The sequence below is a fragment of the Billgrantia aerodenitrificans genome (genome assembly GCF_021404405.1).
In the GTDB taxonomy this organism is placed as follows: domain Bacteria; phylum Pseudomonadota; class Gammaproteobacteria; order Pseudomonadales; family Halomonadaceae; genus Halomonas; species Halomonas aerodenitrificans.
Genome location: NZ_JABFTV010000012.1, coordinates 1 through 57,671 on the forward strand (window position 1 = coordinate 1; position 57,671 = coordinate 57,671).

Annotated in this window: 49 protein-coding genes and 1 pseudogene; 23 read left to right on the plus strand and 27 right to left on the minus strand. The window is 65.1% G+C overall.

The window, feature by feature from the left end; genetic code table 11:
• Positions 1-242 precede the first annotated feature (242 nt).
• The gene (locus tag HOP59_RS19615; protein ID WP_234255219.1) at positions 243-665 is read right to left on the minus strand and encodes a CBS domain-containing protein; all 423 of its coding nucleotides are present in this window, start codon (positions 663-665) and stop codon (positions 243-245) included.
• 389 nt (positions 666-1,054) lie between these two features.
• On the opposite strand from HOP59_RS19615, the gene HOP59_RS19620 reads away from it, so the two are divergent.
• Positions 1,055-1,936 carry an alpha/beta fold hydrolase gene (locus HOP59_RS19620; RefSeq protein WP_234255220.1) on the plus strand — a complete coding sequence of 294 codons (882 nt, stop codon included), beginning with the start codon at positions 1,055-1,057 and terminating at the stop codon, positions 1,934-1,936.
• On the opposite strand, the gene HOP59_RS19625 is transcribed toward HOP59_RS19620, so the two are convergent.
• Positions 1,823-3,106 carry an acyltransferase family protein gene (locus tag HOP59_RS19625; RefSeq protein WP_010626705.1) on the minus strand — a complete coding sequence of 428 codons (1,284 nt, stop codon included), beginning with the start codon at positions 3,104-3,106 and terminating at the stop codon, positions 1,823-1,825. The genes HOP59_RS19620 and HOP59_RS19625 overlap by 114 nt on opposite strands.
• Positions 3,107-3,268: 162 nt before the next feature.
• On the opposite strand from HOP59_RS19625, the gene HOP59_RS19630 reads away from it, so the two are divergent.
• Positions 3,269-6,901, plus strand: coding sequence for a S41 family peptidase (locus HOP59_RS19630; protein ID WP_234255222.1), 3,633 nt, complete (start codon positions 3,269-3,271; stop codon positions 6,899-6,901).
• Positions 6,902-6,937: 36 nt separating this feature from the next.
• On the opposite strand, the gene HOP59_RS19635 is transcribed toward HOP59_RS19630, so the two are convergent.
• On the minus strand, positions 6,938-7,267 hold the full coding sequence (locus HOP59_RS19635; RefSeq protein ID WP_010626703.1) for an antibiotic biosynthesis monooxygenase family protein: 330 nt from the start codon (positions 7,265-7,267) through the stop codon (positions 6,938-6,940).
• Positions 7,268-7,374: 107 nt separating this feature from the next.
• Between HOP59_RS19635 and HOP59_RS19640 the strand changes: the two genes are divergently transcribed.
• The gene (locus tag HOP59_RS19640) at positions 7,375-8,535 is read left to right on the plus strand and encodes an MFS transporter (protein ID WP_234255224.1); all 1,161 of its coding nucleotides are present in this window, start codon (positions 7,375-7,377) and stop codon (positions 8,533-8,535) included.
• 7 nt (positions 8,536-8,542) lie between these two features.
• Here HOP59_RS19640 and HOP59_RS19645 read toward each other — a convergent pair whose 3' ends face one another.
• Both HOP59_RS19645 and HOP59_RS19650 read right to left on the minus strand, forming a co-directional pair.
• On the minus strand, positions 8,543-9,775 hold the full coding sequence (locus tag HOP59_RS19645; RefSeq protein ID WP_234255226.1) for a DUF3422 domain-containing protein: 1,233 nt from the start codon (positions 9,773-9,775) through the stop codon (positions 8,543-8,545).
• Between the two features lie 99 nt (positions 9,776-9,874).
• Positions 9,875-10,792: an alpha/beta hydrolase gene (locus HOP59_RS19650; protein ID WP_234255228.1), complete on the minus strand. Its 918-nt coding sequence runs from the start codon at positions 10,790-10,792 to the stop codon at positions 9,875-9,877.
• 142 nt (positions 10,793-10,934) lie between these two features.
• On the opposite strand from HOP59_RS19650, the gene HOP59_RS19655 reads away from it, so the two are divergent.
• Positions 10,935-11,996, plus strand: coding sequence for an acyltransferase family protein (locus HOP59_RS19655; RefSeq protein WP_234255230.1), 1,062 nt, complete (start codon positions 10,935-10,937; stop codon positions 11,994-11,996).
• Positions 11,997-12,102: 106 nt separating this feature from the next.
• Entirely contained in the window at positions 12,103-12,990 is an 888-nt protein-coding gene (locus HOP59_RS19660) for a universal stress protein (RefSeq protein WP_234255231.1), read from the plus strand.
• Positions 12,991-13,030: 40 nt separating this feature from the next.
• Here the strand turns inward: HOP59_RS19660 and HOP59_RS19665 are convergent, their stop codons facing one another.
• Positions 13,031-13,750, minus strand: coding sequence for a DUF3581 domain-containing protein (locus HOP59_RS19665; RefSeq protein WP_010626697.1), 720 nt, complete (start codon positions 13,748-13,750; stop codon positions 13,031-13,033).
• Positions 13,751-14,262: 512 nt separating this feature from the next.
• On the opposite strand from HOP59_RS19665, the gene HOP59_RS19670 reads away from it, so the two are divergent.
• From HOP59_RS19670 to HOP59_RS19685, 4 genes are all read left to right on the plus strand, one after another.
• Positions 14,263-14,676, plus strand: coding sequence for a hypothetical protein (locus tag HOP59_RS19670; protein ID WP_035590123.1), 414 nt, complete (start codon positions 14,263-14,265; stop codon positions 14,674-14,676).
• A complete protein-coding gene (locus HOP59_RS19675) occupies positions 14,645-15,856 on the plus strand; it encodes a hypothetical protein (RefSeq protein ID WP_234255233.1) in 1,212 nt (403 codons plus the stop codon). The genes HOP59_RS19670 and HOP59_RS19675 overlap by 32 nt, the downstream gene beginning before the upstream one ends.
• Before the next feature lie 39 nt (positions 15,857-15,895).
• Complete coding sequence (locus tag HOP59_RS19680; protein ID WP_234255235.1) at positions 15,896-18,721, plus strand: bifunctional diguanylate cyclase/phosphodiesterase; 2,826 nt, start codon at positions 15,896-15,898, stop codon at positions 18,719-18,721.
• A 68-nt stretch (positions 18,722-18,789) separates the two neighbouring features.
• A complete protein-coding gene (locus HOP59_RS19685) occupies positions 18,790-19,611 on the plus strand; it encodes a PEP-CTERM/exosortase system-associated acyltransferase (protein WP_234255237.1) in 822 nt (273 codons plus the stop codon).
• A 21-nt stretch (positions 19,612-19,632) separates the two neighbouring features.
• Here the strand turns inward: HOP59_RS19685 and HOP59_RS19690 are convergent, their stop codons facing one another.
• From HOP59_RS19690 to HOP59_RS19700, 3 genes are read right to left on the minus strand one after another with little or no spacing between them, the layout of a single operon-like run.
• A complete protein-coding gene (locus HOP59_RS19690) occupies positions 19,633-20,676 on the minus strand; it encodes a DUF3541 domain-containing protein (protein WP_234255239.1) in 1,044 nt (347 codons plus the stop codon).
• Positions 20,677-20,704: 28 nt separating this feature from the next.
• A complete protein-coding gene (locus HOP59_RS19695) occupies positions 20,705-21,469 on the minus strand; it encodes a trimeric intracellular cation channel family protein (RefSeq protein WP_234255241.1) in 765 nt (254 codons plus the stop codon).
• 50 nt (positions 21,470-21,519) lie between these two features.
• The gene (locus HOP59_RS19700) at positions 21,520-22,104 is read right to left on the minus strand and encodes a helix-turn-helix domain-containing protein (RefSeq protein WP_234255243.1); all 585 of its coding nucleotides are present in this window, start codon (positions 22,102-22,104) and stop codon (positions 21,520-21,522) included.
• A gap of 193 nt (positions 22,105-22,297) precedes the next feature.
• Here HOP59_RS19700 and tdh point away from each other — a divergent pair, with 193 nt between their 5' ends.
• The 8 genes and pseudogenes from tdh (at position 22,298) to HOP59_RS19735 (ending at position 34,445) form a co-directional block, all read left to right on the plus strand.
• Positions 22,298-23,326 carry an L-threonine 3-dehydrogenase gene (gene tdh, locus HOP59_RS19705; RefSeq protein WP_010626688.1) on the plus strand — a complete coding sequence of 343 codons (1,029 nt, stop codon included), beginning with the start codon at positions 22,298-22,300 and terminating at the stop codon, positions 23,324-23,326.
• A 1-nt stretch (position 23,327) separates the two neighbouring features.
• A complete protein-coding gene (gene kbl / locus HOP59_RS19710; RefSeq protein WP_234255246.1) occupies positions 23,328-24,518 on the plus strand; it encodes a glycine C-acetyltransferase in 1,191 nt (396 codons plus the stop codon).
• Positions 24,519-24,650: 132 nt separating this feature from the next.
• A complete protein-coding gene (gene malT, locus HOP59_RS19715; protein WP_234255249.1) occupies positions 24,651-27,356 on the plus strand; it encodes an HTH-type transcriptional regulator MalT in 2,706 nt (901 codons plus the stop codon).
• Between the two features lie 129 nt (positions 27,357-27,485).
• Positions 27,486-29,162, plus strand: a complete 1,677-nt coding sequence (locus tag HOP59_RS19720) for an alpha-amylase family glycosyl hydrolase (protein ID WP_234255251.1) — start codon at positions 27,486-27,488, stop codon at positions 29,160-29,162.
• Positions 29,150-30,265, plus strand: a complete 1,116-nt coding sequence (gene ugpC / locus HOP59_RS19725; protein WP_234255253.1) for a sn-glycerol-3-phosphate ABC transporter ATP-binding protein UgpC — start codon at positions 29,150-29,152, stop codon at positions 30,263-30,265. The genes HOP59_RS19720 and ugpC overlap by 13 nt, the downstream gene beginning before the upstream one ends.
• A 175-nt stretch (positions 30,266-30,440) precedes the next feature.
• Positions 30,441-32,510: pseudogene (locus tag HOP59_RS19730) on the plus strand (type VI secretion system Vgr family protein); the annotation flags it as partial.
• A 216-nt stretch (positions 32,511-32,726) separates the two neighbouring features.
• The gene (locus tag HOP59_RS23730) at positions 32,727-33,593 is read left to right on the plus strand and encodes a Tle-like phospholipase domain-containing protein (RefSeq protein WP_479688663.1); all 867 of its coding nucleotides are present in this window, start codon (positions 32,727-32,729) and stop codon (positions 33,591-33,593) included.
• A 9-nt stretch (positions 33,594-33,602) separates the two neighbouring features.
• Entirely contained in the window at positions 33,603-34,445 is an 843-nt protein-coding gene (locus tag HOP59_RS19735) for an ankyrin repeat domain-containing protein (protein ID WP_234255255.1), read from the plus strand.
• Positions 34,446-34,532: 87 nt separating this feature from the next.
• On the opposite strand, the gene malG is transcribed toward HOP59_RS19735, so the two are convergent.
• From malG to copM, 4 genes are all read right to left on the minus strand, one after another.
• Positions 34,533-35,423, minus strand: a complete 891-nt coding sequence (gene malG, locus HOP59_RS19740) for a maltose ABC transporter permease MalG (RefSeq protein WP_234255257.1) — start codon at positions 35,421-35,423, stop codon at positions 34,533-34,535.
• Positions 35,424-35,448: 25 nt separating this feature from the next.
• A complete protein-coding gene (malF, locus tag HOP59_RS19745; protein ID WP_234255259.1) occupies positions 35,449-37,062 on the minus strand; it encodes a maltose ABC transporter permease MalF in 1,614 nt (537 codons plus the stop codon).
• 61 nt (positions 37,063-37,123) lie between these two features.
• Entirely contained in the window at positions 37,124-38,311 is a 1,188-nt protein-coding gene (malE, locus tag HOP59_RS19750) for a maltose/maltodextrin ABC transporter substrate-binding protein MalE (protein ID WP_234255261.1), read from the minus strand.
• A 245-nt stretch (positions 38,312-38,556) separates the two neighbouring features.
• A complete protein-coding gene (gene copM / locus HOP59_RS19755) occupies positions 38,557-39,120 on the minus strand; it encodes a CopM family metallochaperone (protein WP_234255263.1) in 564 nt (187 codons plus the stop codon).
• Positions 39,121-39,223: 103 nt separating this feature from the next.
• Here copM and HOP59_RS19760 point away from each other — a divergent pair, with 103 nt between their 5' ends.
• The 4 genes from HOP59_RS19760 (at position 39,224) to HOP59_RS19775 (ending at position 41,720) form a co-directional block, all read left to right on the plus strand.
• Entirely contained in the window at positions 39,224-39,673 is a 450-nt protein-coding gene (locus HOP59_RS19760; protein ID WP_234255264.1) for a nodulation efficiency, NfeD-like protein, read from the plus strand.
• A 72-nt stretch (positions 39,674-39,745) separates the two neighbouring features.
• Entirely contained in the window at positions 39,746-40,792 is a 1,047-nt protein-coding gene (locus HOP59_RS19765; protein ID WP_234255265.1) for an SPFH domain-containing protein, read from the plus strand.
• 151 nt (positions 40,793-40,943) lie between these two features.
• Positions 40,944-41,102 (plus strand): YhfG family protein, encoded by a 159-nt coding sequence (locus HOP59_RS19770; protein ID WP_234255267.1) that lies wholly within the window; start codon positions 40,944-40,946, stop codon positions 41,100-41,102.
• Positions 41,103-41,123: 21 nt separating this feature from the next.
• Complete coding sequence (locus HOP59_RS19775) at positions 41,124-41,720, plus strand: putative adenosine monophosphate-protein transferase Fic (RefSeq protein WP_234255269.1); 597 nt, start codon at positions 41,124-41,126, stop codon at positions 41,718-41,720.
• A 10-nt stretch (positions 41,721-41,730) separates the two neighbouring features.
• Here the strand turns inward: HOP59_RS19775 and zapE are convergent, their stop codons facing one another.
• From zapE to fabV, 10 genes are all read right to left on the minus strand, one after another.
• The gene (gene zapE / locus HOP59_RS19780) at positions 41,731-42,876 is read right to left on the minus strand and encodes a cell division protein ZapE (RefSeq protein ID WP_234255271.1); all 1,146 of its coding nucleotides are present in this window, start codon (positions 42,874-42,876) and stop codon (positions 41,731-41,733) included.
• Complete coding sequence (locus tag HOP59_RS19785; protein WP_010626671.1) at positions 42,873-43,346, minus strand: GNAT family N-acetyltransferase; 474 nt, start codon at positions 43,344-43,346, stop codon at positions 42,873-42,875. Before HOP59_RS19785 ends, zapE begins: the two co-directional genes overlap by 4 nt.
• A gap of 37 nt (positions 43,347-43,383) precedes the next feature.
• The gene (gene astB, locus HOP59_RS19790; RefSeq protein WP_234255273.1) at positions 43,384-44,751 is read right to left on the minus strand and encodes an N-succinylarginine dihydrolase; all 1,368 of its coding nucleotides are present in this window, start codon (positions 44,749-44,751) and stop codon (positions 43,384-43,386) included.
• Positions 44,748-46,217: a succinylglutamate-semialdehyde dehydrogenase gene (gene astD / locus HOP59_RS19795; RefSeq protein WP_234255274.1), complete on the minus strand. Its 1,470-nt coding sequence runs from the start codon at positions 46,215-46,217 to the stop codon at positions 44,748-44,750. The genes astB and astD overlap by 4 nt, the downstream gene beginning before the upstream one ends.
• Positions 46,214-47,260: an arginine N-succinyltransferase gene (gene astA, locus HOP59_RS19800; protein ID WP_010626668.1), complete on the minus strand. Its 1,047-nt coding sequence runs from the start codon at positions 47,258-47,260 to the stop codon at positions 46,214-46,216. The genes astD and astA overlap by 4 nt, the downstream gene beginning before the upstream one ends.
• Entirely contained in the window at positions 47,260-48,333 is a 1,074-nt protein-coding gene (locus HOP59_RS19805) for an arginine N-succinyltransferase (RefSeq protein WP_234255276.1), read from the minus strand. Before HOP59_RS19805 ends, astA begins: the two co-directional genes overlap by 1 nt.
• A gap of 50 nt (positions 48,334-48,383) precedes the next feature.
• Positions 48,384-49,598 carry an aspartate aminotransferase family protein gene (locus tag HOP59_RS19810; RefSeq protein ID WP_234255278.1) on the minus strand — a complete coding sequence of 405 codons (1,215 nt, stop codon included), beginning with the start codon at positions 49,596-49,598 and terminating at the stop codon, positions 48,384-48,386.
• Positions 49,599-49,712: 114 nt separating this feature from the next.
• Positions 49,713-50,687, minus strand: a complete 975-nt coding sequence (locus tag HOP59_RS19815; protein WP_010626665.1) for a GlxA family transcriptional regulator — start codon at positions 50,685-50,687, stop codon at positions 49,713-49,715.
• Between the two features lie 139 nt (positions 50,688-50,826).
• On the minus strand, positions 50,827-51,036 hold the full coding sequence (locus HOP59_RS19820) for a hypothetical protein (RefSeq protein ID WP_234255279.1): 210 nt from the start codon (positions 51,034-51,036) through the stop codon (positions 50,827-50,829).
• 57 nt (positions 51,037-51,093) lie between these two features.
• Positions 51,094-52,305: an enoyl-ACP reductase FabV gene (fabV, locus tag HOP59_RS19825; RefSeq protein WP_234255281.1), complete on the minus strand. Its 1,212-nt coding sequence runs from the start codon at positions 52,303-52,305 to the stop codon at positions 51,094-51,096.
• A gap of 164 nt (positions 52,306-52,469) precedes the next feature.
• On the opposite strand from fabV, the gene HOP59_RS19830 reads away from it, so the two are divergent.
• On the plus strand, positions 52,470-52,862 hold the full coding sequence (locus HOP59_RS19830; RefSeq protein WP_010626662.1) for a DUF7079 family protein: 393 nt from the start codon (positions 52,470-52,472) through the stop codon (positions 52,860-52,862).
• On the opposite strand, the gene HOP59_RS19835 is transcribed toward HOP59_RS19830, so the two are convergent.
• Entirely contained in the window at positions 52,848-53,357 is a 510-nt protein-coding gene (locus HOP59_RS19835) for a glutathione peroxidase (protein ID WP_010626661.1), read from the minus strand. The two genes, HOP59_RS19830 and HOP59_RS19835, sit on opposite strands and share 15 nt — an antisense overlap.
• A 228-nt stretch (positions 53,358-53,585) precedes the next feature.
• Here HOP59_RS19835 and HOP59_RS19840 point away from each other — a divergent pair, with 228 nt between their 5' ends.
• Positions 53,586-55,238 (plus strand): acyl-CoA dehydrogenase family protein, encoded by a 1,653-nt coding sequence (locus HOP59_RS19840; RefSeq protein ID WP_234255283.1) that lies wholly within the window; start codon positions 53,586-53,588, stop codon positions 55,236-55,238.
• Here HOP59_RS19840 and HOP59_RS19845 read toward each other — a convergent pair.
• The 3 genes from HOP59_RS19845 to rnk form a co-directional block, all read right to left on the minus strand.
• Positions 55,178-56,413 carry an EAL domain-containing response regulator gene (locus HOP59_RS19845; protein ID WP_234255285.1) on the minus strand — a complete coding sequence of 412 codons (1,236 nt, stop codon included), beginning with the start codon at positions 56,411-56,413 and terminating at the stop codon, positions 55,178-55,180. The two genes, HOP59_RS19840 and HOP59_RS19845, sit on opposite strands and share 61 nt — an antisense overlap.
• Positions 56,414-56,541: 128 nt before the next feature.
• Entirely contained in the window at positions 56,542-57,159 is a 618-nt protein-coding gene (locus HOP59_RS19850; RefSeq protein ID WP_234255287.1) for a LysE family translocator, read from the minus strand.
• Positions 57,160-57,204: 45 nt separating this feature from the next.
• Complete coding sequence (gene rnk / locus HOP59_RS19855; protein ID WP_010626657.1) at positions 57,205-57,618, minus strand: nucleoside diphosphate kinase regulator; 414 nt, start codon at positions 57,616-57,618, stop codon at positions 57,205-57,207.
• Between the last annotated feature and the right edge of the window lie 53 nt (positions 57,619-57,671).

A 57,671-nucleotide genomic window follows, 5' to 3' on the forward strand; every position in this document is an offset into this window, starting at 1 on the left:
TGGGGGCGGCAATGCGTAAGCTGATCCATATCGCTTACGGGGTCCTCAAGACGCAAACCGAATATCGGCCACAAACCGCCTGATGGGGCATTTGTGGCCGGTTAGGAGAGATGGTATCTAGGCCTCATCAATGAAATGCCTCATCAATGAACCTGGGGCGCCGGCCCGATCTCGGCGCAGCGCCCCAATGACATTGAGCATAGCTTTCCGCTATCGAGAGCCGTCTCAGTGCTGGCGTAGTTTCAGTGATAGTGCTTGCTGCAGTTGGCGATCTCACGAGCCATGTCGTCGTCATCGCAGCGGTTGGCGATGTCGCCGAGCGTGACCACACCAACGAGACTCTTGTCGTTCTGGTTGTTGAGCACCACCAGACGCTGTACCTGCTGCTCGCGCATGTTGCGCAGCACTTCCTTCACATCCTGCTCTTCGAAGGCGTACAGCACGCTGGTGGTGGCGACACTGCTTGCCTTCTCGTCCGGGCTCTTGCCTTCGGCCAAGGCGCGAATCGTGAGATCGCGATCGGTCACGGTCCCTACGATTCGGTCGTTCTCTACCAGCGGCTCGAAACCGGAGTTGTCCTTGCGCATGCGCTCGGCAACTTCACGAATGGATGCATCGGCACTGCAATAATCGGGACGCTTGGTCATGACTTCACGTACTTGCATGTTCCACCTCCTTCTAGCAAACGGCGTACGGCCGAGGACGTACAGCTTCCTGCATAATCCCTTTAGGAAACACTGCACAAATGCCTGTGCGAGCGAATCGCTGCGTTGCGCGGTGCTCGGAATCCTCACATATACCCCATATGCTCCGGTTCCTGTGCTCCGTGCGCCTTGCGCTTCATCTCGCTCGCCGACTTGTTCAGCGCTTCCTTTACTCAGAAAAGGTAGTAATGCGCTACGCGCCCATCAAAACGATTTATGTCTTCGTTTATTGCCCAGGGTTACCCCAAGTTATTCGTATTGACGGCCACGAATGACAAGGGGAAGCTCAGAAAAGGAAAGGAATTTTCGCCTGGCATTGCCGGGCATCATGACGAGAGGAGCGACCTGGAGTGGAAGGCCATTCAGATACGGCGACTCCCGGCTGGATCCTGCTGCGCGGACTGGTGCGCGAGGCACGCCATTGGGAAGGCTTTCCCGAGCGGCTGGCCCAGGCGCTGCAACAGCCGGCCCGGGCAGTGGATCTTCCCGGCAACGGGGCGCACTGGCGCAAAGCCAGCCCGACTCGCATCGACGGCATGGTCGACGCGCTGCGCCGCGAGTTGAACGCGGCGGGCAGCCGTGGCCCGCACCGGGTACTGGCGATCTCGCTGGGCGGCATGGTGGCGCTGCGCTGGGCGCAGCGTTTTCCCGATGAGGTGGCGTGTCTGGTGCTGATCAACTCGAGCCTGCGCGGCACTGCCCCTTTCTACCAGCGCTTGCGCCCACGGCAATACCCACGCCTGCTGATGGCCTTGCTGCTGCCTCTCAGTCATGAGCAGCGCGAGCTCGCGATTTTGCGCATGACCACCCGTCAGCAGAGCGACCTGCACGGCGTGGCGCAGCGATATGCCCGCTGGCAACGCGAAGCGCCGGTGAGCAAGGCCAACCTGATGCGCCAGTTGCTGGCCGCCGCGCGAGGGTTTCCGCTCCCCCGGGCTCTGCCCGGCTTGCCGGCGCTGGTGTTGACCTCGAAAGCCGACCAGATGGTGTCATGGCAGTGCTCGCGGCGCATCGCCGAACGCTGGGGCTGGCCACTGCAGTGCCACCTCAGCGGCGGTCATGATCTGCCGATCGACGATCCGGAGTGGGTCATCGCAGCCATACGCCAATGGCTTGAGTCAGGCCTGGCGGGGCGAGCGCAGCAGCCAGGCGGCGAGCGCCACCAGGGGCAGGCCGATGAGCGCCCCGGGCAGAGCGCCCAAGCCAAGGCTGACACCCAGCCCAAGCAGTAGCACCGTGCCGCCCGAGACGATGCGATACGTCCCAGTCGCGGGTTCGACATGCTGCTTGCGATAGCGCTCGAAGAGCAACACCGCAATCATCACCGGCACCACCATCAGCGCACACAGCCCGATCCACTCCAGGCGACCGACCCAGAACCCCGGCTCGCCCGGCATGCCGGCGTCGATGGGCCAGCCCAGGCGCTGTCCCAGCCAGGCGGCCGGCAGCTCGGCTAGTTTGTGCCACAGATAGAGCTGCAGCCCGAAGGCGCCGATCATCGCCATCCAGCGCCCCAGGTGCTGACGCTGCAGAAAGCGCCGCACCGGCGTCTCGAAGAGTACCACCAGCCCTACCTGAAACCACATGACGCCTAGTAGCGCCAGGGTCGGTGGCAGCAGGTTGGTATCGCCGCCCGCGTCGCCGTTGACCATCGAAGGCGGATAGCCAAGGGCGACGGCGGCTAGCAGCCAGGCCAGCCCGAACAGCATCAGCGCGGCACCGGTACGCCGACCGCTGAAGCGGCTATTCCACCAGGCGATACCTAGCTGCTGGGGCAACAGCCAGAAGAACAGTGTGTTGATCCAGGCGAAGTAGTCGTGCTCCGCGGTCACCAGTCGCCCCAGTATCAGCCACTCCTCGAAGGCAGCGGGGCGCGAACGCAGCAGATCCACCACGGCGATGGCAGCGATCAAAGCTGCCGCCGACCACAAGCCAAAGCGGCGGTCGGCCCAGACGGAGAGCGGCAGCACCAGTTGAACGCCCAGCAGGATCAGCAGAAACCACAGGTGCACGGTCAGCGAATGATTGAGCGGCCCCAGCACGCCATCACGGGTGAAGAAGGAGATGCCAACGAATACGGATAGTACGGCCAGGTAGGTCACGGTGGGGCGGGCCAGCCCCAGCGCGCGGGCAGACCACCAATGCAGGTGAGGATCGCCAGCGCGATAGCGCTCCCACACGCCTTCCGAGCTCACCGCCGCGGAAACGAAGATGAACAGCGGTACGACCTGCACGATCCAGGTGAAATAGCCTGCGGGTGGCCAGGCATCGAGGATGTGGCCGGTCTCCACCAGCATGCCATGCTCGATTCGCGGCAGTGTGGCAACCCAGTGCCCGAGCACCACGATCAATAGCGCAACCGCACGCAATGCATCGGGATATGGATCGCGTGCGTCACTCATGCCCCCTCCTTCCCTGAACGGTTGGCGAAACGCGCGCTTTCGGGCGAAAGCCTAGCGCAAGGCCTTGCATCAGACCAAGCCGATCGATTCGTATTCGAAGTTGGCCATGATCGTTGCTACGTTGTGGAAGCATGGCATCGGCATTTAAGGACAGGTTCGACAATGCAAGGACTCCGCGCCCTCCGAACGCCCCTGTGCATCAGGGTGCGTCGCGCTTCTCTGTTGACGCTCATCGGTGGTTTGCTGGCAAGCTTACCGGTCGCCGCCCAGGCTCAGTCGGGGCAGGTCGGCCTGCCGCGCTTTCCCTCCGTCAGTCCCGACGGCTCCGAGATCCTCTTCAGCTGGCGCGGCGACCTGTGGCGCGCCTCGACGGACGGCGGCACAGCGGTACGCCTGACGCGCCACAACTACGACGACCTGCACTCCAGTTGGAGCCCTGACGGAGAGTGGGTCGTATTCGCGTCGATGCGCGACGGCTACCTCAACCTGTGGCGCATGAATCGCGACGGCAGCCAGCTCACGCAGCTCACCTACGGCGACCAGCACTTGCGCAATCCCACCGTCGGCCTCGACGAGGACGGCGAGCCGGTGATTACCTTCTCGGGTACGCTCGAGGCCGACGTGTACCGCGACCAGCGCCCCTATCGGCTCTCGCCGGAGGGGGGCGAATATACCCGGCTGCACGATGCCTTCGGCTCCGAGCCACAGCTCTCCCCGGATGGCCGTCACGTGGTGTTCACCCGGGGCGGGGCCTATCACGACTGGAACCGTCGCCATTACCGCGGCCCCGATGCCATGAACGTCTGGCTGCACGAACTCGGCAGCTATGACTTCGAACCGCTGACCGAGCGCGACGGCGACGACGGCATGGCGCGCTGGGTAGACGAGAGCACACTGCTGTTCATGTCCGACCGCGAGGATCAAACCGTCAACCTCTACCGCATGGAGCTGGATGCCGAGCGCACCATCGAAAGACTCACGCAATTCAATGAGCGCGATTTAGAGTACTTCTCCGTTTCGCGCGACGGCAGCACTGCGGTGCTGCAGGTGTGGGACACTCTGTTGAAGCTGGACCTGGAACAGCCGGACGCCGAGCCCGAACCCATCACCCTGCGCGCACCGGACGACGGGCGCGATACCCATAGCCTGCGGCGCATCGATCGTGACGTCAGCGAGGCGACCCTGAGCCCGGACGGCCAGACCATGGCCTACATCGCCTATGGCCGCGTCTACGTGCGTCATGTGGACGAGCAGAGCCCGACGCTGCTGGTCACCCCTGGCACCCACGCCCGCCATCACAGCCTCGCCTGGTCTCCCGACGGCCTGAGACTCTACTTCGTCAACGACGCCGACGGCAGCGAGTCGATCTATCAGGCGCGGGTCACACTGACCCGGGACGAGGTGCGCCGCACCCATGAGCGACAGCAAGCGCGAGGACGCCCATCGGTTCGCCACTGGGATGGCTCCCCCAACGTCTCGCTCGCTTCGGAAGGCCCCGGCGCAGACCCTGACCTGCCCGATGAACCGGAGCAGGGGAACGACTACGATCCCGACCTGGCCCTTCGCGGCGAGGAACCCGAGGATCCCTTCGCCCCGCAGGATCCCGGCTTCATTCTGGACCCGGTGCTGATTCCCCAACCGGGTGCCCCCACCGACGTGCCGCCACCGCCCCAGGAACCTGCCGTGGAAGTGGAAAGCATTCCCGAGGAAGAACTGGAGGAAGAGCTGCCCGACGACCTGCCGGCGGACCGCGACCCAACCCGCTGGCACGATGCCATTCAGTTCGAGGTGAGTCCGGTGGTGGCCGAGGAGACCAATGACCGCGAGGTTTCACCCTCGCCCGACGGACGCTCCCTGGCCTTCCGCCGTGGGCGCGGCGACCTGGTGATTCGGGACCTGGAGAGCGGCGAGGAGCGCACCCTGGTCGAGGGTTGGGACAGCTTCATGCAGTGGCGCTGGTCGCCCGACAGCCGCTATATCGCCTATTCGCAGAACGATCTCGACTTCAGCGCCAACATCTTCGTGGTGCCGGCTGATGGCTCGGCGGAGCCGGTCAACATCACCCGCCATCCGCGCAACGACCTGAATCCGCGCTGGTCGGCGGACAGCCGCAAGCTGACTTTCATTTCCAATCGCTCCGGCGAGAATTACGACCTTTACCGGGTCTACCTGGATCGCGAGGTCGAGACTTATACCCCGCGCGAGCTCACCAGCTATTACCGCAGCGCAAGGGAGGCGGCGCAGGCGCTTTCACCGCTGCCGGTGACGGACGATGGCGATAACGAGGCGGCGGACCAGGACATCGCGGAACTTGAGCTCGACGACGCCTGGCGTCGCATCGAGCGGGTGACGGCCTCACCGGCGCATCAGACCGCCAACGAGATGACCCCGGGCGGGGACCGTTATGTCTTCAACGCCGGCGGCGAAGGGCTGGTGGCCATGAACTGGGACGGCAGCCAGCGCACCCGCATCGGGCCGCAAGCCAACGTTCAGCACCTCAACATCACCGGCGAGCAAGTGGTCTACATCGTCAACGGCCGTGTTGGCGTGGCCAACCTCTCCGGCAGCGGCTCTCCCCGCTATATGGACATCTCCGACCGGCTACGCATCGACCTGCGTGAGCAGTCGCTACAGAAGTTCCACGAGGCGGCGCGGGTCATCGGCGAGAACTTCTACCGCACCGATCTGAAAGGGCTGGACTGGCCCGAGGTGGTGGAAGACTACGCCGCACTGATTCGCCGTGCGCGCACGCCCAGCGAGTTCAGCGACATCACCAACCGCCTGATGGGTGAGCTGGCAGCGTCGCACATGGGCGTATCCAACCCGGGGCCGGTGTCGGCGCTGCGCGAGCCCTCGGGTCGGCTGGGTATCGAGCACGAGAGAATCGTCTCACAGCAGGACGGCCGCATCGGCTTTCGCGTCACCGAGGTAATTCCCGAAGGGCCGGCCAGCCGTGGCCCCATGCCGCTGGCGCCGGGCGACGTCATCACCGAAATCGGCCTGCGGCCCATCGAGGAGAACGAGACGCTGCTGCAGCGCCTGCGCGGACAGGTGGATCAGGAGGTCATCATTACCTTCGACCGCCCGAATGCAGACGGCTACACCGAATATCGCACCATGCTGCAGACGGTCGGTCTGACGGAGCTGGCCCGGCTCAGGTACGACGCTTTCCGCGAGGAAAGCCGCAATCGTGTCGAGGAGCTCTCCGACGGGCGGCTCGGCTACTTGCACATTCAGGCCATGAATCAGACCTCGCTGGAAGGCTTCCAGGGCGATCTTTATGCTGCGGCAGAAGGCAAGGACGGCCTGATCATCGACGTGCGCAACAACGGTGGCGGACACACCACCGACCGCATCCTCACTTCGATCATGGCCGGCGAGCACGCCTACACCATTCCCGCCGGTGCCGACCGTGGCGCGACCGGCCACTACCCGCAGGACCGCCTGGACGCCCCGCGCTATACGCTGCCGATCAACATGCTGGCCAACGAGAAGAGCTACTCCAATGCCGAGATCCTGGCCCACGCCTTCACCACGCTGGGGCGCGGTAGGCTGGTGGGGCAGCAGACCTACGGCGGGGTGATCTCCACCAACAGCCATACGCTGATCGACGGCGCCACCGTACGGCGCCCCTTCCGCGGCTGGTACCTACCCGACGGTACCGACATGGAGCACAACGGCGCCATGCCGGACCTGCTGGTGGAGCAGACACCCCAGGACGAAGTGGCCGAACGCGACCGGCAGCTCGAACGAGCCGTGGCCGACCTGCTCGAGCGTATCGACGGAGAGGAGTAACGACCGCCCCGGCGCCCAGGGCGCCGGGGCGGTCCGCTATGAATCGCCGAAAGAATATTCCCTCTCGACCCTGGCAATTCGCACCTTGTAGGCGGCGTACCACTCGCTGCGGCCGAGCCGCTGGGCTTCGCGGTGCTCGACCTGCTGCTTCCAGCGCTGGATCGATTCCAGATCCTGCCAGTAGGAAACGGTCACCCCGAGCTCGTCCCGTGCCGACTCGACGCCCAGAAAGCCCGACTGCTGGGCGGCCAGTTCGACCATGCGTTCGGCCATGATGCCGTAACCGTTGTCTCCGGCGGTGCGGATTGAGGTGAAGATCACAGCATAGTAGGGTGGCGGTGGAGTATTGGCTGGCAAGCTGCTCATGCAATTCTTCTCCCAGGGTTTCACAACCCGACTATACTCGACCGCTCGTGAGTGAACGAGGCGGCTTGAGGTGCCTCGTCCAGGGAAGGTCATACAGCGGAGTTTTCATGCAAATCTTGCCGATCTCCCCCCAGGTTCGGGTCACGCTGTCCTATTTCGTCACCTTCATCGCCATCGGCATGTGTGCCGGCCTGCTGGGCCCGGCGCTGCCGCACCTGGCCGAGATGACGGGATCGAGCATGGGGCAGATCGGTATCCTGTTCACCGCACGCGCCCTTGGCACCATGCTGGGCTCGGTGCTCTCCGGCGCACTAATCGACCGCTTCGACGGCCACCGCGTATTGGTAGCCATGCTGCTGCTGATGGCGGCAGGTCTGTTCGCCGTTCCGTTCTCCCCGGCCCTGATGCTGCTCACGGCCGTGATGTTCCTGCTGGGCATGGCCGAGGTCTCGGTCAATGCCGGCGCCAACACCCTGCTGCTGTGGAATCACGGCCCGGCCTCGCCCCCTTGGGTCAGCGCCCTGCACTTCTGCTTCGGCCTGGGCAACATGCTCGCCCCCCTGGTCGTGGTAGCGGTGCTCTATCTGCAGCTCTCCTTTGCCTGGGCCTTCTGGTTCGTCGCGCTCTATGCGGTAGTGCTCAGCGTGCCGCTGCTGCGTCGTTCGAGCCCACGTCCACCGGACGACACGGCAAGCGACCGCCCCACCCCACCGCCCCACGACGGCGTGCGGCTGGCGATCTTTCTGGCGATGTTCGGCCTCTACGTGGGCCTGGAGATCACCTTTGCCGGCTGGATCACCGCCTACGGCATGCTCAACGGCCTGGCACCGGGCGATGCAGCGTTGATGGTGACGCTGTTCTGGCTGACCCTGTCGGCGGGTCGGCTGCTGGCGATCCCGCTGGTGCGGCGGCTGTCGCCGTGGTGGGTGTTGCGCGGCTGCCTGGCGCTGGGCCTGTTCAGTGCACTGGCGCTGCACTTCCTGTGGCTGCCGCTACCGCTGGTGGCGCTGCTGTTCGGCCTGGCCTGCTCGGCCATCTTTCCCATCCTGTTCGGGTTGAGCCATCAGCTGATGACCCTCAACGGACGCACCACCGGCTGGATCTTCCTGGCCAGCGGTACCGGTGGCATGACGCTCCCTTCGCTGACCGGCCCGCTGCTGGAGCGAGCCGGCACCGGTGCCTTCCCCTTGCTGCTGGCCGCCCTGGTCGGCCTGCTGAGCCTGGGCCTCGTCGCGCTACGTGCGCGTGTCAGGCGTAGCGGACACTGACACCGTCTCAGTGGCGCTTTACCCGCCAGATCCGCCACGCCAGCAACCCAATGATCAACCCGCCCAGCGGAGTGAGCACGGCCGCCGCCAGATACGGCTGGACCTCGACGCCGAGCCCCTTGAGGCTCTCGAGCCCCAGTTTGAACAGGCTGAAAATGTAATAGCTGATGACGATGATCGAGAGCCCCTCCACCGCCTTCTGGATCTTGAGCTGGATACTGGCCCGTTCATTCAGGCTATTGAGAATACTGGTGTTCTGCTCCTCGATCTCGACCTGGGCACGGGTGCGCAGCAGGTCGTTGAGGCGGGCGGCGCTCTCGGCCAGGCGCTGCTGACGCTGATGGATGGCCGCACAGTAATGTACCGTGGGCCGAAACCGGCGCAGGATGAAGGTGCCCAAGCGCGGACAGTCGCCGACTCTCGCCTCTCTCAACTCCTCGATGCGGGTGAAGACGATACGCGCATAGGCATCGGTGGCGCTGAAGCGCTGGCGTGAGCGGCTACCGCTGCGCTCCAGCCGGGCCGAGAGCTGCGACAGCGCCGTCAGCAGCGGGCGCGGGTTGGCCTCCGCCTGCTCGGCATTGCGGTCGGAAAGCTCGCCCAGCTCCACCTCGTAAGCCTGCAGCTCCAGCGCCAGCTCCTTGGCCAGGGGCAGCGAGAGCGAAGCCATCATGCGGTAGGTCTCGATTTCCAGCAGGCGGCGCACCATGCGCCCGAGGCGAAAGGCATTGAGGCCCGCGTTGAGCAACAGCAGGCGATTGACGCCATCGTCGCCGAGGCGAAAGTCGCTCCACACCGTGGCATCGCCACCGCCCACCTGAGAGCCAGCCGGGTCGGCGAAGCCGTAGGCCTCGGCGCTGCCCCGCCAGGTATCGCCACCTTCCGCCAACACCAGCGTGGCATTGATCAGGGTCGCGCTGCAGGCATCGACGACCTGCGCCAACCAGGCCGGTGGCGCCGGCCATGGCTCGCCTCCCGGTGCCTTCGGCACCATCAGGGTGAGGGTGGAGAACTCGGTGTGCCGCTCCCACTTCAGGACCGCGTTATCAAGGGTGACGATCTGCTGAACCCGCTCGGTCTCGAAGGCAAGGCCGGTGGTCTCACTCAGGCTCGCCAGCAGGCCGGCATGCTCCTCGGCGTCGGCGAGGAAGGCGTAATGGTGGACATGAGCCGGTTCCGCGAAGTAGATCGACGGACGGGCGTGCAGCTCATTGTGCAGATGTTGGCGCTGTGGGTGCATTGCTGGAGAGCCTGAAAGAGAGCGAGCCTTGAGACTAAAGTCTGCAAAGCACTTCGCCAACCCCGCTTTCGGCCCTAACCCCTCCTCACTTGGGAGGGCTCAAGGAGCTTCAGCGACCTTCTCTTCTGCCACGCGGCTTTGGGCCAGCGTCTCGAGCGGCACCGGCCCCTGCAGGAAGCGCCCCATCCAGGCCAGGGCATTGGGCAGGCTGGCACGCCAGACGCGCCAGGTGTGCCCGCCGTTGAGCACTTCCATGCTCACCAGCTCGGGCTGGTACGGGAGCAATGCCTGACGTACGACTCGGGCGTAATGCTCGGCGTTGTAGCGATCGCGATGCCCGGCACTCAGATAGAGCGGCACGACCTCCTCCCGCTCCAGGTAGTCGGTCAGGTAGGCGGTATAGTTGCTGCGCTGCCAGAGTGCTTCGTCGAACCGTCCCGCCGCATCGAGGAAGGCCGGGTGCCGCCACGCCGAGGAGCGCCGCGGCGGCAGCGGATGATAGCTCGCCGGGCTCAGCGCCGCGGCGGCGGCGAACAGCTCGGGGCGTTCGAGCATGAAGTTGAGGGTGCCGTAGCCACCGGCGGAGAGCCCGGCGATGGCGCGCCATTCACGCTGCGGTACGACGCGCCAGGCCTGTTCGATATAGGGCATGAGCTCTGCGAGAAAGGCCGTCCGGGCCGCCTCGTTGTGGCCGTCGATCCACCAGCTCTCGCTGCCGGGCATGACGATGACCATGGGCGGAATACGCCCCTCGCGAATCAGGCGATCTGCGGTCTGCCTGAGCCCGCCGCTCTCGACCCAGTCCCGCTCGCTGCCGAAGGAGCCATGCAGCAGATACACGACGGGGTAGGCCTGCTCGCTCTCGTGATAGCCTTCCGGCAGGTAGAGCGCGTAGGGGTAGTCGCGCCCCAGAATCTCCGAGGCGAACCGATGGTAGGTGACCTCGCCGGCCTGCAGCTTACCCATCCAGAGCAGAGCCAGGCTCAGCAGTGCGGCAAGGGTATGTTTGATGGTCATGGCACTCAATGCTCCTTGTGCCGCAGCGTGAACGTTCGCTAGCGTGATAATGGAATCTTTCCGTCTCGACATGGTCCGACATTGAGTCGACGGCGGATGTTCCTCACACCAAAGACCTGGCACCAAGGAAGGCAAGACGTTCATGAAGCGGATCGAAGAAATCTACTGGCTGCGCTTCTATGGCTGCCTGGCGGTCTTCGGCTTTCACTTTCTCGATCGGCTCAATCAGCATATCGACAACGTCTATGTCGATCTGGCCCGCATCCCGACCGTGCTCGGCACGCCCATCTTCATCTTCATCTCGATCTTTCTGTTCTCGATGCGCTACGGCAACCAGCCCCCCTCCGGCTTTCTGCTCAAGCGCCTGCAGTACGTGATGGTGCCCTACTTCGTCTACGGCCTGATTTATTCGACGACGAAGTACATCAACCTGCATCGTCAGGGTGAACCGGTCGGCCTGGTCGAAAACCTGACCGAATACCTCGTTTTCGCCGGCTGGCACGGCTATTTCCTGATCATTGCCATGCAGTTCTACGCCTTTTATTGGCTCTACTGCCGCTATGACCTCGCACGCTGGCTGCCGTCCGGTCCGTGGCTGCTGATCGGCAGCGTTATCGGCATCGCCTACTGGGGGCTGACCCGCTGGCTCGGCATCGAACCGCCCGGCTATCTGCTGTGGATCGCGCCGCTGGGTTGGATCTACCTGTTCTTCCTGGCCATGCTGGTGGTGAAGTACTACCCGCAGCTCGCTCCCGAGCGACTGAAGGAAGTGCCCTGGCTCAAGTGGCTGTCCCGGCCGGAGCTGCTGCTGGCCTACATTGCCGTCATCGTCCTGCTCACGCTGTCGGGCTGGCTGGAGTACTCCTCCAAGGAAACCTGGGTGGTGCCGCTCTTCATCCTGTTCACGCTGTTCGCCGTGACCCGCTTGCGCAGCCTGCATGCCACACCCATGGTGAAGACCGTCAACCGCTACTCTTTCGGCATCTACCTGGCACACCCCATGTTCTTCGCCATCGTCGATTTCGCTGGCGAGTTCGTGCCGCTATCCCTGCCCGTGTATGCCCTGCTGTTGATCGTGATCGGTATGGCCGGTTCGATCGTACTGAGCCGGCTTGCCAACGAGTTGCCGTGGGGCGGCATGCTGTTCGGCAAGACCCTGCACGTGCCGAGCGAGCAGCAGACGCCCGCCCCTCAAGTGCGCTAGGCTAATCCAAGGCGAGGGTCCTAAGCCAAGGCGAGGGTCCTAAGCCAGGGCGAGGGTCAATGGGCCGTTCTGCCATCCCACTCATTGGACTTCAGGGGGAATTCGCATGCGTGAGCCTCTTTCGCTCGTGATCGTACCGGTGGACGGCTCGCCCACGGCAGATGCCGCTACGCGACATGCCGCACTGCTCACCGACCTGTTGAAGGCGCGGCTGCAGCTGGTGCACGTCATGCCCCTCAATCCGGCCGAGCTCAGCGACGTGCCGGCAAACCGCCTCGCCGAAATGGACCGCGACCGCGCCCAGCGGCTGGAAGCCACACAGGCGGCCTTTGCCCATGCTAGAAAGCTCGTTCCCGAGGCCCTACAACCTTCAACGCAGGAAGTGGCTCTGGAAGAGAAGGGCTTCGTGCGCCACCCCGCCCGCACAATCATCGAACATGCTCGCAGCCAGCCTGGCTGTCTGCTGGTGATAGGAGCGCGCCACCTGAGCGATTTCGCCAAGTTCATGGAGGGCAGCGTGAGCGACGAGATTGTGCACAAGGTCGACCGCCCGATCACCATCGTTCACCCGGAAGCCACCACAAGCGGCGAAGGTATCGACAGCGTGCTGCTACCGGTCGATGGCTCCCCACACAGCCACCGCGCCGCCGCCTTGGCCGGGGAGCTGGCGCGACGTGCCGGAGCCTCGGTGGAGCTGCTGTTCTGCCGCCCGGCAGATACGCCGCAGCCCACCTCGGAGGAGCGAGGCGAGTCCGAGCGGGTCTTCGAGGAGGCGCGCCAGCACCTCGGGGATGTCCCGGCCGGCATCGCCACTCGCATGCTGGTGGGTGAGGATTATGCAGTGGCAATCACCGACTTCGCTCATGGCCTTCCCGGCAATCCCGTTATCGTCATGGGCCGCCGCGGGCTGGGTGCTCTGCACGAAAAACTGGTCGGCAGCGTGAGCCATCGCGTAATCGATCTGGCCCACTGCCCGGTAACCGTCATGGTATAGCGCTGCATGGTGCAGCGCTCAGTGCCCTCGATACTTCACTTCAGGCTTCCTGCGCGCTCTCGTAGGCCGCCTTTAGCCGGTAGAACTCGGCGACGATTGCCTCCATGGCCGCCGGGTCGTACTCGCTGAGCCCACTGACGACCAGCTTCTTCGATCCGCTGCCCACCACCTCTCCGCGGTCGACGATACGAAACTCGAGCTTCACGTCGCCGCGCTTGCCGTTGACCTCCAGGCGGGAATCGACCAGTTCCAGGGTCGGGCCGGTGAGATCGGTGCGCTCGAGCGAGAAGCCCATGCTGTCGTAGATCACCAACGGTCGCTTGGGATTGAACATCACGCCCTGCTCTTCGAGCAGTGGCTTGAGCACGTGAGGAAAGTTCTTCCCGGAAAAGGCCACGTAGCAGCGCGTGAAGGCCTCGATGACGGCGGCATCATGGTTCTCAGCGCCGGAGCGCCCAACCTCCAGGTACTGCTTGCCCTCTTCGTCCTTGACCTCCACCTGGCCCGAGTCGCTCTCCTCGAGGCTAAGCGGCGTGCCGTCTCCCACCATGCTGCGAAAATGGAAATCCATCCGCTGCGAGAGACCGAAACGGCTCAGAACAAGAGCAAAGAGTAGATCCCCAGGAACGCAGAAGCGCCGGGCATCGGCATCGTGTATCGGATTGAAGTCGCCGGCAATGCGCTTGGCGAAGTCACTTGCCTGCTGGGCCGAGATACGCACGCGTGAGCCCGTCTGGGTATGGTAAGGATCGAGAAACATGAGTGATCTGGCCTGTCCTTGGTTGGAATGCCTCAAGATAGCGATGATGATGCCACACTTTTGCCTCGACGAGGCCCCTTCAGGCCGGGTAGGGCACAGGAAGAGCGCCTGTCGGCTAGCCGGGCGCCGCTACGCCTCGCCCGGCCCCATATAACCCGTTGAATCTATGTTACTGTGCAGAGGGGGTGTTGGTGGCATCATGACTGCCATGGCCCGGGCTAGTCTCGTCACGGCGGTGAAATGCCTATATTGTGCAACGACACCCAGAGGCTAAAGTACGATACATAATCATCAGGGAGCATGACTTGCCGAAAACAGGGTGGAATTCGGCAAGGGGGATCGGGGGATATCATTATCGATACGCTCATGAAGTCCTGGCTTTTCGCCGCTGCCAATGGGCCAGGCATGAGAGTCGTCTTGTCCGACGGCATCGTGTCGCAGCCATTCGCACTCGCCACGCAGCATCGGCCCAACCTTCGAGAAGGTGGCGCGTGGCCGGGGTGATCCGTTTGATGCTTCTGCCACTGCTGGTGGCACTTCTGCCTCTGTCGGCCCATGCCGCGGAGCGGCAGGTCGTGCTCATTGCCCACCCCCAGGTAACCAACGCCGCTCTGACCCGCGACACCACTCGAGCCATCTTTGCCATGCGGCAGCGCAGCTGGCCGGATGGGCAAGCCGTTCGCGTCTTCGTACTGCCCAACAACCATCCCGTTCATGCCCGCTTCGCCAAAGAGCGGCTCACGGTATATCCACACCAGCTTCAGCTGGCCTGGGACCGCATGGTCTTCTCGGGTACAGGGCAGGCACCCAGTCAGGTCGGCAGTCAGATCGAGATGCTGGAACGCGTCGCCACCACGCCTGGCGCCCTAGGGTATCTGGAAAGGGAGTATCTGGATGATCGAGTCCAAGTCATTACCATGGAGTAGCCATCACTCGCGCTCGCTGCTGCTGATGCTTGCCTTGGGTTGGGCACCGGCCGCGATGGCAGAGGGCGTCATGGATACCTTGCAGCTGCACGGGTTCCTGAGCCAGGCGTACGTGGTCTCCGACCATAATGACTTCTTCGGGCCCAGCAGCAGTAGCGGCAGCCTCAAGTACACCGAGATCGGTGCCAATGCTTCGATACGGCCGCATAAAGACATTTTGCTCGCGGCACAGGTGCTCAGCCGCCGAGCCGGCGGCGATGGCAGCGATGCCAGGCCAGCGCTCGACTACGGCGTCATCGACTACCAGCCCTTCTCCAACCAGCAGCGAACCCTAGGCATTCAGGTCGGGCGCTTCAAGAACCCGCTCGGGTTCTACAATCAGACTCGGGATGTCGCTTTTACCCGGCCAAGCATTCTGCTGCCGCAGTCGATCTATTTCGACCGCACCCGCTCGCTCGGCCTCGCCGCGGACGGTATGACCGTCTATCACGAGGAACGACTGCCTACCGGCGTCATTCGTACCCAGGTCGGTGTGGGGGACATCCAGGCCGGGGACGACCTCAGGCGAACCATGCGTCTCGAAGATACTCCCGGCTCACTCGAGCCCCGCCGCTCGGCAATAGGCCAAGTACGCTACGAGCACGACGGCGGGCGCATCGTAGCGGCTCTCAGTGCCGCCAACGCCCGCGCACGCTTCGTCTCCGACGCCCCAGGGACGAGCGACGGCACTTTCGACTTCAAGCCCTGGATCCTCTCGTTGCAATACAACGCGGAACTGTGGAGCCTGACCGGCGAGTATGCGCTGAGACACTCGACGCTGGACGGCTTCGCCAACCCCTTCCTCAATTTCGATGTCACCGGGGAAAGCTGGTATTTGCAGTATACGCGCCGTTTTCATGAAAATTGGCAGTGGCTGGTTCGCTACGACAGCTTGGTCAGCAACACCGACGACCGCTCCGGAAGCAGGTTCGAAGCCATGGGCGGTGGGCCAGCCCACACTCAATATGCCAGGGACATTACGCTGGGGTTGCAATGGCGCGTGACACCCAGCGTTCTGCTCGCCGCTGAGTATCACCATATCGATGGTACCGCCTGGCTGCCGCTACAGGACGAGCCCGACCCCAGCGAGACGAGCCGGCGCTGGAACATGCTACTTTTCCAACTCTCGCTGCGCTTCTGAAGCCATCGCTCCCCATCGAACCGGTCAGGGATTGTCCGCATGAGCCGCTCCGACTCCCAAGCACGACGGCCCCGCCTCAGCCTGACCTGGCGGGTGCTGGCGCTGAGCAGCCTGCTGCTGCTGGTGCTGGCTGGGCTGTTCACCTGGCTCGGGCATGCCAACCTGACCCGCCAGTTCGAGGCAAGCCGCAGGGAGAGCAACGAACGGGAAGTGCGTGAAATACAGCTGGCTCTACAGCGCTCCGAGGTGAGCTTGCAGCAGATTGCCGCACTGACGGCAGCCTCTCCGGACCTGGGACCGGCCCTGGCCGGGAACGACCAGGAAGCGCTGATAAACTCCCTGACGTCCCAGTGGCCAACACTACAGCTCGAAGCCGGCATCGACGAAATCCTGGTGTTCGATGCCCAAGGACGCCAACTGGCCGACTGGGGGGAAGGTCAGGCCGACAAGGAGCGCCCCGTTCAGGACTGGGTAAGCCAGGTGATGGAAACCGAGTTCCCTCTTTCGGCCCTGCGCTGTGCCAACGACTGTCGCCAGTACGCGGCGGTGCCCATTCTGGTCGGGGGTGAAAGCGTCGGCATGGTGATACTGTCTCGCTCCCTGGCCGACGTGACCCGCCAGGCCCAGCAGGTATCCGGCAGCGATGTCGCCCTGCTGATCACCGGTGGGCGCGAGGTGGAGGTCATGCCCGAGCGCCACTTGACCAACTGGCACGGCCACCTGGTGGCCATGACGCACCCGGAGCACTACCTTCCGTTGCTTCGCCAGGCCTCGCAGAAAAGCATGCTAAGCGACATTCTCGAAAAGCCGCTGCGGCTGCAATATCGGGGCCGCGATTACGAGCTGTCCGCCGTGCGCATGGAGGCCGACGAGGCTCGTCGCAGTAGCGGCTTTTTTCTCCTGGCCGCCGATATCACCCATCAGATACGCGCCATTCAGGAGAACACGCGTAGCCTGCTGCTGGTAGGCATCGGGGGCTGGCTGGCGGCCGAGCTGCTGCTGTTGGCGATCCTGCTGCAACCCATGGCCAGACTGCGCCGATTGGCGGGGGTGCTACCCGTTCTGGCTCACGGCGGTTTTGCCGAAGCCCGCAGGGCCATTCCGCCACCGAGCCAACGCCTGGAAGATGAGATCGATGTTCTGGAGGGCACGACACTGGCTCTCTCCGACCAGTTGGAGGCGCTGGAACATGAGGTAACCGCACGCGGCCAGCAGTTGGCGGAACGGGTCGAGGAGTTGGCCCGGGAGCGCGATTTCGTCGGCAGCCTGCTGGATACGGCGCGGGTCTTCATCGTGACTCAGGACGACCATGATCGTATCACCCTCGTCAATGACTATGCGCTTTCCACGCTCTCGATGCAGGAAGAGCGACTCCTTGGCCGCCGCTTCGACGATATCTTCACCCCCCGCCCAAGCGGCGGCCCGGAAGACATGTCATCTCAGGAAGAACGCAGCCTGGTGACGGCGGATGGGCGTCAGCGCACCATTGCCTGGTATCACGCGCCGCTGGCAACCCGTGGCGACGACCGTGCGGCAAGAATCTCGGTCGGTCTCGACATCACCGAACGCAAGTTGGCCGAAGCGAGACTCACTTGGCTGGCCGAGCGCGACCCATTGACGGAACTCTACAACCGGCGCTACTTCCAGGAGGCGCTGGGCGTAGTCATGCAGCGGGGCCGCAACGGGGCGGTACTGCTGCTCGACATCGATCACTTCAAGGACGTCAACGAGCTAAGCGGTCATCACACCGGCGACCGGCTGCTGCGCATGGTGGCCGATACCCTGTTCCAGGAGTTCGGCCATTGCGGCATCATCGCCCGACTGGGTGGTGATGAGTTCGCACTGCTGCTGGAGGGCGCCGATACCCGCAAAGCCATCAGCATCGCCAAGCAGATCACCCCCCTGCTGGACGGCACCGGACTGGACGCCGGCGGTCAGCGTCATCGGGCGACGGCCAGCCTCGGTATCGCCCTGTTCCCGATCCATGGCGACAACCCCGCCGACCTGATGGCCAACGCCGACCTGGCCATGTACAAAGCCAAGGAGAGCAGCGCCCAACGTTGGCACCTGCTCTCGACGCTGGAGCGCGCCAAGGATGAGCTTCAAGAACGCGTCTACTGGGTGGAGCGCATCCGTCAGGCCATCGACGAGGAAGGCTTCGAGCTCATGGCACAGCCGATCATGCGCTTGAATGACGGCGACGTGCGGCATTACGAAGTGCTGCTGCGCATGCTGGGCCCCAAGGGCTCTCTCATCTCACCGGCCTATTTCATTCCCGTAGCCGAGCGTAGCGGCCAGGTCGTACAGATCGACCGCTGGGTACTGCGCCACAGCCTGCGCGCTCTGAGCCGTGTGCAAGCACAGGGCATCAGTCTTTCCGTCAACCTGTCGGGCCAGTCCTTGCACGACGAAGGACTCAAGCAATTTCTCGTCGAGGAGCTGGCCGCCAGCGGTGCAGACCCGCATTACTTGATTCTGGAGATCACCGAGACTGCCGCCGTTACCGATTTTTCCAGCGCAAGGGGCGTGCTTCAGGCCCTGCGCGACCTTGGCTGTCGCACGGCCCTGGACGACTTCGGCGTCGGTTTCAGCAGTTTCCACTATCTGGGCGAGCTGCCCGTCGATTTCATCAAGATCGACGGCGCCTTCATTCGCACCCTGCTGACCAACTCGGAGAGCCAAGTCATCGTCAAAGCCATTGCCGATATCGCCACTGGCTTCGGCAAGAAAGCCATTGCCGAATTCGTCGATCAGGAAGCCTTGATCCCCCTCCTCTCCTCTTATGGCATCGAGTATGGTCAAGGCTATCACTTGGGCAAACCGGCTCTGCTCGAGGACACCTTTAGAACCATTCTCGAGCGCTGAACCCCTAGGCATCATCGATTTGAACAAGAGGTATGTCACTACGTCGCAAATAGAGCAAGGAGTGCAACATGGGACGCAGCAAGCTCCAGCAACAGGGGGCGGGCAACCGCAGCGAGGCCTTCAAGCAACTGGATGAGGATTTCGCTTTCAAACTCGCCTGCAACGACAAGGATCGACATCGCGTCTATCGGCTGAGATACAAGGTCTATTGCCAGGAGATCGGCTACAGCCCCCCCAACGATGATGACAGGGCACTGGAACTGGATGCCTATGACACCAACGCCCTGCACTGCCTCTTGGAACACAGAGCATCCGGAATTGCAGCAGGCTGCTTTCGGCTGGTACTACCTGCGTCTGACGATGAACACGCGACGATCAAGCTTCCTCTTCAAGAGTACGGCGGCAGAAGCCTGACCCATTCCTCGCTGCATCCCGATCGCCTGCCCATTAGAGAGATTTGCGAGATATCACGTTTCGCCACGGCCCGAGAGTTCCGCAATCGGCCGATCAATCACGAAACGCTCAACGGGAACAATCTTGCCTACGAGTTTTCGCCTGAGGAGCGACGCATCTTTCCGCTGTTGACCATCGCACTGTTCCTCGCCACACATAGTCTGGTCGATCTGGTCGGTCGACGTCATATATTCGCCATGATGGCCTCTCGTCTGCCCCGGTTGCTGGCCATGTCGGGATTTCGCTTCACGCGAGTCGGCGATTCCATCGAGCTACATGGACGGCGCCACGCCTTCTACATCGACAACCATCTGGCCCAGAGCAACATGAACCGCGAGCTGGCGGAGCCCTATCAGAGGATACGCCGACAGCTTGCTCCTCAGTTGCCCCTCGCCTTGGCCGATCGAGGCATCATGGGGCTGGTGGAGTTGCCGTGACAGGTCGGGACCGGCATACAGTTACCCCGGCCAGCCGAGCACCATGATTGCCAGCACGTTGCGGTGCTCGCCACGTTCCAGGTCGGTATCGCCGTCCGGTGATGGAATGATGCCCGAGCGAGGATCGATGGCCTGGATCAGGTGGCGGCGTATCCGTGCCACCACCGGGTCGTCGTCCAGTCCCGCCAGCAGAAAGCTGAGCGCGACTTCGGCCATGATGTCCTCCGTGGCCTCGTCCAGAATGCGTTCGATCTCACTACGGAATGCTGCGAGGATCCAAGCATGCTGCTCGGCCGACACCCTGCGCTGATAGTAACGGCTGTCGGCGATTACGATGTGGGTCATGCCGTAGAGCCGGTTGCGGTAATCGGTCTTGTTCAGAGCCGACACGGCATCGGCGGGATAGGCGGACCGAAGCGCCGCCTCCACGTCGTCCCGCAGGTCGACGATGCCGAGCTGATAGAGAAAATGCGCCTGATTCGCTACCTGGGCGGCGTAGATCCGCATCACCTCAGGGTCGGTCAGAAAGCGCAGCCATTCCAGGCTCGCCAGGTAGCCGAGCGCGCGCTGATGCTCGGGTAGCGTTTTCAACAGGCCGTAGTAGTCCGCCTGAACCAAGCGAAAGAGCAGTTGCCGGCCGAAGGCGATCTCTCCCCACTCGTTCAGCATGGCCCCGCGGGCACGCTGCCTGGCAGTACGCTGCGGGTGGCTCGCCATGAGCTCCCGGGTGCGAGCCGCCGCGAAGCCGGGTGTCTCGAGGCCGGCAATGTCACGCTCGAGCTGCTTTGACAACAGGCGCCCATGCGCCTCGAGGGGCTCGAGATAGCGCGAATCGCCGCTGATGCGGTAGAGCCGCTGAGCATAGTGACGCTGCTTGTCGAGGGGCATGGCCGGCAGGGCGTCTTCATAGACGGCCTGGAGCGCCTGAGCGGCTGCCTGCTCATCGCGTGTCGGTCCATCGCGCGCAGGTTCATCATGCAAGGGCTCGATGGCGCAGCCGGTAAGCGCCACCAGCAAAAGCACCATGAGCCAGCCCATGGTCTTGGTGAATGCTGCCTGAGGCACTCGCCTCGATTTCGCTTCAGCCACTGTCTTATTCTCGCTGCCTACGCTGCTGGCTGGGTGAGATCATGCGCACCCTGACCTTTGGGCGGGACTTGGGCTGCGCCGGCGGCCCGCCTTGGGGGGCCCCTTGCTCGGCGCCCGGGTCAACCGATGCTTGAGTCTCTTGCGGCGGACGGATTACGACCCAGGCGAAAACCGGCAGCGTGAGCTGCCAGTGGATGGCCGCCAGCCGTAGCCCCAGGGTCACTGCCAGCGCCAGGCCGATGGCAACGCCGACCGGCACGCCCAGCGCTCCCAGCCCCACGTAGGTGATGCCGCCGGCAATGGAGGCCGTGGCATACACTTCCTGGCGCAGCACCATCGGTACGCGCCGCGCCAGCACGTCGCGCACCATACCACCGGCCACCCCCGTCAGCAGCCCCATCAATACCGCCACTACGCCGGGCGCCTCGAGCTGCAACGCCTTGTGGGCGCCGATCACCGTGAACAGCGCCAGGCCGAAGGCATCGGCGATCGGCAGGAAGCTGCGGGAGAGGCGATGGATGTAATGAAAGCCGACGATGGAAAGGCCGACGGTAGCGAGGATCACCCATAGATAGGTAGGGTCGGCGACCCAGAACACCGGCCGCACGCCCAGCACCAGGTCGCGCAACGTGCCGCCCCCGATGCCGGTGACCGCCGCCAGCACCAGCATGCCGAAGGGGTCCATGCGCGAGCGGCAGGCGAGGATGACTCCCGAAAGAGCGAAGACCACCACACCGGCCATGTCCAGCCAATACACCAGAGCCGTCAAGTCGTTCTCCTGCTAAGCAGATGGCAAATGCTGGGCAGACTACTGCGCTTTCACTGATAGGTCACGACGAGAAAACTCACCAGCTCCACTTCACCGCTGTTCTCGATGATGTGCTCGAGGTCGGCATGATAGTGCGCCGAGTCGCCAGGGCTCAGCTCACAGCGATTCTCCCCCGACACGACTCGTGCCTGACCCTGGGTGACGGTCAACAGCTCTCGCGTGCCCTCGAAGTGAGCCGCACTCTGCAGGCGTGCACCGGGGGCCAGACGCACCTCGTAGAACTCCACGTTTTTCTCCATGTGCAGCGGCGAAAGGGTGCGGATGCGGCAGTCCTGATCGTCACGGAACAGCTGGCTGGCGTCGTCGCCGCGCACCACCTCGATGCGCGACGCCGTCCAGGGCTGGTCTACCAGATCGCCGATGTTCATGCCGAAGGCCTGTGCGATACGCAGCGTCACCGCCAGCGTCGGGTTGGCCTTGCCGCGCTCGATCTGGCTGAGCATCGAACGACTGACGCCGGAGGCCGCCGCCAGTTGCTCCAGCGTGAGTCCGCGTTTCTTGCGCAGCTCGATGACCCGGCTCGGCAGGCTCCCCGCTTCCGTTTGCCCTTCGTCTGCCGTCGTGGTGTCACTCACTTCACTTTTCCCCTATACCCAAGAGACGCTCGCTAACAACTGCATTCCACTATACGATAAAAAAATCTTGCATGATGGAATTAATCTGCAATACTGGAATTCATTCCCTCATACTAAACCTCATACGGGGAATTACCAGCACCTATCGCTCCTCAACCGCCTGAACCTCCAACCACAAGTCAGGAAGGTAGACATGAAAGCACTGATCAAGAAGGAGGCATCACCCGGCCTCTGGCTGGAAGAGGTGCCGGACCCACAGGTCGGCATCAATGATGTGCTGATCAAGGTGAAGCGCACCGCCATCTGCGGCACCGACGTACATATCTACAAGTGGGACAGTTGGGCCCAGAAGACCATCCCCGTACCCATGGTGGTGGGCCATGAGTTCGTCGGCGAGATCGTCGAAGTGGGTTCCAACGTCAACGATTTCCGCCCGGGGCAGATCGTATCCGGCGAGGGTCATGTGGTGTGCGGGCGCTGCCGCAACTGTCTGGCCGGGCGCCGTCACCTGTGTGCCCATACCAGCGGCGTGGGGGTCAACCGCCCGGGTGCCTTCGCCGAGTACGTGGCCCTGCCGATGTCCAACGTGTGGGAACACAAGCCGGGTATCGATCTGGACGTGGCCGCCATCTTCGACCCGCTGGGCAACGCCGTGCACACCGCGCTGCAGTTCGACCTGCTCGGCGAGGACGTGCTGATCACCGGGGCCGGACCGATCGGCGCCATGGCCGCGGCGGTGTGTCGCCATGCCGGCGCGCGTCACGTGGTGGTCACCGATCTCAACCCGGGGCGGCTCGAGCTGGCAAAGCGCCTGGGCGCCACCCGCACCGTGGACGTGCGCCACGAGACGCTGCCCGAGGTCCAGCGCGAGCTGGGCTTGACCGAAGGCTTCGACGTGGGCCTGGAGATGTCCGGCAGCCCTGCCGCCTTCCGCGACATGCTGGCCAACATGTGCCACGGCGGCAAGATCTCCATGCTGGGCATACCCACCGAGGAGATCGCCATTGACTGGAACACGGTGATCTTCAACATGCTGACGCTCAAGGGCATCTACGGCCGCGAGATGTATGAGACCTGGTACAAGATGTCGGTGATGATCGACTCCGGCCTCGACATCTCGCCGGTGATCACCCATCGCCTGCCTTATACCGAGTTCCAGCAGGGCTTCGATGCCATGCTGAGCGGTGAAGCGAGCAAGGTCGTTCTCAACTGGGAGTCATGACATGTACGGAGCTTTCAAACAGCATCTGCTGGGCGAACTCGACACCATTCGCCAGGCCGGACTGTACAAGCACGAGCGCCAGCTGACCACGCCTCAGGGCGCCCATGTCGGCATCAGTGCCGGGCAGGAAGTGCTCAATCTGTGCGCCAACAACTACCTGGGTCTGGCCCAGCACCCTGAGGTCAACGCGGCAGCCAAGGCGGGCCTGGAAGAGTGGGGCTACGGCCTGGCTTCGGTGCGCTTCATTTGCGGCACCCAGAGCCTGCACAAGCAGTTGGAACAGCGCCTCACCGACTTCCTCGGCACCGAGGACACCATCCTCTACCCCTCCTGCTTCGACGCCAACGGCGGGCTGTTCGAGACCCTGCTCGGCGCCGAGGATGCGGTGATCTCCGACGAGCTCAACCACGCCAGCATCATCGACGGCGTGAGGCTCTGCAAGGCCCGGCGCTATCGCTACCGCAACAACGACATGGCCGACCTCGAAGCGCAGCTCAAGGCCGCCGACCGCGACGGCGCGCGCTTCAAGCTGATCACCACCGACGGTGTGTTCTCCATGGACGGCTACATTGCCCGGCTCGACGAAATCTGCGACCTGGCCGAACGCTACGATGCCCTGGTGCACTTCGACGACTGCCACGCCACCGGCTTTCTCGGCGAAGGCGGCCGCGGCACCCACGAGTATCGTGGCTGCATGGACCGCATCGACATCACCACCGGTACCCTGGGCAAGGCGCTGGGTGGCGCCAGCGGCGGCTACACCAGCGGCAAGCGTGAAGTGATCGAGCTGTTGCGCCAGCGCTCGCGGCCCTACCTGTTCTCCAACACCGTGGCGCCGCCGGTGGTCGCCGGCGCGCTGAAGGCCATCGAGCTGGCCGCCGAGTCCAGCGAACTGCGCAGCCGGCTCAGCGAGAATACCGCCTTCTTCCGTGCAGGCCTTGAGCGACTGGGCTTCGAGCTGCTGCCCGGCGAGCACCCTATCGTGCCGGTGATGCTGCACGACGCCGGGCTGGCCGCCCGCTTCGCCGAAGAGATGCTCAAGGAGGGTGTCTACGTGATCGCCTTCTCCTACCCGGTAGTGCCCCAGGGCCGCGCCCGCATCCGCACCCAGATGTCCGCCGCGCTGAGCCGCGACGACCTGGAGTTCGCCCTGGCCGCCTTCGGCCGGGTCAAGGAGCGCCTGGGGCTGTAGCGAACAGGCATTGCTATCGGCTGGCCGGGCCAGAGCCCGGCCAGCCTTGGCTACGACCTTGGTCGCAGAGAGCCCAAAGGCGACGAGCCAACCGTCATACTGAAATCTGAAACGGTTCAGCGACGGTTTTCGATGCCCATTCTTCTGGAAAAGCTCTGCCCGCCTGCACTACCTGACACCGTCGTGGCCCGGGAAAGGCTGAACGACTGCTTCGCACTCAGCGAGCGGGTCCGCCTGTTGATGGTCCAGGCACCGCCCGGCTACGGCAAGAGCACGCTGCTGGCCGAGCGTCTGACGCAACTGCAGCAACCCTCGGCCTGGCTGTGCCTGGATGCCCGCGATGACGAGCCGGAGCGCTTCGCCGTCTACTTCCGTGAAGCATTGACCCGCCTGTGCCGTGAGCTCGATCTCGCGCTCGAACTGCCCGAGGCCGACAATCTGGCCGAAGCCGTCGAAACCTGGCTGGCCCTGCTACCGGTTCAAGCCCCGCCGGGCCGGCTGGTGCTGGACGACGTTCAGCACCTGACCCACCCATCGATCCTCGAAAGCCTGCGCCACTGGTTGTGCCACCAGCCACCCTGGCTGACGCTGACCCTCGCTTCACGCACGCGCCCCGCCCTGGGCCTGCCGGAACTCCGGCTGCGCGGCGAACTGGAGGAGATCGGCCTGAGCGAGCTGGCCTTCGATGCGGAGGAGGCGCAGACCCTGTGTGCCGAACAGCTCAGCCTGCCGCCGACCCGGGTCAGCCTGGAGCGCGCTCTGCGCCGCACCGAAGGATGGCCGCTGGCGCTCGCCTGGCTGATCGAGCGCACCACGACCCTGGCCTCCTTCGATACGCTGCTGGAGCGACTCGACGGCAGCCATCCGGACTTCGTCACCTGGTTCGACGAGCTGCTGGCGCGCTGTATCGACGAACAGGACCGTCAGCTGCTGCTGCAGCTTGGCGTGCTGGAGCGCTTCTCTCCCAACCTGGTCGCCAGGCTGCTGGAGGGCGAGCGGCTCTCTCAGCGGCTGGAGGCGCTGGAGCGGGCCGGTCTGTTCCTCGAGCGGGTCGAACCTCATTCGCAATGGTTTCGCTTCCATCAACTGTTTGCCGGCTACCTGCGCCATCGCCGCCACGAGCTCAGCCTGACCACACAGCACGAGCTGCATCAGCGCGCCAGCAACGCCTGGCTGCGTCTGGGCAACCCCGCCCTGGCCCTGGCCCAGGCCATCGACGCCGAAGCCCCCGAGCCGTTGGCCGAGCTGCTCGAGCGCGAGGGTCCCGGCCTGCTGGCCAACGGCCACTTCTCGCTGTTGGCGCGAGGTCTTGCCGCCCTCGGCGATACTCGCCTGGTCGACTCCCCCCGGCTCACCCTGCTGCACGGCTGGGCCTCGCATGCCCAGTACCATTTCGATCGCACTCGCCAAGCCATTGGCTGGATCGAGGCGCAGCTCGAACTGCCCGGATGGGCCGAGCTGTCCGCGGAGTTCGCCACCCTACGGGCGCAGTTGGCGATCAACGAAGGCGACGCCGAACGGGCGGCACCGCTGGCAGAACAGGCCCTGACCCTGCCGCCCCGCTATCTGGCCACGACCCCGCTGACCGCCGCGGCGATACTGGCCGAGGCGCGCTTCGTCCAGGGCCACCTGGACGAGTCGCTGCAGCGCATCCACAGCGTGGAGCGTGAAGCCAATCGTACCGGTGACGCGCAGATGCTGCTGTGGGCGCTGTGCCATCAGTCCGAGACGCTGGTGGCTCAGGGTCGTCTGCAGGCCGCCTTCGACGTGCAGGAGCGCGCCATCGCTCACGTCGAGCACTCCGGCCTCGACCGCCTGCCGGTGTGCGAATTCCTCTACCGTATCCGCAGTCAGGTGCTGTGGGAGTGGCAGCGTCTGGAAGAAGCGGAGGAGGCAGCGCTGAAAGGCATCGAGGTACTCGACAGCCAGGGCGAGCGCTGGACGCTGCAATGCCACATCGGCCTGGCCAAGGTAGCGCTGTCGCGGGGCGATCAGGCCCAGTGCGCCGACCATATCCGCCGCCTGCGCAAGATTCTGGTGCAGGGCAACTATCACATCGACTGGCAGGCCAATGCCCATGCCACCCTGCTGGCCTGGTGGCAGGCCAACGGCGATCTCGACGCCGTGGCCCGCTGGCTGCAGGAGGCACCGCCCGGCGACCCGACGAAGGCCAGCAACCACTTCGCGCAGTGCAACCTACGCAATCACGCTCGCGCCTTGATCCTGCTCGGCCGCTTCGACGAGGCCGAGGCACTGCTGATCGAGCAGGAACGCCAGACCGCACGGCTGGGGCTTACCACCGACGCCAATCGCAACCGGATCTGCCTGGCCGGGCTGGAGTGGCAACGCGGCCGGCCCGATGCGGCCCTGGCGCATCTGGCCCAGGCGCTGACGCTCGCCACACGTACGGCGCTGGCCGGCAGCTTCCTGCGTCTGGGCCGGGCGCTGCCTGAGATGCTCAAGGGGCTGCTGGCCGAGCATGAGCTGGAGCCCCTGGCCCGGGGCCACGCCGAACGGCTGCTCGACCTTGCCCGCCGCCAGCGCGAGTTCGGCCGCGCCGTGCGCCTGATGCTCGACGACTCGGTCATCGACGACATCGTCTCGCGCCCCGACGTGCCGGAGCTGATCCGCACCTCGCCGCTGACCCGCCGCGAGTGGCAGATCCTCGGCCTGATCCATGCCGGGCTCTCCAACGAGCAGATCGCCGAACAGCTCTCGGTCGCCCCCACCACGGTCAAGACCCACATCCGCAGCCTCTATCAGAAACAGAACATCCGTCGCCGCGAAGAGGCCATCGCCCTGGCCGGCGAGCTGCTGTCGCGCATCCAGGGGGAGTAGGCCGCGCGGCCGGACTCAGCCCCCCGCCTACGCCTCCCCTGTGCCGGGGCGTAGAGGATTCACTGCACTGCCCATGGCGTCACCATCGAGCCTACGTTTCTCCGTATGGCACGACGACAAGGACAAGGCATGAACACACAGCACATCTTCGGCAGACAGGGACAGGACTGGTGGCGCGGCGCGGTGATCTACCAGATCTACCCGCGCAGCTTCATGGACAGTAACGGCGACGGCATCGGCGACCTGCAGGGCATCATCGACAAGCTCGACTACATCGCATCGCTCAACGTCGACGCGATCTGGATCTCGCCCTTCTTCACCTCGCCGATGAAGGACTTCGGCTACGACGTGGCCGACTACCGCGGCGTCGACCCCATCTTCGGCACTCTGGATGACTTCGACCGGCTGGTGGAGGCAGCGCACGCCCGCGGGCTCAAGGTCACCATCGACCAAGTGCTGTCGCACACCTCCGATCTTCACCCCTGGTTCGCCGAGAGCCGCACCAGCCGCGACAACCCCAAGGCCGACTGGTACGTATGGGCCGATGCCAAGGCCGACGGCTCGCCGCCCACCAACTGGCAGTCGGTGTTCGGCGGCAGCGCCTGGCAGTGGGACACCCGGCGCTGCCAGTACTACCTGCACAACTTCCTGGTCAGCCAACCGGACCTCAACTTCCGCAATCCGCAGGTCGTCGAGGCCATTCTCGACGAGGTGCGCTTCTGGCTCGACCGCGGCGTCGACGGCTTCCGCCTCGATGCGATCAACTTCTGCACCCATGGCGAACTCGTCGACAACCCGCCACGCAGCAGCTCGGCAGAAGGCTTTCTCGGCGTGCGCCCCGACAACCCCTACGGCTACCAACTGCATCTGCACGACAAGACCCAGCCGGAGAACCTGGCCTTCCTCGAGAAGCTGCGCGCCCTGCTCGACGAGTATCCCGGCACCACCAGCGTCGGCGAGGTGGGCGACGACGATTCGCTCAACGTGATGGCCGCCTATACCCAGGGCGGCAAGCGTCTGCACATGGCCTACTCCTTCGATCTGCTGGGCGAGCGCCACGACCCCGAGTTCCTGCACCAAACGCTGACCGCCATGGAAGCGAAGATCGGCGACGGCTGGCCGTGCTGGGCACTGGGCAACCACGACGTGCCGCGCCTGGCGACCCGCTGGAAGGCACAGGACGACCCGGCCAGGCTGCGTCTCTATCTGGCCTTCCTGCTGACCCAGCGTGGCAGCGTCTGTCTCTACCAGGGTGAGGAGCTGGGCCTGCCCGAGGCCGAGCTCACCCTGGAGCAGCTCGTCGACCCGGCCGGCATCACCTTCTGGCCGGCCTACAAGGGGCGCGACGGCTGCCGTACGCCGCATCCCTGGTGTGCCGAAACCCGCCACGGCGATTTCTCCCGGGGCGAGCCCTGGCTGCCGGTGCCCGACGAACACCTGGGACTGGCCATGCGGCACCAGGACGAAGCCCCCGATTCGCTGCTCAATGCCTACCGCACCCTCCTTGCCTTCCGCCGGGAACACGTGGCATTGAAGAAGGGCGAAGTGCGCTACCACCCGGTGCGCGACGAGGTGCTGTGCCTGGAGCGCTCCTATCCCGCGCGAGAGCCCAACGAGCGCCTGTTGGTTGCGCTCAACTTCAGCGACGCGCTGCGCACCCTGCCCGCCCCGCGGGAAGCGCAAGCGCTCGACGACGCCCCGGCGCTGGTCAATGGCGCATGGGCCAATGGCGAGGTCCAACTGCCGCCCTGCGGCATCGCCATCGCCCGCTGTCCGGCACGGGAGGAGATCGTATGGGACGTCTGACGCTTGCCGGCATCGGCAAGGATTACGCGGGGGTCGAGGTCTCCCGCGACATCGACCTGACCATCGAGGACGGCGAGTTCATCGTCTTCGTCGGCCCTTCCGGCTGCGGCAAGTCCACCCTGCTGCGCATGATCGCCGGCCTCGAGGACATCAGCCACGGCGAGATGCGCCTCGATGGCGAGCGCATCAACGAGGTGCCGCCCCAGGAGCGCGACATCGGCATGGTGTTCCAGTCCTACGCGCTCTACCCGCACATGACGGTGGCCGAGAACATGGCCTTCGGCCTCAAGCTCGCCCGCACCGACAAGGCCGAGATCCGCCGCCGGGTGGAGCATGCCGCCGAGATGCTGCACCTGGGCGAGCTGCTCGAACGCAAGCCCAAGGAGCTCTCCGGCGGCCAGCGCCAGCGTGTGGCCATCGGCCGCACCCTGGTCAAGGAGCCGGCGGTGTTCCTGTTAGACGAACCGCTCTCCAACCTCGACGCCGCCCTGCGGGTCGACATGCGGGTGCAGATCGCCGAGCTGCACCGGCGCCTGGGCGCCACCATGATCTACGTGACCCACGATCAAGTGGAAGCGATGACCCTGGCCGACCGCATCGTGCTGCTGGCCGGGGGTCGCATCGCCCAGGTCGGCGCCCCGCTGTCGCTCTATCACTACCCGGCCACGCTGGAGGTGGCGCACTTCATCGGCTCGCCGCGCATCAACGTGGTGCCGGTCGAAGTGCTCGATCCCGGCCGCCAGCGCACCTCGGTGCGCCTACCCGGGGGCGAGACGCTGGCCGTGGCGGTCGACGGCGCTCGGCTGCTTGCCGGCGACAAGGCCACCCTGGCCGTACGCGCCGAGGACTTCGTCGCCCCTGCCGACGCCGAGGCCCGCCTCGCGGCCAGGCTCATGGTGGCCGAAAGGCTCGGCTACGAGACACTGGCTCATCTGCGGGTAGAGGGCGTCAGCGAGACCCTGACCCAGCGCCTCGACGGCTTGACCCACCTGGAGGACGGCCAGCCGCTCGAACTGGGACTATCCGGCGAGCGCTGCCACCTGTTCGCCGCCGATGGCGAGGCTTGCCCGCGGCAGGTACGGATTCCCGGTGTCACTCATTGAGCACGGGCAAGAACTTGCCCAACGGGCAACTTCTTGCCCGCCTCAGGCAATGGATTGCCTGAGTTAACTTAGCCTTTTCGCTCCCTTTCTTCTTACCCCATTGTTTTTACTTTATTAGCCAAAAACTGGCACCTCGCCTGCAGAGACTTGGCCATGTACGCCTCCAGGAGGAAGCATGGCCTCTGAAAACGGACTTCACTTCACCCTTCAGCTAGCCGATGCCAGCTCGCCCGACACCGAGGGCCTGGCGGTCATCGAGTTCACCCACCGGGAACGGCTCTCCGCCCCCTTCGAGCTCACGGTGCGCTTCGCCAGCCGTAACGGCAGCCTTTTCGCCCGCGACATTCTCGACCGCGAAGCCACCCTGACGATCTGGCAGGACGACGAGATGCTGCGCCAAGTGAACGGCATCGTCAGCGAGTTCGCCCGTGGCGACCGCGGCCACCGCCACACCTTCTACCGGGTCGAGATCCGTCCCGCCCTGTGGCGCCTTGGCCTGCGCCAGAACTCGCGCATCTTCCAGGAAGTCTCGCCGCTCACGGTGCTCAATACCCTGTGCGACGAGCACGGCCTGACCGATCTCGCCTTCGCCGCCACCCGCGAGCCCGAGGCTCGGGAATACCTTACCCAGTACCGTGAAGACGATCTCGCCTTCGTCGAGCGCCTGGCCGCCGAAGAGGGGCTGTTCTACTTCCATGAATTCTTCCAGGTCGGTGGCGACGAGGACGCCCGCGCTGCCCACCGTCTGGTGTTCGCCGACGCCCCCCAGGTGCTGAGCCACCTGGGCGAGCGTACCTACCACGGTCGCGCCGGGGGCACGCCGCCGGCGCGTCACGTGCGCAAGCTGCAGCAGCATGCCCGGGTCGCCCCGGCCTCGGCCACGCTCAAGGACTACTCGTTCAAGAAGCCTGCTTACGGACAACTGCATGATCACGCCGCACGCGAGCTGGAAGCTCACGGCCAGCGAAGCGACTACGAACACTACGACTACCCCGGGCGCTACAAGGCCGACGCCTCCGGCCAGGCCTTCACTCGCATTCGTCTCGAAGCGCTACGCCGTGGCGCCAATACCGCCGATGCCGAGAGCGACCTGCCCGAGCTTGCCCCAGGCACCCGTTTCACCTTGACCGACCACGACCTCATTGAGCTCAACCGCGACTGGCAGGTACTCAGCGTCATTCACCACGGCAAGCAGCACCAGGCGCTGGAAGAGGACGGTTTCGTACAGGGCAGCGACCAGAGCGATGGGCAAGGGAATGGTGGCCTGCGGGGGCGGGCAGGCTCGGAAGCCATGACCCGCTACCACAACGAACTGGTGCTCATGCCCGCCGACCAGGCCTGGCGCCCCGAGCCCAACCCCCGGCCCCGGGTCGACGGCCCCCAGATCGCCTTCGTCGTCGGGCCCGAAGGTGAAGAGATCCATTGCGACGAGCATGGCCGGGTCAAGGTGCAGTTCCCCTGGGACCGCTATGCCGAGCCGAATACCGCCGGGGCTGAAGGCGAAGCCGCTGTAAACGGTGCCAGCGCCTGGTTGAGAGTGAGCCAGGACTGGGCCGGTGGCGGCTACGGCAGCATGGCGATTCCGCGTATCGGCCATGAAGTGATCGTCAGCTATCTGGAGGGCGATCCCGATCAACCGCTGATCACCGGGCGGATCTACAACGCCGTCAGTACACCGCCCTACGAACTGCCGGCGCACAAGACCCGTACCGTCATCCGCACCCAGAGTCACCAGGGCGAAGGATTCAACGAACTGCGCTTCGATGACGAAGCCGGCCAGGAGCAGATCTGGCTGCACGCCCAGAAAGACCTGGAACTGCTGACCCACAACGACCGCACCGAAGAGATCGGCCACGACAGCCACCTCACCGTGCACCGCAACCGCATCAGCGAGATCCACGCCGACGACCACCTCACCGTGCGCGGCCAGCGCCACCTCAAGGTCGACGGCGACGACCACCTCATCGTCGGCGCCACGCGCCACGAAAAGACCGCCCGCGCCCAGCTCGTCGAAGCTGGCCAGGAGATCCACCACCAGGCCGGCAGCAAGACCGTGATCGACGCCGGCGCCGAGATCACCCTCAAGGCCGGCGGCAGCTTCCTCAAGCTCGACCCCAGCGGCATCACCATCGTCGGCGCCCAGGTCAAGATCAACTCCGGCGGCAGCCCCGGCTCGGGGAGCGGGCAAGCCACAGCGGCGGCGCTGCTGCCGGGTGCCGCCACGCCGGAAGCCAGCGAGGACGTGACGCTCAAGTCCAGCGGTGCGCCGCTCATGGGCGGCTTCATGGCGGCGGCCATGGCCGTCGCCGCCGCCACGACACAGGACGAAGCCGAATCAGACGCGAGCGAAGACACGACCGACTCGAGCGTAGACGACCTGGTGGAAGCCAGGCGCCAGAAGGCGGCACGCTGGCAGTGTCGCCAAGGCCAGATCGCCGCTGCCAGAACCCGGCTCGACGCCATGCCGCCGGGTGGCCCCCGCGATACCCTGGCCGCCACCACCGAGCGCTTCGAGCGCAACAACGTCGCCGTGGAGCACGCCCGGCTGGCCCAGCATGTCTACGACCCCAGCCAGCCCGTGCCGGTGGGCTGGGGGGATAGCAGCCAGGATGCAGAGCTATTGGAAGAATTGGGGTTAACCCCCTCTGACCTGTATCCCGAAGAGAGCTCCTTCAGAGGCGGACTGTATCTACCTGACCCAGATGTCTTTGGAAACGCCTTGGCACCGGCAATTGGCTTCAGGGGCACGGACTTCTCGAACCGGGAAGATATCCGCAACAACATAGCTCAAGGGCTCAATCTGCCGTCCGATTATTATGAAAGGGCAGTTAAGATAGGAGAATCACTTTCGGCAGGTGGATCTCATATACATCTGGCAGGCCACTCTCTCGGGGGTGGTCTAGTCTCCGCCACTTCACGCGCAAGCGGCCTGCCCGCAACGACATTCAACTCCGCCGGTCTGCATCCCAATACTGTGGAACGCTATGGCGGCACGCTGCATCAGCCCAGGCCCGAGAATATCCAGGCCTTCCGCGTCGCGGGAGAGATACTCACACTGCTGCAGGAGCGGCGGCTGAGTTCCACGCTCGTCGCGGCCGGGGTGGGCGCGGCACTGGGCGGTGGAACCGGTGCCCTTGCCGGAGCCGCCGGCAGTACCCTGCTGGCCACGCTGATGCCGGATGCAGTGGGCACGCCCTATCGACTTCCCGGCCGGGGCATCAATCCGATCGAGCGTCACAGCATGGTGCAAGTCATCGAGGGACTGGAGGCCCAGAAGTCGATGGATCAGGGTATCCTGGCCGAAGCCACGGGACATCACTGCACGTAGGGAGACATCATGCAGACCAAGCCACAGCGCCCTTTTCGCTCACGCTATCACTCACTTCTGTTGCTGGTACTGTTCTTCCTTGCCAGCGGCTGCCAGCCAACTCAGGGATTGACCATGTCACGTACTCACACTGCCGGCGAGCTCTTCAGCGGCCCACATCTCGAGCTGGCCAGAGCCATCGAACGCAACGATATGGCGGCGCTGCGCCACGGGGCCGAAGGGGTCGATCTTACTGCCAGGGGCGAGCAGCAGATGACCCTGATGTGGTTCGCCCTGCTTCAGCAGAATCCCGATGCCGTACGCACCTTAGTCGAGCTGGGCGTCCACCCCAGTGAAAGTCAGATGGAAGGAGCCGAAGCTCGCACCCCGCTTGGGGCAGCATTGATGAGTCCTGACACTCGTTACTTGAGTGCAATGCTTGAAGGTGGCTTACCTGCCAATGACGAATCAAGTGACGGCACTCCCCTTCTTCACCGAGCTATTACAAGTGGAACATTGGAACATATTAGGTTGTTGATTGAGTACGGTGCCGATATTGATAGCCAAAACAGTATAGGCAGGTCCGCTTTTCATGATGCTTGTCTAGGAACCAAGCCAGAAATAGCCGCATATCTACTCGAAAACGGAGCGAAGTTAGATACTCGGTTAGCGACAGGAGTTACTCCTGCATGGGTGGTACATGACAGGCTCCAGCGCTTGCCTCCTGGTGACATTCGCCAAGGCCTTGAATCAGTACGCGACATGATGATCGAGCGCGGCGTCGAATTTCCCCCGCCCTCTCCCGTCGAGGTTCGCGAGCAGATGCGCGCCGAGGGGCTGACACCCCGCGTGCCTCCCGGTCACGACCGCTAGGAATCGACGGAGAAGCAACGCCCGCCGGCTTGGCCGTGCGGGCGCACTCCTCTCGCGGTGATACAAGCCACCATCCTGAGCAGGCCTCTAGCCCTTCACGCCCCCCGCCGTCAGTCCGCCGATGATCCAGCGCTGGCAGATCAGGAATGCCACGGTGATCGGCAGGCCGGAGAGCACCGCCGCCGCCGCGAAGTTGCCCCAGCGCTGGTTGTGATCGGCCAGGTACTGCTGGGCGCCGACGGCCAGGGTCAGCTTGTGTTCGTCGACCAGCAGCACCGAGGCCATGGGGTACTCCATGATGCTCATGACGAAGGCGAGGATGAACACCACCATCAGGATCGGCAGCGACAGCGGCAGCAGGATGTAGCGGAACGCCTGCCAGGTGCTGGCGCCGTCGACCATGGCGGCCTCCTCCAGCGAGCCGTCGATCGATTCGAAGTAGCCCTTGATGGTCCAGATGTGCAGCGCCACCGCGCCCAGCGAGGCGACGATCAGCGCGCCGTGGGTGTTGATGCCGAGCCAGCCGACGAACTGCCCCAGGCGGTCGAACAGGGCGTAGAGCGCCACCAGCGAGAGCACCGCCGGGAACATCTGGAAGATCAGCATGCTCTTGAGGATCGGCCCCTTGCCGGCAAAGCGCATACGAGCGAAGGCGTAGGCGCTGGTGGTGGAGAGCAGCACGATCAGCAGCGACGACACCAGCGCCACCTTGACCGAGTTCCACAGCCACAGCAGCACCGGAAACGGCGGCTGCACCACCGTGCCGTCGGCACGCTCCCAGGGGATGCCCAGCGCCAGCGACCAGTGCTCCAGGGAGAAGCGCTCCGGGATCAGGCTGCCGGTGGCGAAATTGCCCTCGCGGAACGAGATCGAGATCACCAGCAGCAGCGGGAACAGGATCAGCGTGAGAAAGCCGATCAGGGCGAGATGGGCCGCCAGCTTGCGCCAGCGCAGGGAACGCGGTTGTACCATGGCCATGAGAGTTCTCCTGTGACCTTGCGAATCAGACCCTGACCTTGGCCAGGCGCAGGTTGAGCAGCGCCAGCCCCGCCACCAGCAGGAAGATCAGCGTGGCGATGGCGGCGGCCAGGCCGAAGTTCTGTCCGGCGTCCTGGAAGGCGATGCGGTAGGTGTAGCTCACCAGCAGGTCAGTGGTGCCCGCCGGCGTGCTGGCGCCGAGAATGTCGGGGTTGCCTCCGGTGAGCAGCGCGATCAGCACGAAGTTGTTGAAGTTGAAGGCGAAGCAGGCGATCAGCAGCGGCGTGAGGGGCTTGATGATCAGCGGCAGGGTGATCTGGAACAGGTTGGTCAGCGGACCGCCGCCATCCACTGCCGAGGCCTCGTAGAGATCCCTGGGGATCGACTGGATCAGCCCCATGCACAGCAGCAGCATGTAGGGGTAGCCGAGCCAGGTGTTGACGAGCAGCAGCATGCTGCGGGCGAGCCAGGGATCGGTGAACCAGTCGGGGCGTACGCCGAACAGGGCGTCGAGAATCAGGTTTATCTCGCCGAAGTGCTGGTTGAACATGCCCTTGAAGATCAGGATCGAGATGAACGCCGGCACCGCATAGGGCAGGATCAGCAGGGTGCGGTAGAGCGCCTTGCCGCGTAGCTGGTCCCACTGCAGCAGCGAGGCGAGCACGAAGCCGACAATCAGGGTGAAGACGACGGTGAGACTGGCGAAGGCGAAGGTCCAGACGAATATCTGAATGAAGGGGCCGCGGATATCGGGGTCGAGGAAGATCCGCGCGTAGTTGTCCAGGCCCACCGCCACCGGCCAGCCCGGGGTGATGCGCTCCCCTTCTTCGGTGACGAAGAAGCCCGTCTCTCCATCGGCGCTCAACAGGAGACCGTCGCGGCGGTCGTACAGGCTGCCGTCGTCGCGGGTCTCGTAGCGGTCAAGCATGGGCGCGTAGTGGCGCAGCCCGGCCATGCGCAGCTCCAGCCCTTCAGGCGTGGTCAGCACCAGATTCTGCAGCGCAGCGCGATAGGCGATCACCTCGCGCATGGCCAGCGGCTCGCCCATCGGCTCTCCCTCGGCGGGCTGAATGGCGACATGGCGTCGTTCGCTGTCCTGCAGCGACATCGGGCCGGTGACGAAGCGCGAGACGCCCTCCAGTGCCTCCTCGAGCTCGGCCTCCGCCTCACTGGCTGCACTCGGCGCTCCCTCCCGCTCCAGATAGAGCCGCACGCCTTCGTCGCTCGAATGGAGCTGAAAGCCGAAGGTGGCACTCTCCTCCTGATAGGTACGCGCCAGCAACTGGGCACGCACCCGCTCCTCGCTGAGCAGGTTGCTGGAGCTGTAGTTACTGAAGCTGATGCCGACGGTGTAGAGCAGCGGAAAGATGACGAATAGCGCCATGCTGGCCACGGCGGGAAAGATGTAGCGGTGGCTCATCAGTGTGCGGCGGGTGAAGACTACGCCCAGCGCGGCGCCGAGCACCAGGAACAGCAGGGCAAAGATCGGCTGGCCGTTGAGGTGGAAGGCCAGCACCAGCCACAGCAGGGCCAGCACCAGCGCTGCCACCAGGCCGCGCAGTGCCCAGCGGGTGTAGCGCTCGGCGGGATAGCGGGAGCGATGACGCGGCAGCCCCCGGGAAGCATTGACGGTGTACATGGGTAGCGTCCTGGGCCGGGCCGGCGACGCCTGCCGCCGGCCGAGGCATCGAGCGGGTTCGTTACTGGCGCATGCGGCGGGCCGCGGCGTCCAGCGCTTCGCGAGGCGACTGGCGGCCGCTGCCGATGTTCTGCAGCGCCGGCTCCATGGCGGCCCAGAAGGCGCCCATCTCGGGAATGTTGGGCATCGGCATGCCAAGCTCGGCGTTCTCGAGGGTGGCGGCGATGTTGGGGTCGCGCTCCAGCTCCTGCTGGTAGGCGATATGCGCCACCGCCCCCAGGGTGCCGTCGCTGTTGAAAGTGCGCATGCCCGCTTCGTCGAGCAGGTAGTTCTCGAGGAACTCCACGGCCAGGAAATCGTTGGGCGAGGCGGTGTTGATCATCGCCGCCATCACGCCGAACATCGGCCTGGCGCGCTCCTCGCCCACCCTGGGCAGCAGCGCCACACCGTAGTCGATACCGCTCTGCTCCAGATTGCTCCAGGCCCAGGGGCCGCTGATCATGGCGGCCACCTCGCCGCGATTGAAGCGCGTATCCATGATGCTGTAGTCGGTGCCCCGCGGCAGCACGCCGCTCTCGATCAGCTCCACCAGCAGCTCGGCGCCCTGGATGGCTCCCTCGTTGTTGACGCCGATGTCGTCGACGTCGAAGCCCTCTTCGGTCTGGCGGAAGGGGTAACCGCCGTTGGCCGCCAGCAATGTCCAGCCGTAGTAGGGCTCGCCATAGTCGAACAGGATCGCCTTCCTGCCCTGCTCGGTGAGCTCGGCGTCGAGCTCGGCAAGCTCGGCGAAGCTCTGCGGCGGCGCTTCGACCAGCGCCTTGTTGTAGATCAGCCCCAGCGCCTCCACCGAGATCGGGTAACCGTAGTGCTCGCCGTTCCACAGGGTGGCGTCCCAGGTGAAGTCGAAGTAGCGCTCGCGGAAGTCGCGCGTGGGCGAAACGGGTGCCAGCAAGCCGCTCTGCGCCCATTCGCCGATGCGGTCGTGGGCCCAGATCACGATGTCCGGCCCCTGTCCGCTGCCGGCGGCCTGCTGGAAGCGGTCGGTAAGGTTGTCGGGATTGACGATCCGTACCTCGATGCCGGTGTCGTCCGCGAACTGGCGAGCTACCTCACGGATGCCGTCGTAGCCCTTGTTGTCGCCCATCCAGATCGTCAGCCGGTCGCCGTCGAAGGCATGAGAGGAGAAAGCCTGGCCGCTGCCGAGCGCGACCAGCACGGGGAAAAGCACACCGTGGCGTGTCCGATGCATGAGTTGGAACCTCCGGGTTGTTGTTATCGACGCCAGTGCCGTTGCGGCACGGCGATAGCGAGCACGTCCAGACTCGCCAATTGCGGAGTCGGCGTCCTCCTCCCCGGGGGGCGTAGCGGTGGCGTATGGGTGGGGCGTAGCGGTGGCGTATGGGTGGGGCGTAGCGAGTAGTGTGGCAGGAGTATTGCGAAGGTCAGCGCGGGCGGCATGGAGAATGCCGCCCGCTGAAAGTCACTCGATGTTGCCTATTCGGCCTCGAAGCCGTGCTGGGCCAGCCAGTCGCGCAGGAAGGCGATCTCCTCTTCCTGGGCCTCGATGATCTCGCGAGCGAGGTCGCGAATCGCCTCGTCCTCGCCGTGCATCAGCACGACATTGGCCATGTCGATGGCCCCCTGGTGATGCGGAATCATGCCGCGGGCGAAATCGGCATCGGGGTTGCCGGTGAACTCGATCGACATGTCTTCGTGCATGCGCCGATTGACCTCGCGGTAAGCTTGCACGGCCTCGTTGTCGGCGTGCTCGTCGGGCTCGTGAACGTGGTCGTGATGGTCCTCCTCGTCCTGCGCCTCGGCCTCGTCGCCATTGACCTCGTCGCCATTGACCTCGTCGCCGTTGCTCTCGTCGTCATCGGCATCGTCGCCATTGGCTGCTTCATCGATCTCAGCGTCCTGCTGCGGCTCGGCCTGACCGATCTGCTGCTGGGCCTGGGCCTCCTCTTCCGCCGCCAAGGCCGGGGCGGCCAGCAGGGCACTGCCGGCCAACACGACGGCCAGTGCCGACCAGGTACGTACTGTGAGGATGTGCGACATGCTGCTCTCCTTTACCATGTGAGTCGTACGAGTACGATAGAACCAAGCGCCGTGCAGTGCGTTGCAGCGGCGCATCAGGAAACAATTCATTACCGAGACTACCATGGACTGGAATCCCGCCTTGATCTGGCTGGCCATCGCCCTGCTGCTGGGCTTGGCCGAACTCTCCTCCGGCGGCCTGGTGCTGCTGTCGCTGGGCGTGGCTGCCGCCCTGACCTCGGCGCTGGCCGCGCTGGGCCTTACGCTGCCCTGGCAGCTGCTCGCCATGGGCGTGTTCTCGGGCATTCTCATCCCGCTCGCCGTCAAGGTGATCCGCCCGTGGTTCTCGCCCAGAGGGGTGGCCTACGGCACCACCGGCACGGGGGTGGAGAAAGGCCATACCTACACCACGCTCAAACGCGACTTCGACGGCGCCAGCGGGGTCAAGATCAACGGCGACTTCTATCGCCTGCGGGTCGCCGAGACCGGTGAGACCGAGCTGCCCGAGGGCTCGCTGGTGCTCTTCCAGCACTTCGACGGCACCACCGCCGTCGTCAGCCACGTTCAAACATAGCGCCACTCGCATGACCTTGGCGGAGCCCCTTCCGGCCCCGTCCCTACGCAACTGCAAGGAGTGAAAGTGAATATGGATCTTCCCATCAACCCGGGGTTGCTGATCGCCCTCATCGTCGTCGTCATCGGCATCCTGATCATCGCCAAGGGGCTGGTCATCGTACGCCAGTCGGAAGTGATGGTGATCGAGCGCCTGGGCTCGTTCAACCGCCTGCTGGAGAGCGGCATCAACATCATCATTCCGTTCATCGAGCAGCCCCGCGCCATCACCATGATCCGCTACCAGAAGCGCGGCGAGGAGTACTTCCCCATCACGACCAACGAGGCGAGGATCGACCGCCGGGAAACGGTGATGGATTTCCCCGGCCAGCCGGTGGTGACCACCGATAACGTCACGGTACGCATCAATGGGGCGCTCTATTATCAGATCATCGATCCGCGCCGTGCCGTCTATGAAATAGAGAACATGAGCCAGGCGGTGGAAGTGCTGGCCAAGACCACCCTGCGCTCGGTGGTGGGCAAGATGGAGCTCGATAAACTGTTCGAGTCCCGCGCCGAGGTCAACAACGAAATCCAGGCCGCCATGGAGGAGCCCGCTTCAAAGTGGGGGGTGAAGATCTCACGGGTCGAGGTGCAGGACATCGCCATGCCCGAAGAGGTCGAAACCGCCATGCGCCTGCAGATGGCCGCCGAACGCAAGCGCCGCGCCACCGTGACCGAAGCCGAGGGCGAGAAGGCCGCCGCCATCGCCAAGGCCCAGGGTCAGCGCGAATCGGCAATCCTCAATGCTCAGGGCGACAAGGAGTCGGCCATTCTGCGCGCCCAGGGCGAGCAGGAGTCGATCAAGCTGGTGCTGAGCGCCATCGGCGACAGCGACGAGCACAAGCGCACTGTGGTGGGTTATCTGCTCGGCCAGAGCTATATCAAGGCACTGCCGACCATGGCCCAGGACGGCGAGCGGGTATTCGTGCCCTACGAATCCTCCGCCCTGCTCGGCTCCATGGGAATGTTCCGCGAAATGGCAGGCTCACCGGAAGACACCGTGGCGCAGCACCTGCGCAGCGGCGAGCGCCAGAGCGGCTTTCGCAGCGGTATCGTCGGCGGAGCGGCCAGCAGCTAATGATGGAACCTGGGCATCGGCTGTCAGGCCGATGCCCCGGTACATGCCACGACAGCGACTGGCCCAACGACAGCAACTGGCGATCGGGCAGGAAGCATCGTGGACCGATATGCGTTAAAATACGGGCATCGGCAAATTCGAGGCAGTCCCCATGACCAAGGTATCCCTCAAGACCAAGCAGGACTATTTTGCCAAGGTCAAGCAGCATAACTATGCGGCCAGCCTGCGCCTGGAAGGGTTCAGCGCTCCCGATGTGCCGCATGCACTGCCCAGCAAGTCCGCCACGCTGGAAAAATATCGCCAGCGTTGAGCGTGGCCACCAGCCGCTGTCATGGACAAGTACGGCGTCGGCCAGGATCCCTACTGTTACGACGGTACCAACGTTTTCAGGAATCTCCTCGAGATTCGTGACGATGCAATCCTGCAGGAAGCCGAACGCGAGCTGACGACCATTGCTGCCGACGGGATTCCTTTCTCTCTCCCGCCCTACGATTTTGACTATCTCAAGTCGCTGCACAGGCAACTCTTCCGTGACCTTTATCCTTGGGCCGGCGAGATCCGTGCCATCGACATTTCCAAAGGCGATACGCGCTTTTGTCATTGCGACCGCATCGAGCCGGAAGCCAAAAAACTGTTCGCCCAGTTAGTACGCGCCGACTGGTACACAGGCCTTGAACGTGACGAATTGATAGTGGCCGCCGCCGAGTTCTACGGCGATCTCAATGTCCTGCACCCCTTTCGAGATGGCAACGGCAGGGCGCAGCGTATTCTCTTCGAGCACCTGATCATCAATTGCGGCTATGAGATTTCATGGGCTGGGCTGGATCGGGACGAGTGGATTCGAGCCAACATCGCGGCTTACTACTGCGATTACGACCCCATGGTCGCGGTTTTCAGGCAGTGTATCGGCGCGCCGCTTACCGAATGACGAAGCCAGCTCAGTCGCTTGCAGGTAGCCCACCAAACCTCGCCAGCTGCATTTCCTGCAGCCGGCTGAGGGTGCGCCGGAAGGCGAAGGCCAGGTAGCCATCGGTGTAGAGTTCGTCCATGGCGACTTCGGCTTCGATGTGGAGCGGCACGCGGCGGTCGTAGCACTCGTCGACCAGGGCGATGAAGCGGCGCACGCCATCGTCGCGCCGGGACAGCGGAGGCAGCTCCCGCTCTCCGGCTTCGACACGCTCGGCGCCGTCCTCGGTGCCACGGGCGATACGCCTCGCGGCGGCGACATCGCTCAGCCGCGGCACTTCGCTGAGCAGCACATGGTCGAACTCGTCGGCCAGGGCGATAAAGTCGAGCGCGGCCAGCGGCTGCTCGCACAGCTCGGCATAGCGACACCACACCACTCGCCGACTGCGCCGCTCCACTGCGATGCGGCGGTGGCCCAGCTCGATGGGCTCACGGCTCGTCGGCAGCCCTTCGCTCAGGCGCGCGAAAACGCTGGTGAGGGCGCTCGGCCGGCCGGGCTCGGCCACCCAATAGCGCTGGCATGCCCGACCGGGGCGCAGGCGATGATCGAAGCCGCCGTCCAGCTCCACCACCTCCAGGTAACGCTCGATGGCGGCAATGGCCGGCAGGAAGCGCTCGCGGTTGAAGCCGTCGGCATAGAGCTGGCTCGGCGCCTGGTTGGAGGTGCACACCAGCACCACGCCATGCTCGAAGATCGCCTGCAACAGGCGTCCGAGCAGCATGGCATCGGCGATGTCGCTGACGAATAGCTCATCGAGGCAGAGCACGCGCACCTCGGCCGCCAGCTCCCGCGCCAGCGCGGAGAGAGGATCGGCGGTACCGCTGAGCTGGAACTGGCGCTGGTGCACCCAGCGCATGAAGTGATGGAAGTGCAGGCGCCGGGAAGGCACCCGCAGGTGGCGGTGGAAACCGTCCATCAGCCAGGTCTTGCCGCGCCCCACCGGTCCCCACAGGTAGACGCCGGCCACGGCCCTGCGCTGCTCCGCGGCACCCTCATCATGCAGCGTCTGGAAACAGGCATCGAGCCGTGCCGCAGCGCTCTGCTGGGCCGCGTCCGGCGCAAAACCTTGGCGTTCTACCGCCTCGCGATAGAGCGTCAGCGGCGAGGCGGCGGTCATGCCTCCAACTGGCGCCACATGATGGTGACCGCTTCGCCCCGGTAGTTCAGCTCCTCAAGGTCCTGCCAGCCTAGGCGGCGATAGAGCCCCTGTTGATCGGGGGTATAGAGGTAGAACTGGCTGAAACCGCTGTCCACGGCTTCCTCCTCGACGCGGCGAATCAGCCGGGCGGCGATGCCCTGCCCACGCCACTCCGGCAGCACGAACACCGAGGCCAGCCAGGGGGTGAGGTCGGGCCGGCTGTCCATGTCCTCGGCCAACAGGGCCGCCGTACCTACCGGCCGATTGCCGTGCATGGCCACGAACACCGAGGGCACGCCGCCTTCCCCGCACTCGCGACGAAAGGCCTCGCGGTAGGAGTCGGCGGTGCTACCCGGATGCAAGTGGCCCCATTCGGCGAAGGTCCAGCTTGCCACCGTATCAACGTGGTCCGACTCGGGGATCAAACGGACGAGGGTGATGTCGCGCATGCCGATTTCCTTATCCATTGCAAAAGCACAGGTCTGGCTAACCCAGTTGGAAGGGATAGACCGATCCAATTTGCAGGATGCGGGTCAGCTCGTCCAGTGCAGTGAGGGTCTCGTCGGCCAGCTGCGGGTCGGCCAGGTCGTCCGGGGCCAGGCGGTCGCGGTAGTGACGCCCGACCCAGGCGGTGAGTTCGCCATAGAGATCATCGCTGAGCAGCACGCGGCCGGTCAGCGCGGCGCGCTCCTCGGCGGAGAGCACCACCCGCAAGCGCAGGCAGGCGGGACCGCCGCCGTTGCGCATGCTCTGCTTGACGTCCTTGACGATCACTTCACCGATGGGATTGTGGCCGGCCAGCAGCAGGTCCTGGATGGTGCGCCACACCGCCTCGCGCTCCTGGCACTCGCCGGGCACCACCAGGGTCATGCTGCCGTCGGGGTTGCTCAGCAGCTGCGAATTGAACAGGTAGGAGGCCACGGCGTCCTCCATGCTCACCGCCTCGCTGGGCACGCGCACCGGGATCAGGGGCGTGGTCATCTTGGCGCGTAGCTCATCGAGCGTGGCCTGCTCGTCGAGGAAGGCCATCTCGTGGTAGAGCAGCACCGGCCCGTTGCCCACCGCGATCACGTCGTTGTGGAACACGCCGGCATCGATGGCCTCGGGGTGCTGCTGGGCGAATACCGTCTGCGCCGCGGCCAGACCATGCTGACGCGCCACCGCCTGGCTCGCTTCCAATGTTTGGCGCGCGGGGAAGCGCTTGGGCTCGCGACTTTCACCAGACCCGCCACCGAAGGATTGGCGGCCGTAGACGTAGAGGTGAACGCCGGCCTCGCCGTGTTCGCCGCACAGCCGCGTATGGTTGGCCGCGCCCTCGTCGGAGAAGGCTGGTGTGGCGGGCAGCGCCGGGTGATGGGCGAAGTGCGCCTCGTGGCGGAAGATCGCCGCCAGCACGCGGCCGGTGGTCTCCGGCTCCAGATAGCGATGGAAGCTCGACTGCAGGTTGGCCGGGGTGAAGTGTACGCGGCCGTCCGCGGCATCGCGGCTCGGGGTCACCGTGGCGGCGTTGGCCGTCCACATGCTCGAGGCCGAGCACACCGCGCGCAGCACCTGGGGCGCCTCCTTGGCCGCCCGCGCCAGCACCTCGCGATTGCTGCCGGTGAAGCCGAGCGAGCGCAGCGCGCCGAGGTCGGGGCGCTGCTGGGGCGGCAGCACGCCCTGGGCGTAGCCGGCGTCCATCAGCGCCTTCATCTTGGCCAGGCCCTGCAGCGCCGCCTCGCGTGGGTTGGAGACCAACCCGCCGTGGCGCATCGAGGCCACGTTGCCGTGGGCCAGCCCCGAGTAGTTGTGGGTGGGCCCCACCAGGCCGTCGAAGTTGACTTCCCGGTAGTCGGCGTTCGTCGTTTGGCTCATAACACCACTCCGGGCGGCAGGTTGTCGGGCAGGGTCAGGGTCTCGGCTTCCATGGAAGCCACCGGGTAGGCGCAGTAGTCCGCCGCATAATAGGCACTGGGGCGATGGTTGCCGCTGATGCCCACGCCGCCGAAGGGCGCGTCGCCGGAGGCGCCGGTGGTCTGGCGGTTCCAGTTGACGATGCCGGCGCGAATGCGCAGCAGGAAGTCGTCCCAGTCGGCGCGCTCACCGCCGATCAGACCGGCGGCCAGGCCGTAGCGGGTATCGTTGGCCAGGCGCAGGGCCTCGTCCCAGTCGCGATAGCGGTAGACCTTGAGCAGCGGGCCGAAGTGCTCCTCGTCAGGCACGTCGAGCCCGGTGACGTCGATCAGCGCCGGTGACAGCAAACTGGTGCCCTCCTCCAGGCACTCCATGCGCGCCAGCACCACACCCCCCAGTGTTTCCAACTCGTCCTGGGCCTTGAGCAGCCCCTGGGCCGCCTCCTGGCTGACCAGGCCGCCGTAGAACGGCGCCGGCTCCTCGAACTGCCCCGCCACCCGCAGACGGGCGATGGCGTCGACCAGAGCGTCAAGCAGGTGATCGCCGATCTGCCCCTCGGGCACGATCAGGCGCCGCGCGCAGGTGCAGCGCTGGCCGCCGGAGAGGAACGCCGACTGCAGGATGGTCAACACCGTGGCGTCCTGGTCGTGGACGTCCTTGACCACCAGCGGATTGTTGCCACCGAGCTCCAGCGCCAGGATCTTCTCCATCTGGTCGGCGAACTGGCGGTTGAGCAGGCCGCCCACGCGAGCGCTGCCGGTGAACAGCAGGCCGTCGATGCCCGGGTGCGAGGAGAGCGCCTGCCCCACCGGGGCGGCGCCCTGCACCAGGTTGATTACCCCGGCTGGCAGACCCGCTTCCTGCCAGCACTGCAGGGTCAGATCGGCGGTCAGCGGAGTCTGCTCGCTGGGCTTGAACACCACGGTGTTGCCGGCCAGCAGCGCCGGCACCATGTGGCCGTTGGGCAGGTGGCCGGGGAAGTTGTAGGGGCCGAACACGGCCATCACGCCGTGGGGGCGATGGCGCAGCACGGCGGTGGTGTCGCCGACGTCGCGGCTTCGCTCGCCGGTGCGCTCCTGATAGGCGCGCGCGGAAATCGCCACCTTGCCGATCATGGCGCCCACTTCGGTACGCGCCTCCCACAGCGGCTTGCCGGTCTCGCCGGCGATGGCCCGGGCCAGATCCTCGCGGTGGGTCTCGAGCACCTCACGGAAGCGTTCCACCACACTCAAGCGCTCGGCAAAGCCCAGCCGGGCCCAGCCCGAGAAGGCGCCGCGGGCGGCTTCCACCGCTGCCGCCACCTGGCTATCGCTGGCCGCCGCACCCTGCCACAGGGTCTCGCCGGAGACCGGATCGCGCTTGGTGAAGCCAATGGCATCGCCCGGCTGCCAGCGCCCGCCGATCATCAGCTGTTGCATTGCGTTCATGATGTCTCCTCGGTATCCAGGACGCGCAGGGAGTCGCCGGCCGACACGCCCAGCCGCTGCGCCTCCGCCTCGTTCAGGGTGAGGGTGCCCTCCTCATCGGGAGCACAGGCCACCCAGGCGGCGCGGAAGTCGGCCATGGTCGTGCTGGCTGCCAGCCAGCGTGGCCGGGCGGGGGGCGTGTCGCTGCCGCTGCGGATCTCCACCCGGCAGCAGCGCGACTTGCGCACCGCGCGTACGTCGTCGATATAGGCTTCCACCGTCGGTCCACCGTCGAAGATGTCGATGTAGCCCTCCCAACGCAGGCCTTCCTTCTTGAGCATGGCCAGCGCCGGGCGGGTGTCGTGATGCACCTGGCCGATGCAGGCTCGCGCCTCGTCGGAGAGAAACGGCGTGTAGATCGGGAACTTGGGCATCAGCTCGCCGATGAAGCTCTTCTGCCCCAGCCCGGTGAGGCGGTCGGCCTCGTCGAAGTCTAAGGGGAAGAAGTGGCTGCCCAGGCACTCCCAGAACGGGCTCTTGCCGCGCTCGTCGAACACCCCGCGCATCTCCGCCAGCACCTTGTCGGGGAACTGGTCGCGGAACTCGGCCATGAACAACCAGCGCACCATCGACAGCAGCGCGCCGTTGCGCTGATGCTGACGCTCCTTGCCACGGAAGCCAGGGCGCAGGAACAGCGAGGCCACCTCGGCATCGCCGGTGTGGTCGGAGCTGAGGAACAGGGTGTCGATGGTACGGTGCAGGTCGAGCTGCACCGAGGAGTGGGCCAACGTACCCAGGCGGTAGTGATAGAACGGCACCTCGCGACCCACCTGACCCTCGATGGCGCAGCAGCCCGCCAGCTCGCCGCTCTCCTCGTCTTCCAGCACGAAGAAATAGTTGCGCCGGTCGGCCGGAGTGCGCTGCTCGAAGGCGGCCACTGCGGCGGCGATCTTGGCCGCCAGGAACTCGCGGTTGTCGGGCAGCGAGGTGAAGCCGACCCCGGTCTCGCGGGCGATCTTCTGCAGTTCGTCCAGGTCGCCCTCGGCAATCGGTCGAATACGCATCACAGCTCCCCCTCGTCGAAGCCCGCTTCCTCTTCGCCGTTGGACGGCATCGTCAGCGGCGCGGCCAGCACCGCTCGCCCCTCCTCCACACCGAGCAGCTCGGCATGCTCCGGCGAGAGCATCAGCTGACCGGTGGGCGACAGCGCATAGCGCGCCACCACGCAGCGGAAGTCGGCCAGGCGCTGGTTAGCGACCATCGCCGGCTCGGCGTCCGGCAGGGCGTGGGCCGGGCGTACCCGTACCGGGTGCCAGGCGGCACGGCGGAAGGTGTGCAGGCGATTGCGCTCGCCCTTGATCACCGGGCCGGCGTCGAACAGGTCGACGTGGCGCGAGCGCATGAAACCCTCGGCCAGCATCTCGGCCATGGCCGCCTCATGGGCGGGGTGCTCGCGACCGATGGCGGCCCTCGCCTGGGGCGTGAGCAGTGCCAGATAGAGCGGGAACTGCGGCATCACCTCGGCGATGAAGCTCTTCGAGCGCACCCCGGCGAGGTAGTTGATGTCGTGGTAGTCGCGCACGAAGAAGTGGCGCCCCACGCTGTTCCAGAACGGCGATTCGCCCTGCTCGTCGAGATAGCCCGGAAAGGCCATCGCCAGAACCTCGGCGAAACGCTCCGGGTACTGGGCGATGAACATCAGCCGCGCTCGGCGCAGCAGGCTCTCGGCGCTGGTGCCGCGATAGCGCGGATCCAGCGACAACGCGCACAGCTGAGTGGTCTCGGACACCTCATGAGAGAGCGAGAGGGTCTGCACCTCGCGACGCACGTTGAGCTGCTGCGAGGCGTGGATCAGGGTTTCCTGGCGATAGGTGTAGTAGGCCTCCCGCGCGCCGGCCTCGGCGCGCAGGGTGGCGGTTCCTACGACCTCGTCGCGTTCGAGATCCTCGAGCACGAAGGTGTAATGTTCGTCGCCGGGAAAGTCTACCTCGCGACCGAACGACTGCCGCGAGCGGGCGATGCGCTCCTCGAGGCGGTCGCGATGGGCCGGCAGGTTGGTCAGGCTCGGCGTGGCCAAGCCCGCCAGCCGCTCCAGGGCCGGCAGGTCGGCCGGCCGAACGGGGCGTACGACCATCATGGCGGGATCTCCTGGTCGATTGGCGGTGTCGCGCATGGCTCGGCCAGCCTTCACCCGGCCGCCACCAGCCGCTCGATGGCACGCTCCAGCCGCGCCATGCCCTCGGCGATGTCGGCCTCGGGGATCACCAGCGACGGCGCCATGCGCAGCACGTTGGGGCCGGCGATCAGCGCCATCAGCCCCTCTTCGATGGCCAGCGGCAGGATGTCCTTGGCCCGGTCCTGATACGCCGGCGTCATCTCGGCGCCGATCAACAGCCCCATGCCGCGGATCTCCTTGAACACCCCGTGCTTGCGGTTGATCGCCTCGAGATGCTCGCGAAACAGGTCATGCCGCTGCTTGACGCCGCCGAGCACTTCCGGCGTGTCGATGTGCTCCACCGCGGCCAGAGCCACGGCCGAAGCCAGGGCGTTGCCGCCGTAAGTGGAGCCGTGGGTGCCGATGGCCAGTGCCGGGGCGACCCGGTCGGTGGTGAGCATGGCGCCGATGGGGAAGCCGCCGCCCAGGGCCTTGGCACTGGTGAGGATGTCCGGCTCGATGCCGTACTCCATGTAGGCGTAGAGCGAGCCGGTACGGCCCACGCCGGTCTGCACCTCATCGAAGATCAGCAGCGCATCGTGGGCGTCGCACAGATCGCGCAGGCCCTGCAGGAACTCTTGGGTGGCCGGCGTAATGCCGCCCTCGCCCTGCATCGGCTCGACCATCACCGCACAGGTGTCGTCGTTGATCAGGTCGCGAACGCTGTCGAGATTGTTGAACTCGCCGTGGACGATGCCGCCCGGCACCGGACCGAAGCCCTGGGAGTACTTGGGCTGACCGCCGACGCTGACGGTGAAGAAGGTGCGGCCGTGGAACGACTGGTAGAACGAGACGATGCGGTGCTTGTGCTCGCCGAAGTTGTCATGCGCCCAGCGCCGCGCCAGCTTCAGCGCCGCCTCGTTGGCCTCGCCGCCGGAGGAGCAGAAGTAGGCCTTGTCGGCGAAGGTGCGCTCCACCAGGGTCTTGGCCAACTTGAGCGAGGGCTCGTTGGTATAGACGTTGGAGAGATGCCACAGCTTGTTGCCCTGCTCGGTGAGGGCCTTGACCAACACCGGATGGCAGTGGCCCAGGGAGTTCACGGCGATGCCGCCGGCGAAATCGATGTATTCGCGCCCCTCCTGATCCCACAGTCGGCTACCCTCGCCGCGCACCGGAATGACCTTCTGAGGGGAGTAGTTGGGCACCATGTACTGGTCGAAGTCGGCGCGGGTCGGGGTATGGCTCATCTCGGTCTCCATTCCTGCAAAAAGAGTGATAGCAACGCAGCGATGTCATCCGAGTATAAGGAGCGACGCGCCGGCCGGCTTTCAGCAATGGGACCGCGACTTGTAGATAAAGACTTAAAGACGCTCCTCGCGGGGCGTCACACCGAAATGGTTGCGATAGGCGGTGGAGAAGTGGGCGGGCGAGGAGAAGCCCGTCTTCATGGCGATCTCGCCGGCAGGCAGGTCGCTTTCGCGCAACAGACGCCGCGCCTCCTTCAGGCGTAGATCGAGGTAGTAGCGGCCGGGCACCGCTTGCAGGTACTTCTTGAACAGCCGCTCGAGCTGACGCCGCGAAATGCCCAGATGCTCGGCCAGCTCGTGGGTGGTGAGCGGTTCTTCGATGTTGGCCTCCATCAGCATCACGGCGTCCACCAGCGGCGCCGGCGCATGCCCCAGCCGGGCGCGCAGCGGTACCTGCTGTGGCTCATCGGCCATGCGCACCCGCTCGAGCACGAAGTGCTCCGAGACCCGCTCGGCCAGCTCGCTGCCGTGATGGGAGGCGATCAGGGTCATCATCATGTCCATCGCCGCCGTACCGCCGCCGCAGGTGAGGCGGTCGCGGTCGATCTCGAACAGCTGCTGGGTCAGTCGCACGCGAGGATAGTCGCGGGTGAAGGCGGCGAAGCGCTGCCAGGGCAGCGTGGCGCGGTAGCCATCCAGCACGCCGGCGCGCGCCAGCAGCTCGGTGCCGCCGCCCACCCCCACCAGCACCACACCGCTGCGCCCCAACAGGCGCAGCTGACCCGGCAACGCACTGTCATGCATGACCGGCAATGGGCTCGGCGCGCAGACGATCAGCATGTCCAGTTCGGTCGAAGCGTGTTCGAAGGGGGTACAGGCCGCCTGACTGAGGTCGGCCATGCTGGCGACCTCCCCACCGCCCGGGGAGAACGCCTGAAGGCGATAGAGACGCTGACCGGCCAGTTGATTGACCACCACCAGCGGCTCCAGGGCGCAGGCTTGGGCGAGCAGCGAGAACCCCGGCAGCGTCAGCACGCCGACCCAGCGGGCGGCGTTCATGGCGAAGGTAGAGGTGGGGGTGTCGGGCATTGCGCAGCGCCGTGTGCCGAAACGAAGGAGAAATGGTACTCCATCGGCGGCGTTGGCAATACCGCACGGTTTACCGCATTGGCGAAGGCCACCGCGGCAGCGCCACGGTGGCCTTCGGTTCACATCGGCAACCGCCAGATCAGATCCAGAACGCCGACACCAGCCGATAAATCAGGAAAAGCCCCGTGGCCACGGCCACGCCCAACACCAGCCAGTGCCAGCCCTTGGCCGGCCGCTTGGCTTCGGGCTGCTCCTCATCGGGCTCGAGATGCTCGAAGTCCTCGGGCATCCTCACTTCCTTGAGATGCTCGTACTCTTCTTGCGGCGTCTTGCTCTCCCGGGTGTCCATGAGGCACCTCCTTCGATACTGGATTTGCCCGCCGAATCGCGTTCCGTCGCAGCGGGCCTACAAAGTGACGACATCGAACTGAACGTCCGGGTTCACGTCGGCGTCGTAATCGACGTCGTCACGCTCGAACCCGAACAGCTTCAGGAAGTCGTGCTTGTAACCAGCATAGTCGGTGATTTGGAACAGGTTCTCGGTGGTCACCTGAGGCCACAGGTCCTTGCACGCCTGCTGCACGTCGTCGCGCAGCTCCCAGTCGTCCAGTCGCAGGCGGCCGGCCTCGTCGGTGATGAACTCACCCTCCTGCCCTTGAGATGTGTAGAGTCGCTCGCCGAACAAGCGATTGAGCTGCTCGATGGTGCCCTCGTGCAGGCCCTTCTCCTTCATCACCTTGTAGACCATGGCAATGTAGAGCGGCATGACCGGAATCGCCGCGCTGGCCTGGGTCACCACCGACTTGAGCACCGCCACGTTGGCACCGCCGCCCGTCGCCTTGAGCCTGGCATCGATCTCGCCGGCGGCGCGATCGAGATCCTCCTTGGCCTTGCCCAGCGCACCGTGCCAGTAGATCGGCCAGGTGATCTCGGTGCCAATATAGCTGAACGCCACGCTGCGGGCGCCTGGAGCGAGGACGCCGGCCTTATCCAGCGCATCGATCCACAGCTCCCAATCTTCGCCACCCATCACCGCCTTGGTATCCTCGATCTCCTGCTCGGTGGCGGGCTCGACCTCGGCCTCGATGATGGTGTCCTTGTTGGTATCGATGGCGGTGGCGCGGTAGGTCTCGCCGATCGGCTTGAGCGCGGATCGCTTCAGCTCACCACTGTCGGGCAGGCGACGCACCGGCGAGGCCAGCGAGTAGACCACCAGGTCGATCTGGCCCAGGTCCCGCTTGATCAGCTCGATGGCCTTCTCGCGCGCCTCATGGGAGAAGGCATCGCCATTGATCGACTTGCTGTAGAGCCCTTCGGCCTTGGCGAACTTGTCGAAGGCGGCGGCGTTGTACCAGCCGGCGGTGCCGGGCTTCTTCTCGCTGCCGGGCTTCTCGAAGAACACACCCAGGGTGTCGGCGCCATAGCCGAATGCCGCGGTGATGCGCGCCGCCAGGCCATAGCCACTGGAGGCCCCCACCACCAGCACCTTCTTCGGCCCGTTGGCCTTGTCGAATTGACGCGCACGGGTTGTCTCGATCTGCTCGAGCACGTTCTTCTCGCAGCCGAGCGGATGGGTGGTGGTACAGATGAAACCGCGAACCTTGGGTTTGATGATCACGACAGACCTCGTTATTGGTGTTACGACGCCGCTCGGGACGCCGATTCGATACGAATGGACAGTGGCGACATTCTAGCGGCCACGCATGCGTCTGTCCGCACTTGAGCGCCGCGGAGTCCTGGGGCACGATGCAACCCGGTGCCATGACATGGCAGGAGGTAAACATGAACGCACAAGCACTGGTGGATGAGCGCGGGGAGCTGTGGCTGGCGCTGGCTCCGCTGTGGCTGGACCGCGAGCCCAGCGAACGCGAGTTCGCCCGTATGGTGGCAGTGATAGAGCGCCACGAGCTGACGCTGCACGAGCTGGAGTGGATCTTTCGCCTGGAGCTGGCACCGGTGATGTCGCGCAACCAGATGTCGATCGCCGGGCGCTGGCGCGATTTCGACGACTATCAGCTGATGCAGCAGCTGGTCGCCCACAACCTCAAGCTCAAGGGCTGGCGACGCAAGAGCTGGGCGCTGTTCTCGGGGCTGACCACCATGATGACCCGCCATCGCTGGAACGAGCTGATCGCCCGGGTGATGATGGAGCGAGGCGAGTCACCGCACCCGTGAATTGGAACGGAAGTCCTCATCCAGTGCCTGCTCAAGCGCACGTTCGAGCTCCGACCCGCTGTCGCGGGGCGAGAAGCGCCGCAACACCCGGCCGTCCCGCGCCACCAGAAACTTGGTGAAGTTCCACTTGACCATGCCGGTGCCCATCACTCCCGGTGCCTGTCGCTTGAGCTCGACGAACAGCGGATGAGCGCCGCGACCGTTGACCTTGACCTTCTCCATCACCGGAAAGGTCACCCCATACTGACTGGAACTGAAGGCGCAGAAGTCCAGCGCCGTTTCCGGCGACTGACGCGCGAACTGATTGCAGGGAAAGGCCAATACGGTAAAGCCACGGTCGCGATGGCTGCGATAGAGGTGCTCCAGCTCGCCGAGCTGGGGCGTGTAACCGCAACGGCTGGCCACGTTCACAATCAGCAGCACCTGCCCTTGCAGGGCACGCAGGTTGAAGGGCTCGCCGCGGAAGGTACGGCACTCGTGTTCGTGGATGGCCATGTCTGCCTGCCTCGCTGTCACCTTTCCCACGCCACGTTTTACACGTAGCACCTCTCAGCGTATCGCGGCAACCTTTCGATGGGGTTTGCCCAGCGAGGCTTCGTTCGCGCGCCGGCTCCAAGCCTACCGGGAAGCGGCAAGCAGGTCACGCCCAGTGCGCGTTGACCGACCCGGAGCGACTGACCATGCTGCAAGAACGAGGAACGACGGCGCCCAAGGAGAGCCTGCATGCGCGATAACGCCCCTCGCAGCCGACTGGCCACTCATGAGGTGGTCAACCAACCCGACACGCCCGGAGACAGCGACCTGATGGCCAGCGATCTGCCACTGCGTGAGGCGCTGGAGCGCGAAGCCCCCGTCTGGGTCAGCGAACGTTTGGCAGCGCTGGGACGCGAAGCGGGCAGCCGGCGCGTACAGGCGCTGGGTGAACAGGCCAACCGCCACCCACCGGAGCTGGTTCTGTTCGACCGCCATGGCAGGCGGCTGGACGAGGTGCGCTATCACCCCGCCTACCACGAGCTGATGCACCTGGCCATCGACAACGGCTGGCATGCCGTGGCCTGGCAGGAGGAGGGCCGCGGCGGGCATCAGGCCCATATCGCCGCGCTCTACCTGCTGACCCAGGCCGAGCCCGGCTTCTGCTGCCCGGTAACCATGACCCACGCCGCCATGCCGGTGCTGCGCCGCAGCCCCGACATCGAAGCGGCATGGGCGCCGGGGCTGCTAGCCAACGCCTACGACCCACGTCCGCTTCCCGCCGGTCAAAAGCACGGACTCACCTTCGGCATGGCCATGACCGAGAAACAGGGCGGCAGCGACGTGCGCCGCAACACCACCCGCGCCGAACGCGACGGCGAGGGCTGGCGGCTCACCGGCCACAAGTGGTTCTGCAGCGCGCCGATGTCCGACGCCTTCCTCACCCTGGCCCAGACCGATGCAGGACTGACCTGCTTTCTGGCACCGCGCTTCACGCCGGACGGCGAGCGCAACGCCATCGAGATCCAGCGTCTCAAGGAGAAGTGCGGCAACCGCGCCAACGCCTCCGCCGAGATCGAGTATCGCAGCGCCTGGGCAACGCTCGTTGGCGAACCGGGCCGTGGAGTGGCCACCATCATCGACATGGTGCAGCAGACCCGGCTCGATGCCGCCACCGCCCCGGTAGGCATGATGCGCCAGGCCTTGGCCGAGGCCTGGCGCCACGTGCGTGATCGCCACGCCTTCGGCCGCCTGCTGGCCGAACAGCCGCTGATGCAGGCGGTGATTGCCGATCTGGCACTGGAAGTGGAAGCCGGCGTGGCGCTGGTCATGCGCGCCGCGCGCGCCTTCGACGGTGACGCTCGCAGCGAAGCGCACGAGACGGCCCTGGCCCGGGTGCTGCCCACCCTGGCCAAGTACTGGCACAACAAACGCGGGCCCGGCTTCATGGCCGAGGCCATGGAGTGCCTGGGCGGCATCGGCTATGTCGAGGAGGCGCCGCTGGCCAGGCTCTATCGCGAGGCGCCGGTGAATTCGATCTGGGAAGGCTCGGGCAACGTGATCTGCCTGGATCTGCTGCGGGTGCTGGCACGACACCCCGAATCGGTCGCCGCCCTGCGGGTCGAACTGCGCGCCGCCCAGGGCCTGCAACAGGACCTCGACCTGGCTCTGGCCGGCCTGGAACACGACCTGACGCTACCCATCGAGACACTAGAGCCCCGCGCCCGCTGGCTGACCCAGCGTCTGGCGCAGAGCCTGCAAGCCGCACTGCTGCTGCGTCATGCGCCGGCCGAGGTGGCCGAGACCTTCTGTCGCTCGCGCCTCGGCGTGGAAGCCAGCCCCGCCTATGGGGTGCTGCCGACCGGTTCGCCGCTGGCGGCGATTCTGGCGCGAATCGGCGACTGATCGGACGCCAGCAGCGGAATCTCCTCAGCCGGTACCGGCCGAGACAGGCCGAAGCCCTGGACATGGGTGCAGCCGAAGCGGGCCAGAGTCGGCAGGCAGTCGAGCTCCTCCACCCCTTCCGCTACCACACGAATGCCAAGGCGTCGACCAAGCAGGGCGATGGCCTCGACGATGGCGGCATCTTGAACGTCCTGCTGCACGTGCCGGACGAAACTGCGGTCGATCTTCAGCTCGCTGATGGGCAGCATCTGTAAGCGAGAGAGTGAAGAGAAACCAACGCCGAAGTCGTCCACCGCCACCTCCATGCCGCTGAGGTGCAGCCGCGCGGCGACCTCCGAGCCCAGTAGCTCGTCATCCATAGCGGCCGTCTCGGTGATCTCGAGCACCACCAGCGGCGAGTCTTCTGGGGTCAGCTGACGCGTCAACGCCGGCAGCTGGGCCTCCATCAGGTCGTCGGCGGTGACGTTGACCGAGATCGACAGCAGCACGCCCTGCTCACGCCAGCGCCGAGCGTCGAGCAACGCCCGCTCGAGCACATGACAGGTGAGCCGGCGACTCTGGCCGGCCGTGAGCATGGGCAGGAAGCTGGCCGGGCCGATCAGCCCAATGTCGGGATGCGCCCAGCGCACCAGCGCCTCGACTCCGCTGAGGCGGCCGGTCGCCAGCTCGAACTGCGGCTGATAGTGCACGGTAAGCTCATGGTGCTGCAGTGCCGACTCCAGTTCATCGGCGGAGAAGAAGGGGCTGTCCTCAGGCACGATGGCCGGCTTGCAGCCGGGGCGCAGCCGATCCAGGCGCTGCCTGAGTTCGGCCAGGCGCATCGGCTTGTCCAGCGAGCCGAGCATCTGCAGCCCCAGGGTCTGACCGACCCGCTCGGCAATGCGTGAAATCTTGCGCTCGACGCCACCCAACAGCAGCACCCAGCCGGCGAAGTGCTGCTGCGCCAGCAGGCGCAGCAGCTCTATGCCGTCCGGGTCGCCGAATTCGAGCCCCATGATTACCAGCTGTGGGGCACACTCATCGAGCTCCGCCAGCAGCGCATCGGCGCGCCGATAACAACGACTCTCGAGGCCCAGGACATGTAATTGGAGGGAGAGGACCGCGACCACATCCGGGTCCTCGTCGAGCACCATGGCCAGCGCCCGCTCTTCTTCCACCTCGGAGAAAACGTTCATCAGGGAGACTCGTTCTCGAATTATTCTGAGACTACCATCATCCCTGATGAACAGCCGGTTCACTTCTCAACGCAATCCACCCAACACACCCCACTCAGCACGCAATCCACCCAACCGAGCGCACCCGCTCAGCCGAGAGGACCCGCCACCACTCGCAGTGCGAGCGCCAGCAGCATGACGCCGGTGATGCGATGGATCCAGTGTGCCCGTGCCTGCAGCCAGGGCAGCACGCGTGAATGCGTCAACGACACCGCCACCAGTACGTACCAGCCGCCATCGATGATCATCGCCGTGAGCACGATGACCGCCTTGGCGGTCACGGACATGTCCGGCGTGACGAACTGGCTGAGCAAGGCAACGAAGAACAGGATCAACTTGGGATTGCCCAGTGCGACCAGCATGCCTTCGCGCGCCGCCTGACGGCGGGTGGTCACCACCCCGGCGGCTTCGAGCGCCGCCGCCCTGCCGGCGCGCAGTGCCTTGATGCCGAGCCAGGCCAGATAGGCCGCTCCGGCCCAGGTGATGGCCTGGAACAGGGTGGGGAAGCGCACGATCAGCGCGCCCAGCCCCAGCACCGTGAGCAGGGCATAGAACCCCACCCCCATGGCATGAGACAGCGCCGCCACGATACCGGGTGCGCGCCCGCCACCGAGGGTGTGGCGCAGCACCAGCGCCAGGCTCGGGCCCGGCGACATCGCCCCCATGGCGCACACGGCCACCAGCGACATCCATAAGGAAAGCGGCACTCCCCAGCTCCTCTTCGACGTTACGGTATCAATGGCGGCACCACCTCAACGGTGGAACTGCCCCTCGCGCTCGGGTTGCCATAGGATCGCGTCGATGCGCAGCTGCGCCTTGCCGCCGCCAGGCAAAGGCCACTCGATCTCGTCGCCGATGCGCAGGCCGATGAGTCCGGCGCCAATGGGCGCCATCACCGAGATGCCGTCTTCGGTCGTGGCAAGCGCATGGGGATAGACCAGCGTGCGTATCATCTGACGGTTACGTGTCAGATCGGTGAACTGCACCTGGCTGTTCATGCTGACCACATCTTCCGGAATGTCTTCCGGGTCGATCACCTCGCCGCGCTCGAGCTCCTCTTCGAGGCAATCGGCCACGAAGCGGTCCTTGTCGTCGGCCTGATCGATCAGGCGCTGCAGCCGCTCTGCGTCCAGGCGGTTGATGATGATGGGGGGACGAGATGACATACAACCTCCTTGGCACCGGCAGCGACCCTTTTGGGATTGATGGCTGCCGGCCA

Coding starts and splice junctions, on each gene's coding strand:
- HOP59_RS19765 (WP_234255265.1), top strand. CDS start 39,746: ATGGATCTTCCCATCAACCCGGGGTTGCTGATCGCCCTCATCGTCGTC.
- HOP59_RS19635 (WP_010626703.1), bottom strand. CDS start 7,267: ATGAGCAGCTTGCCAGCCAATACTCCACCGCCACCCTACTATGCTGTG.
- HOP59_RS23730 (WP_479688663.1), top strand. CDS start 32,727: ATGCCGCCGGGTGGCCCCCGCGATACCCTGGCCGCCACCACCGAGCGC.
- HOP59_RS19720 (WP_234255251.1), top strand. CDS start 27,486: ATGAACACACAGCACATCTTCGGCAGACAGGGACAGGACTGGTGGCGC.
- HOP59_RS19845 (WP_234255285.1), bottom strand. CDS start 56,413: ATGAACGTTTTCTCCGAGGTGGAAGAAGAGCGGGCGCTGGCCATGGTG.
- HOP59_RS19785 (WP_010626671.1), bottom strand. CDS start 43,346: ATGCGCGACATCACCCTCGTCCGTTTGATCCCCGAGTCGGACCACGTT.
- HOP59_RS19775 (WP_234255269.1), top strand. CDS start 41,124: ATGGACAAGTACGGCGTCGGCCAGGATCCCTACTGTTACGACGGTACC.
- HOP59_RS19810 (WP_234255278.1), bottom strand. CDS start 49,598: ATGAGCCATACCCCGACCCGCGCCGACTTCGACCAGTACATGGTGCCC.
- malE (WP_234255261.1), bottom strand. CDS start 38,311: ATGCATCGGACACGCCACGGTGTGCTTTTCCCCGTGCTGGTCGCGCTC.
- ugpC (WP_234255253.1), top strand. CDS start 29,150: ATGGGACGTCTGACGCTTGCCGGCATCGGCAAGGATTACGCGGGGGTC.
- HOP59_RS19835 (WP_010626661.1), bottom strand. CDS start 53,357: ATGGCCATCCACGAACACGAGTGCCGTACCTTCCGCGGCGAGCCCTTC.
- HOP59_RS19650 (WP_234255228.1), bottom strand. CDS start 10,792: ATGACCATCAAACATACCCTTGCCGCACTGCTGAGCCTGGCTCTGCTC.
- HOP59_RS19830 (WP_010626662.1), top strand. CDS start 52,470: ATGAACGCACAAGCACTGGTGGATGAGCGCGGGGAGCTGTGGCTGGCG.
- malF (WP_234255259.1), bottom strand. CDS start 37,062: ATGTACACCGTCAATGCTTCCCGGGGGCTGCCGCGTCATCGCTCCCGC.
- rnk (WP_010626657.1), bottom strand. CDS start 57,618: ATGTCATCTCGTCCCCCCATCATCATCAACCGCCTGGACGCAGAGCGG.
- HOP59_RS19660 (WP_234255231.1), top strand. CDS start 12,103: ATGCGTGAGCCTCTTTCGCTCGTGATCGTACCGGTGGACGGCTCGCCC.
- HOP59_RS19670 (WP_035590123.1), top strand. CDS start 14,263: ATGCTTCTGCCACTGCTGGTGGCACTTCTGCCTCTGTCGGCCCATGCC.
- astA (WP_010626668.1), bottom strand. CDS start 47,260: ATGCGTATTCGACCGATTGCCGAGGGCGACCTGGACGAACTGCAGAAG.
- HOP59_RS19805 (WP_234255276.1), bottom strand. CDS start 48,333: ATGATGGTCGTACGCCCCGTTCGGCCGGCCGACCTGCCGGCCCTGGAG.
- copM (WP_234255263.1), bottom strand. CDS start 39,120: ATGTCGCACATCCTCACAGTACGTACCTGGTCGGCACTGGCCGTCGTG.
- HOP59_RS19680 (WP_234255235.1), top strand. CDS start 15,896: ATGAGCCGCTCCGACTCCCAAGCACGACGGCCCCGCCTCAGCCTGACC.
- HOP59_RS19840 (WP_234255283.1), top strand. CDS start 53,586: ATGCGCGATAACGCCCCTCGCAGCCGACTGGCCACTCATGAGGTGGTC.
- HOP59_RS19685 (WP_234255237.1), top strand. CDS start 18,790: ATGGGACGCAGCAAGCTCCAGCAACAGGGGGCGGGCAACCGCAGCGAG.
- HOP59_RS19615 (WP_234255219.1), bottom strand. CDS start 665: ATGCAAGTACGTGAAGTCATGACCAAGCGTCCCGATTATTGCAGTGCC.
- HOP59_RS19640 (WP_234255224.1), top strand. CDS start 7,375: ATGCAAATCTTGCCGATCTCCCCCCAGGTTCGGGTCACGCTGTCCTAT.
- malG (WP_234255257.1), bottom strand. CDS start 35,423: ATGGCCATGGTACAACCGCGTTCCCTGCGCTGGCGCAAGCTGGCGGCC.
- malT (WP_234255249.1), top strand. CDS start 24,651: ATGCCCATTCTTCTGGAAAAGCTCTGCCCGCCTGCACTACCTGACACC.
- HOP59_RS19665 (WP_010626697.1), bottom strand. CDS start 13,750: ATGTTTCTCGATCCTTACCATACCCAGACGGGCTCACGCGTGCGTATC.
- HOP59_RS19770 (WP_234255267.1), top strand. CDS start 40,944: ATGACCAAGGTATCCCTCAAGACCAAGCAGGACTATTTTGCCAAGGTC.
- HOP59_RS19735 (WP_234255255.1), top strand. CDS start 33,603: ATGCAGACCAAGCCACAGCGCCCTTTTCGCTCACGCTATCACTCACTT.
- astD (WP_234255274.1), bottom strand. CDS start 46,217: ATGAACGCAATGCAACAGCTGATGATCGGCGGGCGCTGGCAGCCGGGC.
- HOP59_RS19675 (WP_234255233.1), top strand. CDS start 14,645: ATGATCGAGTCCAAGTCATTACCATGGAGTAGCCATCACTCGCGCTCG.
- HOP59_RS19655 (WP_234255230.1), top strand. CDS start 10,935: ATGAAGCGGATCGAAGAAATCTACTGGCTGCGCTTCTATGGCTGCCTG.
- kbl (WP_234255246.1), top strand. CDS start 23,328: ATGTACGGAGCTTTCAAACAGCATCTGCTGGGCGAACTCGACACCATT.
- tdh (WP_010626688.1), top strand. CDS start 22,298: ATGAAAGCACTGATCAAGAAGGAGGCATCACCCGGCCTCTGGCTGGAA.
- HOP59_RS19645 (WP_234255226.1), bottom strand. CDS start 9,775: ATGCACCCACAGCGCCAACATCTGCACAATGAGCTGCACGCCCGTCCG.
- zapE (WP_234255271.1), bottom strand. CDS start 42,876: ATGACCGCCGCCTCGCCGCTGACGCTCTATCGCGAGGCGGTAGAACGC.
- HOP59_RS19815 (WP_010626665.1), bottom strand. CDS start 50,687: ATGCCCGACACCCCCACCTCTACCTTCGCCATGAACGCCGCCCGCTGG.
- HOP59_RS19760 (WP_234255264.1), top strand. CDS start 39,224: ATGGACTGGAATCCCGCCTTGATCTGGCTGGCCATCGCCCTGCTGCTG.
- HOP59_RS19630 (WP_234255222.1), top strand. CDS start 3,269: ATGCAAGGACTCCGCGCCCTCCGAACGCCCCTGTGCATCAGGGTGCGT.
- astB (WP_234255273.1), bottom strand. CDS start 44,751: ATGAGCCAAACGACGAACGCCGACTACCGGGAAGTCAACTTCGACGGC.
- HOP59_RS19625 (WP_010626705.1), bottom strand. CDS start 3,106: ATGAGTGACGCACGCGATCCATATCCCGATGCATTGCGTGCGGTTGCG.
- HOP59_RS19820 (WP_234255279.1), bottom strand. CDS start 51,036: ATGGACACCCGGGAGAGCAAGACGCCGCAAGAAGAGTACGAGCATCTC.